This is a genomic window from Massilia sp. GER05 (assembly GCF_052056005.1).
GTDB classification, from domain to species: domain Bacteria; phylum Pseudomonadota; class Gammaproteobacteria; order Burkholderiales; family Burkholderiaceae_D; genus Telluria; species Telluria orientalis.
On record NZ_CP178858.1, the window covers coordinates 3,151,139 to 3,208,809 of the forward strand.

44 protein-coding genes and 2 pseudogenes (1 of these 46 cut by a window edge) are annotated in these 57,671 nt (G+C 67.9%); 21 read left to right on the plus strand and 25 right to left on the minus strand.

Features of this window, described 5'->3' with window-relative positions:
• The first annotated feature begins 159 nt into the window (after positions 1–159).
• On the plus strand, positions 160–1,767 hold the full coding sequence (locus tag ACL58G_RS14170) for a S53 family peptidase (RefSeq protein WP_440967425.1): 1,608 nt from the start codon (positions 160–162) through the stop codon (positions 1,765–1,767).
• Between the two features lies 1 nt (position 1,768).
• Here ACL58G_RS14170 and ACL58G_RS14175 read toward each other — a convergent pair whose 3' ends face one another.
• Together ACL58G_RS14175 and ACL58G_RS14180 are read right to left on the minus strand one after the other, a co-directional pair.
• Positions 1,769–2,491, minus strand: a complete 723-nt coding sequence (locus tag ACL58G_RS14175) for a LytR/AlgR family response regulator transcription factor (protein ID WP_440967427.1) — start codon at positions 2,489–2,491, stop codon at positions 1,769–1,771.
• Positions 2,492–2,498: 7 nt separating this feature from the next.
• Entirely contained in the window at positions 2,499–3,572 is a 1,074-nt protein-coding gene (locus ACL58G_RS14180; RefSeq protein WP_413384443.1) for a sensor histidine kinase, read from the minus strand.
• A gap of 126 nt (positions 3,573–3,698) precedes the next feature.
• Here ACL58G_RS14180 and ACL58G_RS14185 point away from each other — a divergent pair, with 126 nt between their 5' ends.
• A complete protein-coding gene (locus ACL58G_RS14185) occupies positions 3,699–4,010 on the plus strand; it encodes a hypothetical protein (RefSeq protein ID WP_440967429.1) in 312 nt (103 codons plus the stop codon).
• Between the two features lie 113 nt (positions 4,011–4,123).
• Here the strand turns inward: ACL58G_RS14185 and ACL58G_RS14190 are convergent, their stop codons facing one another.
• From ACL58G_RS14190 to ribA, 4 genes are all read right to left on the minus strand, one after another.
• Positions 4,124–4,771, minus strand: a complete 648-nt coding sequence (locus ACL58G_RS14190) for a dihydrofolate reductase family protein (RefSeq protein WP_440967431.1) — start codon at positions 4,769–4,771, stop codon at positions 4,124–4,126.
• An 86-nt stretch (positions 4,772–4,857) separates the two neighbouring features.
• Positions 4,858–5,826 carry an FHA domain-containing protein gene (locus ACL58G_RS14195; RefSeq protein WP_440967433.1) on the minus strand — a complete coding sequence of 323 codons (969 nt, stop codon included), beginning with the start codon at positions 5,824–5,826 and terminating at the stop codon, positions 4,858–4,860.
• On the minus strand, positions 5,823–7,232 hold the full coding sequence (locus tag ACL58G_RS14200) for a S1 family peptidase (RefSeq protein ID WP_440967435.1): 1,410 nt from the start codon (positions 7,230–7,232) through the stop codon (positions 5,823–5,825). The genes ACL58G_RS14195 and ACL58G_RS14200 overlap by 4 nt, the downstream gene beginning before the upstream one ends.
• Before the next feature lie 34 nt (positions 7,233–7,266).
• Complete coding sequence (ribA, locus tag ACL58G_RS14205; protein ID WP_413345711.1) at positions 7,267–7,914, minus strand: GTP cyclohydrolase II; 648 nt, start codon at positions 7,912–7,914, stop codon at positions 7,267–7,269.
• Positions 7,915–8,129: 215 nt separating this feature from the next.
• On the opposite strand from ribA, the gene ACL58G_RS14210 reads away from it, so the two are divergent.
• Complete coding sequence (locus ACL58G_RS14210; RefSeq protein ID WP_440967437.1) at positions 8,130–10,415, plus strand: ATP-binding protein; 2,286 nt, start codon at positions 8,130–8,132, stop codon at positions 10,413–10,415.
• Here the strand turns inward: ACL58G_RS14210 and ACL58G_RS14215 are convergent.
• The 6 genes and pseudogenes from ACL58G_RS14215 to ACL58G_RS14240 all read right to left on the minus strand — a co-directional run bounded on the left by ACL58G_RS14215 (position 10,388) and on the right by ACL58G_RS14240 (position 18,443).
• Positions 10,388–12,553 (minus strand): putative bifunctional diguanylate cyclase/phosphodiesterase, encoded by a 2,166-nt coding sequence (locus tag ACL58G_RS14215; RefSeq protein WP_440967439.1) that lies wholly within the window; start codon positions 12,551–12,553, stop codon positions 10,388–10,390. The two genes, ACL58G_RS14210 and ACL58G_RS14215, sit on opposite strands and share 28 nt — an antisense overlap.
• Before the next feature lie 79 nt (positions 12,554–12,632).
• Positions 12,633–14,261 carry a family 43 glycosylhydrolase gene (locus tag ACL58G_RS14220; RefSeq protein ID WP_440967441.1) on the minus strand — a complete coding sequence of 543 codons (1,629 nt, stop codon included), beginning with the start codon at positions 14,259–14,261 and terminating at the stop codon, positions 12,633–12,635.
• 122 nt (positions 14,262–14,383) lie between these two features.
• Entirely contained in the window at positions 14,384–16,702 is a 2,319-nt protein-coding gene (locus ACL58G_RS14225; protein ID WP_440967442.1) for a dockerin, read from the minus strand.
• Positions 16,703–16,973: 271 nt separating this feature from the next.
• The gene (locus ACL58G_RS14230; RefSeq protein ID WP_413340377.1) at positions 16,974–17,357 is read right to left on the minus strand and encodes a response regulator transcription factor; all 384 of its coding nucleotides are present in this window, start codon (positions 17,355–17,357) and stop codon (positions 16,974–16,976) included.
• A 186-nt stretch (positions 17,358–17,543) separates the two neighbouring features.
• Positions 17,544–17,621 (minus strand): annotated as a pseudogene (locus ACL58G_RS14235) (Hcp1 family type VI secretion system effector); the annotation flags it as partial.
• Positions 17,622–17,741: 120 nt separating this feature from the next.
• Positions 17,742–18,443, minus strand: coding sequence for a pirin family protein (locus ACL58G_RS14240; RefSeq protein ID WP_440967444.1), 702 nt, complete (start codon positions 18,441–18,443; stop codon positions 17,742–17,744).
• 155 nt (positions 18,444–18,598) lie between these two features.
• On the opposite strand from ACL58G_RS14240, the gene ACL58G_RS14245 reads away from it, so the two are divergent.
• A complete protein-coding gene (locus ACL58G_RS14245) occupies positions 18,599–19,036 on the plus strand; it encodes a MarR family winged helix-turn-helix transcriptional regulator (RefSeq protein ID WP_440967445.1) in 438 nt (145 codons plus the stop codon).
• A gap of 12 nt (positions 19,037–19,048) precedes the next feature.
• Here the strand turns inward: ACL58G_RS14245 and ACL58G_RS14250 are convergent, their stop codons facing one another.
• The gene (locus ACL58G_RS14250) at positions 19,049–19,462 is read right to left on the minus strand and encodes an ester cyclase (protein ID WP_440967447.1); all 414 of its coding nucleotides are present in this window, start codon (positions 19,460–19,462) and stop codon (positions 19,049–19,051) included.
• A gap of 64 nt (positions 19,463–19,526) precedes the next feature.
• Positions 19,527–19,736, minus strand: a complete 210-nt coding sequence (locus tag ACL58G_RS14255; RefSeq protein WP_413384470.1) for a DUF3820 family protein — start codon at positions 19,734–19,736, stop codon at positions 19,527–19,529.
• Positions 19,737–19,788: 52 nt separating this feature from the next.
• Here ACL58G_RS14255 and ACL58G_RS14260 point away from each other — a divergent pair, with 52 nt between their 5' ends.
• The 3 genes from ACL58G_RS14260 to ACL58G_RS14270 all read left to right on the plus strand — a co-directional run bounded on the left by ACL58G_RS14260 (position 19,789) and on the right by ACL58G_RS14270 (position 22,344).
• The gene (locus ACL58G_RS14260) at positions 19,789–20,211 is read left to right on the plus strand and encodes a DUF1810 domain-containing protein (RefSeq protein WP_440967449.1); all 423 of its coding nucleotides are present in this window, start codon (positions 19,789–19,791) and stop codon (positions 20,209–20,211) included.
• Positions 20,212–20,304: 93 nt separating this feature from the next.
• Entirely contained in the window at positions 20,305–21,798 is a 1,494-nt protein-coding gene (locus ACL58G_RS14265; protein ID WP_440967451.1) for an NYN domain-containing protein, read from the plus strand.
• Positions 21,799–21,915: 117 nt separating this feature from the next.
• Entirely contained in the window at positions 21,916–22,344 is a 429-nt protein-coding gene (locus ACL58G_RS14270; RefSeq protein WP_413384477.1) for a hypothetical protein, read from the plus strand.
• A gap of 21 nt (positions 22,345–22,365) precedes the next feature.
• Here the strand turns inward: ACL58G_RS14270 and ACL58G_RS14275 are convergent, their stop codons facing one another.
• Genes ACL58G_RS14275 through ACL58G_RS14285 form a run of 3 tightly spaced genes read right to left on the minus strand, consistent with a single transcriptional unit; the run spans position 22,366 to position 25,826 of the window.
• Positions 22,366–24,042: a GH39 family glycosyl hydrolase gene (locus ACL58G_RS14275; RefSeq protein WP_440967453.1), complete on the minus strand. Its 1,677-nt coding sequence runs from the start codon at positions 24,040–24,042 to the stop codon at positions 22,366–22,368.
• A gap of 8 nt (positions 24,043–24,050) precedes the next feature.
• Positions 24,051–25,037 (minus strand): aldo/keto reductase, encoded by a 987-nt coding sequence (locus ACL58G_RS14280; RefSeq protein WP_440967455.1) that lies wholly within the window; start codon positions 25,035–25,037, stop codon positions 24,051–24,053.
• Between the two features lie 12 nt (positions 25,038–25,049).
• The gene (locus ACL58G_RS14285) at positions 25,050–25,826 is read right to left on the minus strand and encodes an SDR family NAD(P)-dependent oxidoreductase (RefSeq protein WP_413385978.1); all 777 of its coding nucleotides are present in this window, start codon (positions 25,824–25,826) and stop codon (positions 25,050–25,052) included.
• A gap of 113 nt (positions 25,827–25,939) precedes the next feature.
• Between ACL58G_RS14285 and ACL58G_RS14290 the strand changes: the two genes are divergently transcribed.
• The 9 genes from ACL58G_RS14290 (at position 25,940) to ACL58G_RS14330 (ending at position 41,658) form a co-directional block, all read left to right on the plus strand.
• Complete coding sequence (locus ACL58G_RS14290; RefSeq protein ID WP_413384488.1) at positions 25,940–26,854, plus strand: LysR family transcriptional regulator; 915 nt, start codon at positions 25,940–25,942, stop codon at positions 26,852–26,854.
• Between the two features lie 62 nt (positions 26,855–26,916).
• Complete coding sequence (locus ACL58G_RS14295; RefSeq protein WP_413384489.1) at positions 26,917–28,392, plus strand: sodium:solute symporter; 1,476 nt, start codon at positions 26,917–26,919, stop codon at positions 28,390–28,392.
• An 11-nt stretch (positions 28,393–28,403) separates the two neighbouring features.
• Positions 28,404–30,275, plus strand: coding sequence for a signal peptide peptidase SppA (sppA, locus tag ACL58G_RS14300; RefSeq protein WP_440967456.1), 1,872 nt, complete (start codon positions 28,404–28,406; stop codon positions 30,273–30,275).
• A gap of 269 nt (positions 30,276–30,544) precedes the next feature.
• Complete coding sequence (locus ACL58G_RS14305; RefSeq protein WP_440967458.1) at positions 30,545–31,882, plus strand: efflux RND transporter periplasmic adaptor subunit; 1,338 nt, start codon at positions 30,545–30,547, stop codon at positions 31,880–31,882.
• A gap of 157 nt (positions 31,883–32,039) precedes the next feature.
• The gene (locus ACL58G_RS14310) at positions 32,040–35,156 is read left to right on the plus strand and encodes an efflux RND transporter permease subunit (RefSeq protein WP_440967460.1); all 3,117 of its coding nucleotides are present in this window, start codon (positions 32,040–32,042) and stop codon (positions 35,154–35,156) included.
• Positions 35,153–38,392 (plus strand): efflux RND transporter permease subunit, encoded by a 3,240-nt coding sequence (locus ACL58G_RS14315; RefSeq protein ID WP_413384499.1) that lies wholly within the window; start codon positions 35,153–35,155, stop codon positions 38,390–38,392. Before ACL58G_RS14310 ends, ACL58G_RS14315 begins: the two co-directional genes overlap by 4 nt.
• A gap of 8 nt (positions 38,393–38,400) precedes the next feature.
• A complete protein-coding gene (locus tag ACL58G_RS14320) occupies positions 38,401–39,843 on the plus strand; it encodes an efflux transporter outer membrane subunit (protein WP_440967462.1) in 1,443 nt (480 codons plus the stop codon).
• A gap of 2 nt (positions 39,844–39,845) precedes the next feature.
• Complete coding sequence (locus tag ACL58G_RS14325) at positions 39,846–40,235, plus strand: hypothetical protein (RefSeq protein ID WP_413384503.1); 390 nt, start codon at positions 39,846–39,848, stop codon at positions 40,233–40,235.
• Between the two features lie 97 nt (positions 40,236–40,332).
• On the plus strand, positions 40,333–41,658 hold the full coding sequence (locus tag ACL58G_RS14330; RefSeq protein ID WP_440963700.1) for an IS4 family transposase: 1,326 nt from the start codon (positions 40,333–40,335) through the stop codon (positions 41,656–41,658).
• An 80-nt stretch (positions 41,659–41,738) separates the two neighbouring features.
• Here ACL58G_RS14330 and ACL58G_RS14335 read toward each other — a convergent pair.
• Positions 41,739–42,730: pseudogene (locus ACL58G_RS14335) on the minus strand (bile acid:sodium symporter family protein).
• A gap of 216 nt (positions 42,731–42,946) precedes the next feature.
• Here ACL58G_RS14335 and ACL58G_RS14340 point away from each other — a divergent pair.
• The 3 genes from ACL58G_RS14340 to ACL58G_RS14350 all read left to right on the plus strand — a co-directional run bounded on the left by ACL58G_RS14340 (position 42,947) and on the right by ACL58G_RS14350 (position 47,614).
• The gene (locus ACL58G_RS14340; protein WP_413384505.1) at positions 42,947–44,662 is read left to right on the plus strand and encodes a rhamnogalacturonan lyase B N-terminal domain-containing protein; all 1,716 of its coding nucleotides are present in this window, start codon (positions 42,947–42,949) and stop codon (positions 44,660–44,662) included.
• 11 nt (positions 44,663–44,673) lie between these two features.
• Positions 44,674–45,330 (plus strand): hypothetical protein, encoded by a 657-nt coding sequence (locus ACL58G_RS14345; RefSeq protein WP_413384506.1) that lies wholly within the window; start codon positions 44,674–44,676, stop codon positions 45,328–45,330.
• Between the two features lie 145 nt (positions 45,331–45,475).
• Complete coding sequence (locus tag ACL58G_RS14350) at positions 45,476–47,614, plus strand: S46 family peptidase (RefSeq protein ID WP_413384508.1); 2,139 nt, start codon at positions 45,476–45,478, stop codon at positions 47,612–47,614.
• Between the two features lie 187 nt (positions 47,615–47,801).
• Here ACL58G_RS14350 and ACL58G_RS14355 read toward each other — a convergent pair whose 3' ends face one another.
• The 6 genes from ACL58G_RS14355 to ACL58G_RS14380 are packed head-to-tail and all read right to left on the minus strand — an operon-like array spanning position 47,802 to position 54,988.
• Positions 47,802–49,178 (minus strand): sensor histidine kinase, encoded by a 1,377-nt coding sequence (locus ACL58G_RS14355; protein WP_413384510.1) that lies wholly within the window; start codon positions 49,176–49,178, stop codon positions 47,802–47,804.
• The gene (locus ACL58G_RS14360; protein ID WP_440967465.1) at positions 49,175–50,566 is read right to left on the minus strand and encodes a sigma-54-dependent transcriptional regulator; all 1,392 of its coding nucleotides are present in this window, start codon (positions 50,564–50,566) and stop codon (positions 49,175–49,177) included. Before ACL58G_RS14360 ends, ACL58G_RS14355 begins: the two co-directional genes overlap by 4 nt.
• 17 nt (positions 50,567–50,583) lie before the next feature.
• Positions 50,584–51,729 (minus strand): ABC transporter permease, encoded by a 1,146-nt coding sequence (locus ACL58G_RS14365; RefSeq protein WP_413384514.1) that lies wholly within the window; start codon positions 51,727–51,729, stop codon positions 50,584–50,586.
• Between the two features lie 50 nt (positions 51,730–51,779).
• Positions 51,780–53,033, minus strand: coding sequence for an ABC transporter permease (locus ACL58G_RS14370; protein WP_413384516.1), 1,254 nt, complete (start codon positions 53,031–53,033; stop codon positions 51,780–51,782).
• Positions 53,023–53,706, minus strand: coding sequence for an ABC transporter ATP-binding protein (locus ACL58G_RS14375; RefSeq protein ID WP_056330580.1), 684 nt, complete (start codon positions 53,704–53,706; stop codon positions 53,023–53,025). The genes ACL58G_RS14370 and ACL58G_RS14375 overlap by 11 nt, the downstream gene beginning before the upstream one ends.
• A 19-nt stretch (positions 53,707–53,725) precedes the next feature.
• Positions 53,726–54,988, minus strand: coding sequence for an efflux RND transporter periplasmic adaptor subunit (locus tag ACL58G_RS14380; RefSeq protein ID WP_413384518.1), 1,263 nt, complete (start codon positions 54,986–54,988; stop codon positions 53,726–53,728).
• Positions 54,989–55,159: 171 nt separating this feature from the next.
• Between ACL58G_RS14380 and pnuC the strand changes: the two genes are divergently transcribed.
• Together pnuC and ACL58G_RS14390 are read left to right on the plus strand one after the other, a co-directional pair.
• Positions 55,160–55,777, plus strand: a complete 618-nt coding sequence (gene pnuC, locus ACL58G_RS14385) for a nicotinamide riboside transporter PnuC (RefSeq protein WP_440967468.1) — start codon at positions 55,160–55,162, stop codon at positions 55,775–55,777.
• Positions 55,774–56,382 (plus strand): AAA family ATPase, encoded by a 609-nt coding sequence (locus ACL58G_RS14390; RefSeq protein WP_440967469.1) that lies wholly within the window; start codon positions 55,774–55,776, stop codon positions 56,380–56,382. The genes pnuC and ACL58G_RS14390 overlap by 4 nt, the downstream gene beginning before the upstream one ends.
• A 54-nt stretch (positions 56,383–56,436) precedes the next feature.
• Here the strand turns inward: ACL58G_RS14390 and ACL58G_RS14395 are convergent, their stop codons facing one another.
• Positions 56,437–57,671 carry the 3' portion of a TonB-dependent siderophore receptor gene (locus ACL58G_RS14395; RefSeq protein WP_440967470.1) on the minus strand. The gene runs 901 nt beyond the window's last position, so 1,235 of the gene's 2,136 nt are visible here — the last part of the coding sequence; its start codon lies off the right edge, out of view — the gene reads right to left on this strand; its stop codon occupies positions 56,437–56,439.

The window sequence follows — 57,671 nt, forward strand, 5'->3', positions numbered from 1 at the left end:
CCTTTGTTATCGATGTTAGCGCTCACAGTCGCGTTCTTATTTTAATACGAATGCACGGGCTCGCCCACAATTGGCGTTCATCAATAATCAACTCGCCCCGACGCGCACACTGGCAGATGGTGCCCGGACCGGCCGGGCCATCTTCCAGCGAGGTGAATCATGGTCAAACTCCAGGGCAGCGTGCCCGCAACCAGTGCCGACATGCGGTCCCTCGGGCCGGCGCCGGACGACGAACGCATCGACGTCACCGTCTTCGTGCGCCGCCGCGCGCCGCTCGCACCCCATTCGCTCGACGCGAAACCGGGGCAGCGGCGCTATCTCACGCGCGCCGAATTCGCCGCGCAGCACGGCGCCAGCGATGCCGATCTCGACGCCGTCGCCGCGTTCGCGCAGCGCGCCGGGCTCGTCGTCGTCGAACGCCGGCCGGCCGCGCGCAGCATCGTCCTGTCCGGCACGGCGGGCCAGGTGACCGCCGCGTTCGGCACGGCAATCGAGCGGGTCGAGCACGCGGCCGGGATCTCGCGCCGCCGCACCGCGCCCGTGCACGTGCCGCCCGAGCTGGACGGCATCGTCGAAGGCGTGTTCGGCATCGACGACGTCCCCATCGCACGGCCCCATTTCAAGTTCTCCAAAGAATCCGAGCAAGCCGCGATGCTGGCCTCGATATCGCCGGGCGCCGCGCCGTTCGACGCGCAGGCTGCATCCGGCTTCACGGGCATCGACATGGCGAAGCTGTACGACTTTCCGACCGGTCTGGACGGCAGCGGCCAGTGCATCGCCATCATCGAACTGGGCGGCGGCTACCGCAGCGCCGACCTGAAAGCCTATTTCAAGAGCCTCGGCCTGGCGGCGCCGCATGTGACGGCCGTGTCCGTCGACGGCGGCAAGAACAGCCCGTCGCTGCCGTGGAGCGCCGATGCCGAGGTCATGCTGGACATCGAGGTCGCGGGCGCCGTCGCGCCGAAGGCCAACATCGCCGTGTATTTCGCGCCGAACAGCGAGCAGGGCTTCGTCGATGCGATCGCGGCCGCCGTCCACGACGACGTGCGCAAGCCGTCCGTGATCTCGATCAGCTGGGGCGCGCCGGAATCGGAATGGACGGACCAGGGCCTGGCCGCGATGGACCAGGCGTTCGAGGCCGCGGCCGCGCTGGGCGTGACGGTGTGCTGCGCGGCGGGCGACGCCGGCGCGCACGACCAGAACCCGCAGAACGGCACGCCGGACGGCCTCGCGCATGCGGACTTCCCCGCGTCGAGCCCGTACGTGCTGGGCTGCGGCGGCACGCGCCTGACGGTCAGCGGCCACACCATCACCAGCGAGACCGTGTGGAATGACGACCCTTCCACCAGCGCGACGGGCGGCGGCGTCAGCGACAAGTTCGCGCTGCCGTCCTGGCAGGCGGATGCGCGCGTGCCGGCGTCGATCAACCCGGGCGGACGCGTCGGGCGCGGCGTGCCGGACGTGGCCGGCAATGCGTCCCCGGCGACGGGCTACCGGGTGCGGGTCGACTTCCTGACGACCACGATCGGGGGCACGAGCGCCGTGTCGCCGCTGTATGCGGGGCTTGTCGCGCTGCTGAACCAGAAGCTGCCGCAGCACGTGGGATGGCTCAATCCGCTGCTGTACGGCCCGCTGGCGGGCAGCGGCGCGCTGCGCGACATCACGAGCGGCGACAACGGCGGTTATGCGGCCGGGGCGGGCTGGGATGCGTGCACGGGCTGGGGCGTGCCCGTCGGCTCGACACTGCTGGCCGCGCTGGAGGCCTGATTCAAGCCGGATTCAACCGCGCCATCACGTCGGCGCGGTACTGGCGGCTGCACGGCACCCGTGCGCCGCCGCGCAGCAGCAATTCGCCGTCGCCCTTGTCCAGGGCGACCACCTGTTCGATCCAGCCCACTTGCACGGCGGCGCGCCGGTGACAGCGAATAAAGCCGGCACCGAGCCGGTCGACGAGGCCGGCCAGCGTCTGGCGCAACAGCGGGCTGCCCGCGGCCGTGTGCAGCACGACGTAGTTGTCGGCCGTCTCGATCCACTGGATGTCCGCGACGCGCACGACACGCGTGACGCCGCGTTCACTCACAAGCAATTGCTCGAGCGGCGCGGGCGGCAGCGCGGCCGGCTGGCCGTCGGCGCCGGCCGCCAGCTTCCGGCGCAAGCGCGCCAGCGCGCGTGCGAGGCGGTCGCCATCGTAGGGCTTCAGCAGGTAATCGATGGCGTCGCAGTCGAACGCCTGGCACGCGTAGCGTTCGTACGCCGTCACGAACACGACGAGCGGCGCCGGTTCCGGCAGGGATGCCGCCAGTTCGATGCCGGACAGCTCGGGCATTTCGATGTCGAGCAGCAGCGCGTCCGGGCGAAAACTTGCAATCCGCTCCAGCGCATCGATGCCGTCGGCCGCTTCCTCGACGGCCGTGATGCCGTCCTGCTGCGCGAGCAGGTGGCGCAATTTTAGGCGCGCGGGGCGCTCGTCGTCGACGATCAGCAGACGCATACGAACCTCAGCAAGGCAACCTCATCTCGGCACGCACGCCCCCCTGCGGCCGTGCCGTGATGTCGAGCCGGCCCGCATCGCCATATAAAGCCTGGATGCGCGCGCGCAGGTTGGACAGGCCGATGCCGCCGGGGCGTTCCGTCGCGGCCAGCTTGCCGGCATCGTCCTCGACGCCCAGCACGAGCTCGTCGCCCTCGCGGCAGACGGAGACGGCGATGTGCGTCTGCCCGCGCCGCCGTTCCACGGTGTGCTTGAACACGTTTTCCAGCAGCGGCTGCAGGCTCATCACGGGCACTTCGCGGTCGAGCAGCGCGTCGTCGACCTGCCACGCGATGGCGACGCGGTCGGCGAAGCGCTCGGCCATCACGTCCGCGTACCCGCGCGCGAGGCGCAGCTCGGTCGCGAGCGGCGCCGCGTGGCGGTCGCCCAGGGCCAGCGTTTCGCGCAGCACGTCGGCCAGTTGGGTGAGCGTCGCGTCGGCGCGGGCCGGGTCCGTCCAGATCAGTGCGGACACGGTGTTCAATGCGTTGAACAGGAAATGCGGCTGCATCTGCTGGCCCAGCCGCTGCAATTGCGCCTGGCGCAGCAGGGTGTTCGAGCGTTCCGCGCGCAGCCGCGCGTCGAGCAGCGCGCGGTAGGATTGCACGCCGAAGCGGATCGCCATGAACAGGCCGAAGAAGATCGTGATCTTCATCGATTCGTACAGGAACAGCTGCGGCACCGGATCGTGCCGGTAGGTTTCGCCGACGAGCGCATACACGCCATGGCGCAGGCCGAAGGCGAGGGGGACGAAGGCGATCCAGTACATCGACAGCCAGCGCGCCTGCCGCGCGAACCAGCGCCAGGGCGTGCCGAGCAGGTGATCGTCCGCGTGCGACCAGCGCAGCTGCACGAGGGCGAGCAGGGTCACGACGAGCGCGGACGACCCTTCCCACAGCAACGGTTTCCAGATCGCGTGGCTGTGTTCGTTGCGCATGAAGTCCTGCACGGCGACGAGCATCATCAGGATCCAGAACAGGATCCACGCGGATACGAAGACGGCGTTGCGGCGCAGGAAGGTCATGCGGGGATGATCGGCCATCCTCGGGTGATTGTCAAAAGGCACGGCGGTAGGCACGGCGGTAGGCACGGCGGTAGGCACGGGTGCGTCGCGGCCGCCGCGCTTCTGCTAACGTCGAGCCGATCAAACCAACTCCAGGAGAAGGCCATGGAACGTTTCCTGTTCGTGTACCACGGCAAACCGGGCGCCGATGCGGATACGCGCCACGATTTGTCGCGCTGGGCCGCGTGGTTCGACGGCATGGGCTCGCGCGTCCTCGACCGCGGCAGCCTCACGCACAGCGCCGTCGACGTGCCGCGCCGCCTGCTCGGGCCGAAGGAATCCGCCAGTTCGCTGTGCGGCTATTCGGTCGTCGAGGCGGCGGATTTCAACGACGCCGTCGAGATCGGCGAGCGCTGTCCGATCTTCGACGAGGGCGGCTCGGTCGAGATCGCGCGGCTGACGATCCCGCTGTCGTAACGTTTGCCCCGTCGTTCCCGCGCAGGCGGGAACCCAAGCTCTGCGTGCATCATGACCACGCGTGCTAGTGGGCCCCCGCCTCCGCGGGGGCGACGTTCGAGTGTTGCCGGAATTCAGTCTTTGCGCAATACCACATGCGTGGCCGCCTCGGTCGCCACGTGCCCGGTGACCTTGAACCCGAGCACGGGCAGGTCGATGCCGGCCAGCAGCGCTTCGCCGGACCCCAGCAGCACGGGCGAGATGGCCAGGTGCATCTCGTCCACGAGACCCGCCTGCAGGTATTGCCGGATGGTCGATACGCCGCCGCCCAGGCGCACGTCCTTGCCGCCCGCAGCCTCTTTCGCGCGGGCAAGGGCGGCCTCGATGCCGTCCGTGACGAAGTAAAAGGTCGTGCCGCCCTTCATCTCGAGCGGGGGCCGGGCGTGGTGCGTGAGCACGAACACGGGCACATGGTAGGGCGGCTCGTCGCCCCACCAGCCCTTCCACTCGTCGTCCGGCCACGGACCGCGCACGGGGCCGAACATGTTGCGGCCCAGGATCCACGCGCCGACATTCTCGAAGCCGCGCGCGGCGAACGTCTCGTCCGGACCATCGGTTCCCTTCGATTCATCGCCCAGCATGCGCTGGAACGTGCGGGTGACGCGGAACCATTGGTGCAGCGTCTCGCCGCCTTCGCCCAGCGGATTCTGCAGGCTCTGGTTCGGGCCGGCCCCGTAGCCGTCGAGGGATATGGCAAAGCATCGGACAGTCAGTCTGGACATCGTCGTTCTCCTGTTGGACGGGACGCGGGCTGCGCCCCTCGTTCATGCGACGAACGAGGCCGCCCAATTTCGACAACGCGGCGCCGTCAATCGTTGATCTCGTCATCGCCCGGCTTGCGCCCGCGGCTGCGGTCGAGCGGGGCCTTCATCGCTTCCACGTCGCGCATGAACTCGTCCACGCCATGGTCGGGGCTCACGCGGATGGCCGGCGGCATCAGCACGGACATGTACAACTCGTCCGATACACGGCCCGTGCGCTGCACATTGCCAGCCAGAATCAGCCCGGAGCATAGCACGGCCAAGCCGGCGCAGACCCAGCGGTAACGGGTGCGATTGCGGGGACGGATCGTGCACAAGTGAAAATAAATCATCCCGGCCAGCAGCACCGTCGCGACGTGCGAGGCGTAATGCGTGAACCCTTCGGCGGAAAAGGCGTAGCCGAGCGTGCTGCCCAGCAGCGCATAGCCGGCGAGGGCCGCAGCGCCGCAGCCGAACACGAACACGTGCCGGCCCAAGCGCGCGTGGCGCGCGAACAGCCGGTTGGCGCACGCCCAGATGCCGCCCCACAGCAGCGCGGCCGCGAGCCCGCCCGCGAGCGCCTCCGCGTAGCGCGCCAGCTGGAAATATTCCGTGTCGCTGAGCCAGCGCGCCAGCAGGGCCACGCCGCCCGCGAGCGCCAGGCCCGCGGCGGCGGGCAGTACGCCTTCCCAGCCGTGGAACGTGCGGTCGAGGCGTTCCGGCACGACGGGGAAGTCGGCCGCGCGCACGCGCAGCGCCGTGTGGCCGATGCGGACGACCGTGTCGCCCGTCAGCTCGGCGTCCTGCCGGCGCTTGCCCTGGATGACGATGCCGTTGCGGGTACCCAGGTCGTGCAGCAGCAGCCGGCCGGATGCATCCTGCTCGACGATGGCGTGCGCGGCGGCCGCGTAGTCGTCGTCGAGGATCACGTCGTTGTCGTAGCCGCGCCCGATGCGGATCGGCAGGCCGTCGACGCGCTGGCGGTGCAGCACGTCGCCGTTCCTGGCCAGCAGCTCGACGAACCACGGGCCAGTCATCTGCGGCTCCGTCCAAGGGCCGACAGGAAGGCGCGGGTCGCGCGCATGCCGTTCTCGTACGAGACGCCCGCCAGGTCGAGCCGGCTCTGCAGGCTGGCGTGCGGATCGTCCGTGCTGGCGGCCAGCAACGTGAAGTTGTACAGCCCGGCGAACTTGCGGTAGGCGCGCACGCACGTCACCGCGCGCACGGGCAGGGTCGCCGTGTGCACGAACATCTCGGCGCAGGCGGGCCGCGTGAGGCGCGTGTCGCGGCCGGTGCCGATGCTGTCGACGCGAAAGCGGCTGCTTGCCAGCACGGCGAACTGCAGCGGGTGCAGGGAACTCGAACGGAGCACCTGGTGCGTCATCGACACGTGGCCCGTCTGCTGCGTGTCCGACACGTAGATCGCCGCTTCCATCGCGCAGCTGACGGAGTCGGCCGTGTACTCGGCTTCGGCGCGGAAGTTCGAGCGGCCCCAGCAGCGCAACTGCTGCGATTCGCGCACGGGCACCTGGTACGGCCCCATCGTGCGCATCGACAGCGGCTCGGCCAGCAGGCGGTCGATCAGCGCGCGCTGGTGCGCCAGCAGCTGCTGCCCGATCAGCGGATTGAAATTCTTCGGAGGGTGGGATTGCGTCGCGGCCTGCCGCAGCAGCGCCTGCGCGTATTTGACGGGCACGAGGAAGCTGACCAGTTCGCCGTCGAGCCGCTTCGAGACGTTGACGCCCGCCACGACGCCGGCCGCCGTCACGCTGGGCCCGCCGCTCATCCCGGAGTTGATGGGCCCCGTGAAAATCAGCTGCTCGTAGAAGCTGCGTGTGACGATGCCGTTGTACGAGCCTTCCGAGATGGCGAAGCCGAGGTCGAGCGGATTGCCGAGCGAATACAGGTACTGGCCCTGCACGAGTTTCACGGGTTTTTCTCCGACCTGGAAAAAGCCCGTGCCATTGCGGTTCACGCGCACGACGGCCAGGTCGTGCAGCACGTCCACCGCGAGCAGTTCGATGGGACCGCTCTTGCCGTCCGTGTCGACGTATTCGCCGACGTAGACGTCCGGGTCGAGCGCCATCTGCGACACGACGTGGTAATTGGTCAGTACGAGGTTGCCCGTGCCGACGAGGAAGCCGGAACCGACGCTGGACTGGCTGCGGCCGTTCCTGAGCAGCATGCGGATCTGCAGCAGGTCGGCGCTGGCGGCGGAATAGAGGGTTTGCGCGGCGCTGGAGGGCGTGGGCAGCGCGGCCGTTTCGTCGGTCTCGCCGGGGCCGGGCGCGGGCGGCGTCGTCGCGGGCGGCGTCGCGGGCGGGATCACGAGCGGCGGCTGGGGCGCCGGTTTCACGCGCTGGCCGGCCTTGCCCGCGGCGCCGGCAAGCGAAGCGGCGGCGCCGAAGACGAGGACGGCAAGGGCGGCGGAAGGGAGGCGCATGCCTCCATCTTGCCAGAACCGCCCGCGGCGGGGGTTACGACTCGCTGTCGAGCACCGCTTCGGAGACCGAGGTCATCATGTGCCCAAGCTTGGCCTGCTTGGTGTTCAGGTAATTCTCGTTGTAGACGTTGCGGTTGACGAGCAGCGGCACGCGCTCGGCGACCTTGATGCCCAGCTTGCCGAGCGCGTCGATCTTGCGCGGGTTGTTCGTCATCAGGCGCACGGCCTCGATGCCGAACTGCTCCAGCATCGGCAGCACGAGTTCATAGTTGCGCGCGTCGGCGTGGAAGCCCAGCTGCAGGTTCGCCTCGACCGTGTCGGCCCCCGCTTCCTGCAGGCGGTAGGCGCGGATCTTGTTCACGAGGCCGATGCCGCGGCCTTCCTGGCGCAGGTACAGCAAAATGCCGCGGCCTTCGTCGGCGATGCGGCGCAGCGCGGACTCCAGCTGGGCGCCGCAGTCGCAACGCTGCGAGAACATCACGTCGCCCGTCAGGCATTCGGAGTGGATGCGCGCCAGCGGGGCGTCGCCCGTGGACAGGTCGCCCAGCGTCATCGCCAGATGCTCCTTGCCCGTCGAATGCTCGACGAACGCATGCAGGGTGAACTGCGCCCACGGCGTCGGCAGGGAGCACGACGTGACGTAGTCGACGAGGTTGGACGGCGCGGTGGCATTGTCTTGCATGGCTTTTCCTGGGCGATGGCGTAAATAATGGTTACGTAACAGGCGAGTTTACCGGAAATCGGACATGGCCGTGTAGTTCGCCCCTTCGCGGCTCCTCCGCCTCTCCATCCGATCTGGGTGCTGCTGGTCGGAAATACAACAATGCGTCGCGGGTGTTCACGTGGTGCAACACAATTCCCGCACGGAATCTTGGCTGTGCTAGGCTCCAGTTCGCCATGCCAAATCCCCTGAAATCCGTCCGCCGCCTGCTCCCGCGCGCCCTCGGCGCCTGGCTCGCCCTCGCTTTCGTGCTGCTGTCCGTCGTCCTCACGCTGGTGCTGACGTCCGTCATCGAACGCAAGTCGGCGGAACAGGTGCAATCGAGCATCGGCCACGGCCTGGCCGAGCTGGCGCTGCAGACCTCCGACAAGTTGGAACGCGGCATGTTCGAACGCTACCGCGAGGTGGGCCTGCTGGCCCGGCGCCGCGTGCTGGCCGAAGGGCAGCCGCAGGAGCGCCGCCGCGCCACGCTGGACGGCATCCGGCACAGCCTCGGTTACTACAGCTGGATCGGCCTGGCCGGCCTGGATGGCAAGGTGCAGGTGTCGGCCCAGGGCCTGCTGGAAGGCGCGGACGTGTCCAAGCGCCCGTGGTTCCGCAATGCCCTGCGCGGCATCCACGCGGGCGACGTGCACGAGGCGGTACTCCTGGCGCGCTACCTGCCCAGGCAGGACGAGCCCTGGCGCTTCGTCGACGTCGCCTTTCCCTACGTCGACGACGAGGGCGTGACGCGCGGCGTGCTGGGCGCGCACCTGTCGTGGCAATGGGCGCGCGACGTCGAGCGTTCCGTGATGGCCGGGATCGCGGCGCGGCGCCAGGTCGAAGCCCTGATCGTGGATGCCGACGGCAACGTGTTGCTCGGTCCCGCCGGCGTGACGGGCCGGCGCCTGACCCTGCCGAGCCTGAAGGCGGCCCGTGCGCAGCGGCGCGGCGGCTACGTCGTCGAGACGTGGCCGGACGGCCGCTCGTACCTCGTCGGCTACCAGCTGGGGCACGGCTACGGCGAGTATCCCGGCCTGGGCTGGACCGTGCTCGTGCGCCAGAACGTCGACGACGCGTTCGCCCCCGTGCGCCGCCTGCGCGAATATGGCCTGGCCGCCGGCGTGGTGCTGGCCGGCGCGTTTTCGCTGGCCGGCATGTGGCTGGCGCGCCGCATCACGCGGCCGCTGGGCGACCTGGCCGATGCCGCGCAGCGCATCCGCGCCGGCGAGACGACCCCCATCGACATCCAGCGGGGCGGCTATGCGGAGGTGCGCGCGCTGGCCACCACGCTGAACGCCCTGGTGGCGAACCTCGTGCGGCGCCGGCGCGCGCTGGAAGACTTGAACGCGACGCTGGAAGCGCGCGTCGACGAGCGCACGCGCGAGCTGGAACAGGCGCTGGCCAGCGTGCGCGCCAACGAGCAGCGCATCGCCACCATCATCGAGACGGCGCAGGATGCCTTCGTCGGCATCGACATGCGCGGCCGCATCTGCGACTGGAATTCGGCGGCCGAGAAGATGCTCGGCTGGTCGCGCGACGAGGCGCTGGGCCGCGTCGTCACGGAACTCGTGATGCCGGAACGGTTCCGCGCCCATTCGCGCGAGCTGCTGCGCCACTTCCTCGAGACGGGCCAGCTGGATACGCTGGGCCAGCGCGTCGAACGCATCCTGCTGGCGCGCGATGGCCGCGAGATCCCGGTCGAGATGACCGTCGGCCTGGCCGGCACGGGCGACGGCATCTTCTTTTCCGCGTTCATGCACGACATCTCGGCGCGCAAGGAAGTCGAACGGATGAAGGACGAATTCGTGTCGACCGTGTCGCACGAACTGCGCACGCCGCTGACGGCGATGTCGGCGTCGCTGGCGCTGCTGGCCGACGGCATGGCGGGCGAGCTCCCGCCCGATGCGAAAGGCCTCGTCGACGTCGCCAACGCGAGCTCGGGACGCCTCGTGCGCCTGGTCGGCGACGTGCTGGACATCCAGAAGATGGACGCCGGCAGCATGGCGTTCGAGAAGGAAGTGCAGCCGGTGCTGCCGCTGGCGGAGCATGCCGTTGCCGCGATGCAGAGCTTCGCCACGCAGTCCGGCATCGAGCTCTCGTGCGTGGCGGCGCCCGGCGCGGAAAGCGCCCGCGTGGACGTCGACCGCGACCGCCTGGCCCAGGTGCTCACGAACCTGCTGTCGAACGCGATCAAATTTTCCGAGCCCGGATCGACCGTGCGCACGCAGGTCGAAGCGGGCGCGGAGCACGTGCGCCTCGCCGTGGCCGACGAAGGCGCCGGCATTCCGGAGGCGTTCCGCGAGCGCGTGTTCCAGCGCTTCGCCCAGGCCGACGGCGCCGATTCGCGCCGGCAGGGCGGCACGGGCCTCGGCCTGTCGATCTGCAAGACGATCGTCGAGGCAATGGGCGGGACCATCCGGTTCGACAGCGTGGAAGGTATCGGCACCACGTTCTACGTCGAGCTGCCGCTCGCGGCCTGAGCCTGCGCGCGGCCGTAGCGCCGCTCGAATTCGTCCATGGCCACGGGGCGGCCCAGCAGGTAGCCCTGCATCACGTCGCAGCCGTGCGCGGCCAGGAACGCGTGCTGCGCATCCAGTTCGACGCCTTCGGCGATCGTCGCCAGGTGCAGTTTTCTCGCCAGCGCGATGATCGCTTCGACGATCGACGACGCGTTCGGGTCGTGGTCGACGTCCTGCACGAACGAGCGGTCGATCTTCAGCGCCGCCAGCGGAAAGCGGGCCAGGTAGGCCAGCGACGAATAGCCGGTGCCGAAATCGTCCAGGGCGAAGTGCACGCCGAGCCCGCGCAGCTGCTGCATGCGGTCGACCAGGTCGTCCGGGTTGCGCGCGAAGACGCTCTCCGTCAGTTCCAGCGTGAGGCGGTCGGCCCGCGCGCCCGTCGCGGCCAGCAGCGTGGCGACGGCGTGCGGGAAATCCGGGTCGCGCAACTGGTGCACGCTGACGTTCACCGCGAGCTTCAACGTGGCGAGATGCGGCGCCCGGGCCCAGCGCGCGAGCGCGTGGCAGCCCTGTTCCAGCACGTCCATCCCGAGCGCGGAGATCAGGCCGCCCGATTCGGCCGCGCCGATGAATTCGCCGGGGCCCACCAGTTCATCCGTGCCCCGCTTCCAGCGCACGAGCGCCTCCGCGCCGACGAGGCTGCCGTCGTGGCCGAATTGCGGCTGGCAGTACAGCACGAACTGGCGCCGCGCGAGGCCCGTGCGCAGCGCGGCCGACAGCGCGGCCTGGCGGTCGACGGCCGCCTGCATGCCGGGGTCGAAGAAACGCAGCGTGTTGCGGCCTTCGTCCTTGGCGCGGTACATCGCGAGGTCGGCCTGGCGCAGCAGCGCGTCGATGTCGGTGGGGTGGCCGTCGAACAGGGTGGCGCCGATGCTCGGGCTGCTGGCGCACAGGCGCCCGTCCAGCTCGAACGGCTCGCCCAGCACCTCCAGCAACTTGCGGCCCACGGCCTGGACTTCCGCCGTCGCCTCGGCCGGCGTGGCGCCCAGGTTTTCCAGCACGATCACGAATTCGTCGCCGCCCAGGCGTGCCAGGTGGTCGCCTTCGCGCAGCGCACGGCGCAGGCGGCGCGCCACTTCGCGCAGCAACAGGTCGCCCACGTCGTGGCCCATCGTGTCGTTCAGGAGCTTGAAGTTGTCGAGGTCGAGGAACAGCAGGGCGCCGTGGCGGCCCGCGCGGCTGTTGCGCGCGAGGATCTGGCTCAGTTCCTCGAGCAGGAAGCGCCGGTTCGGCAGGCCCGTCAACTGGTCGAAATACGCCAGTTCATGAATGCGGCGCTCGGCCTGCTTGCGCTCCGTGAGGTCCGTGTTGGTGCCGGACAGCCGCAGCGCCTTGCCGGCGCCGTCGCGCAGGATGTAGCCGCGGCTCAGCACGGGGACGTAGTGGCCGTCGCGGTGGCGCAGGCGGAATTCCATGCTGTAGGCCTGGCGCGGGCCGGGCAGCAGTTCGTCGAGGAAGGCGACCACGCGGATGCGGTCCTCGGGATGCGTGAGGCGCACCCACGCCTCCGGATCGGCGGCCTGCTCGCCGGGCACGTAGCCGAGCATCTCCCACCAGCGCGGCGAGTAATACAGTTCGCCGCTGACGAGGTCCCAGTCCCACGGCGCATCGGTCGACCCTTGCAGCGCGAGGCGCATGCGCTCCTCGGACTTGTGCAGCGATTGTTCCGCGTCCTTGAGGGCCGTGCAGTCCGTGAAGCAGACGACGACGCGGTGGATGGCGCCATGCGCGTCGCGCTCCGGATACGCGTTGCAGATCGCCCAGCGCACGTCGCCGTGGTCTGGCCGGGACACGCCGACGACGAGGTCCGACACCTTGGCGCCCGTGCGCAGCACCATGTTTACGGGATATTCGGAGGGCGGCATCTGCGAGCCGTCCGCGCGCACGAAATGCCAGGCGTCGCCGCCTGGCGCTTCCCGCGCTTCGTACTCGGTGCGCCCGAGCAGCGCCAGCGCCTGGCGGTTGGCCGCCACCACGCGGCCCGCGCCATCGTGCATCACGACGCCGGCCGGCAGGTGGGCGAGCAGGTCGTCGAAGCGGCGCTGGGCGTCGTCCGGGACGCCGTCGGCGCGACGGGTGCTAAACGGGTTCGCTGGCATGTGGACTTTTGGTTACGATTTCCGCGCATGCTAGCAGTTCCGGAACACCCGTGGCGCGCGCCCGGGCCGTTTTGTCGCGTCAACCCGACGGCAGCGCGTGGTAGCGGAAATCACGCAGACGAACGGTCCCTTTGCCCGCCGCGTACACACCCACTTTCAGGCTCAGGAAGCCGCCGAACACGTTGTGGTGGATGCCCGACACCTCCATGCGCGTGCCGTGCAGGATCCACGTCCCGCCGCCGTCGAACGAGTAACGGAAGGTCACCACGTTCGCATCGTTCGTCAGGCGCACGCGCACGCTGGACACGGCTTGCGGCCGCCGCGCCCACGGCTGCTCCTCGGCGTACTGGTACGTCTTGATGGTGTCAGGGGTGAAGCCGATGCCGACGAACGCCTTCGGGTTGTAGTACAGGAGCAGGCCGCCTTCGGCCGGGCCGACCAGGTCGAGCGTGATCTCGGCCTCGTACGACCGGTCGCCGACGCCGCACGTGAGCGGCGTGCTGTCGGCCGGCATCGACCCCTTGCCCCGGATTTCCAGGCCGCCGTTCGCGAAGCGCACGCGCGTCATCTCGTCCGGCGCCGGGTCGTGGAACGACCACTGGACGCCGAAGCGGTCCTTCGAAAAATCGTCGGACAGCGCGAAGCCGTTCGGCCCCGCCTTGCCGCCGCGCGGCTTGTTGATCGGCTTCGAGAGGTCGCCGCCTTTCGCGCGGAACCAGCCGTCGGCCGTCCATTCCATCGGTTCGAGCAGCGTCTGGCGGCCCAGGGTGCGGTAGCCGTTCTCGTAGCCGTGGTAGATCATCCACCAGTCGCCGCCCGGTCCCTCGACGAGCGACGCGTGCCCGCGCGACCACCACGGTTCATTGGTGCCGGTCGTGCGCACGAGGGGATTGTGCGGGCAGTGCTCCCACGGCCCGTCGATCGACTTCGAACGGGCCGCGATCACCATGTGGCCCGTCACCGGACCGGCCGTGCCGCCCACCGCCGTGATCAGGTAGAAGTAGTCGCCATGGCGCAGCAGCTTCGGGCCTTCCGGCGCGAAGTTCTCGGTGATCCAGTCCGCCGGATAGTGCCACGGTTGATACGCCGGTTCGACGGTGCCGTCGGTCGCGAGGCCGTCGTCCGTGAGGCGGACGCGGCGGATGCCGTTGACGAACAGGTAGCGCTTGCCGTCCTCGCCCACGACGTGGCCCGGGTCGATGCAGCCCGAGATTTTCAGGTCGACCGGGTCGCTCCACGGCCCCTCGATGCGGTCGGCCCAGATGGCGTAGATCGACCACGCATTGCCGTCCGGCGCGGCCGGGATGTAGATGAAGTAGCGGCCGTCGTGTTTGCACAGGTCGAGCGCCCAGATCGTGCCCAGCGGCTTTTTCAGAGCCGGGCCGACGGGCGCCCAGTTCACGAGATCCGTCGAATGCCAGATCACGATGCCCGGGTACGAGAAGAAGGACGAGAAGGTCATGTAATAGTCCTTGCCGTCCTTGAGGATCGTCGGATCCGGGTGGTCGCCCGCGATGATCGGGTTGACGTACGTGCCGTCGCCGCGGTCGGCCTTGCGCTGGCCTTCGATGCCGCGGCCCCAGCCGGGGAAGGGCGACGCGCAGGCGGGTTTCGAAGCCGCCTGGGCAGGCAGGGCGATGGGGAGCGATGCGGCGCCGGCGCCGGCCAGCAGGGTCTTGAAGGCGTTGCGGCGGGATGGGTTGGTCAACTTTATCTCCGTTGAATGTTTATGTTGATTGTCATCAAGATTATATGAAAACGATTTCATAAACAAGCAACGGCGGTGTCTGGGAAGGGGCGGCCGCGGCCGCCCCTGCGGACCGTCAGGTCTTAGTTGGCGTACTGGATGCCGCGGGCACCGCCGGCGATGTACAGCCTGCCGTAGGTGTTCCAGTCGCCCGCGATCGCGCCGATGCCGCCGAACTGGTGGTTATCGTCGTTAAAGCGGGTCCAGGTGCTGCCGGCATTGTCGGACTGCCACACCCCGCACTGGCCATTGATCACACCGACCACGTACACCGCCGCCGAGTACGGCGCGCCGGCGGCGGCCTTGCCGAGCGTTACAAAGCTGGCGCCCTGCACATCCGGGTACGACCAGGTATCGTGGGTGCCCCAGATCGATGCGAAGTTGTTGATCTTGGTCCAGGTAGCGCCGGAATCGGTCGAGTGGTACACGGTATTGCCGTCCGCCAGCCAGATGTCGCCCTCGGCGTTCGGGTTCACCGTCATCGTGGTCACGCCGAAGGGATTGGCGCGCAGGTTCGCGCTCACCGAGCCCTGGCTCAGCGTGAAGGTGTGGCCGCCATCGGTCGAGACGTAGACCTTGCCTGGCGTTCCCCACCATGCGCCGCCCGAATCGTAGGCGTAGACCTTGTTCGGGTTCTTGCGGTCCGCCGCCAGCTTGTAGCTGCGCGGGAAACCGCTGACCGGCGCCAGTGCGGGCAGGTTGGTCGCGGTCCAGTGCGCGCCGTTATCGGTGGTGTAGGAAGGCACCGAATCGGCCGGCGCGAAGACGGCCTTGTTGCGTGCGGTGACGACGATGTTCGACGCATTGGACGTATTCGTTGCCGCGCCGGCCGGCAAGCTGGCGAACTTTGTCCACGTGCTGCCGCCGTCACCGGACGAGAAGCCGAAGCCGCCGCTGTGGTCGGCGCCGGCGACGGCAATGTACTGGGAATCGGACCAGGCCATGTCAGCCGAGTTGCCGTTGCTCCAACCCGTCGCCGGGCCCCTGGTCGCCTTCTTCGCGAGGTCGGTCTGGACCCAGGTGCCGACATCGCCCGCGCTGTTGATCAGCTTGTACGACGCGCCGGCCGGCGGCGTGACGATCGCCATGGTGACGGTTTCCTCGAGGTTGTTCACCTTCATGGTCCAGGATGGCGTCGCCGCGGAGGCGTTGGTGGTTTCCCAGATGCCGCCGCCGAACACGTACATGATGTGGTCGCGGTTGTTCGGATCGATCTCGACGTCGTCGAGCCAGCCCCAGTACTCGTTGCCCGCTGGCGTATGCGGCTTCTGCGACACGATTTCGCGCCAGGTGGTGCCATTGTCGTCGGACAGCTTCATCATGTGCTGGCCGGCCCAATCGCCCCAGGTGCCGCTCACGCTCAGCGCGATGCGGGTGGTCGCGCCGGTGCCGTGGACCGAGACGCCGCCGTAACCGCCCCAGGTGTTGGCGGTGGTGTTGAGCAGGGTCCACGTGCCGCCATGACTGTTGCCGCCGAACTTGTACAGGTAGCTCGTACCGCCGGCACCCGGGCCGGCGTCCTTGTTGAACACGACGTAGTAATAGCCGTCGGCGGAGCGCACCATGTGCGGGATGTGGTACCCGGCCACGGCAGACGGCACCGCGACCGGCGTCCAGCTACCGCCGCCGTCGCCGGTGACGTACAAGGTCGACGTCAGGCCCGCCGCGTTGGCGTAGTCCGGTGCGATGGCGGCGTACGCGATCCAGGTCCCCGTGGTGCCGCCCGTCGTCGGCGCTTCGAACACGAGATGCTCGACGCCGATCGCGCTGGAGGTCAGATGGGTGCTCGACAGCCCCGTCCTCTGGGTCCAGTTCTGCCCGCCGTCCCAGCTTTCGTACAGGCCGTCCTGGCGCGAGGCGTAGAACATCCACTGCGAATTGTTCGGGTCGACCTTCAGGCGCTCGCCGATGGCGCGGCCGGCATCGTTCCCTTTCACCACGAAAGGCACGGGGACCGAGGTCCAGTTGGTGCCGCGGTCGTTCGAGATGTACAGCCGGCCTTTGCCGCTGCAGCCAGCCACCATGTAGAGCTTCTGGTCATTGTTGGTGTCGACGGCCATGCTTTCGATACAGTGGTCGCCCTGGCCGGCGCCGAAGCCCACGCCGTCGGTGATCGGCGTCCACGACGACGCGGCCTGGTTCCAGCGATAGGCGCCGCCGACGTCGGTGCGGGCGTACAGCACGTTCGGGGAAGTCGGATGATAGATCAGGCCGGTGACATAGCCGCCGCCGCCGAACTTCACGCTGTTCCAGGTGGATGCCTGGGCCGCCCGGACGTTGCTGTCCTGGCGCGCGGCCGTTAGTGTAGCCGTGCCCGGTTCGCTGCCCGATCCGCCGCAGGCCGCGACGAGCGCCGCGATGGCGATCGGCAGGATGGCGCTTCTGGTGCTGAATGCTTGCATACGTGTTCCTCCAGAAATAGATGTGTTTGATATGTAATCTCCATCATCTGCCTGGCGGGTGTCGTCGGCCGTATCGCACCGATCCGCCGCGTCGCCTTCTTCGTGCGTCCGGCCATTCTGCGAGCGGCATCCGGTGTCGTTCAATTGCGAAGATCGTCAACGCGGCGAGGAAATCGCGGAGTATCGGCGGCGAAGCGGTCGGTGAGCGATGCCAGCAGGGCATCGGGGCGGCAAACGCTCCGGCGGCAGGTCCGCCGGCACGCGTGCGGGATCATGCGGGGGTCTTCAGGAAGCGGCGCAGGCGTGCCAGCAATTCCTGCGGCTGGAACGGCTTGATGATGAAGTCGTTGGCGCCGGCGTCGAGGGCGCGCACGGTGTCGCGCTCCGTGTTCTTGGCGGTCAGCATGAGGACGGGGACGGCTTCCCAGCCGGCCTGCGCGCGGATCACGCCCACGATCTCGAACCCGTCCACGTACGGCAACATCACGTCCAGCAGCACGAGGTCGGGCGCGCGCTGCGACACGACATGCCGGACGGCGGCGCGGCCGTCGGCCACGTGGATGACGCGATAACCCTGGCGCTCGAGCATGAAGCCGAGGACGTGGGCGATATGGACATCATCCTCGACGACGAGGACGCTGGGTTGTGCGCTCATGTTGTTGGCGTCGAAAGTTGCCGTAGGGCTTCAGTATACCGGGGTGTTTAACATTCGACGCGCGATTGTGGCATGCAGGCGATCTATTCGCACCTTGATTCAGACCCCCGGGTGCGCCAGGTGACACTGGTGGTGCCCTCGATGAGAGCGGGCACGACTCGTTCAAGCGGCCTCGTGTCGCACGACTTCGATCCACTCGTTGTGCTTGTCATCGATGGACTCGCCCTTGATCCCGTCGATTTGCGAATACACGTCGTTCGCCATTTCGTGCTCCCTGATGGTTACAGGAGCAGCAAATGTCGAGCTTACGCGCACCGCAAACGTTATCGACGGTCAAAACCGGCAAGATCCACCGCCAGTACCCGAGGAGGTCCCGCCATCGTATCAAGCCGGCAGGTCGAACAGCAGGAGTTCCGCCGCCTCGGCCTTGTCGAACACGACCCGTTCCTCGCCACCGATCTTGAGCGCATCGCCATCCTTCAGCGGCACGCCGTTGACGGTGACGTCGCCGCGGATCACGTGGACGTAGGCCAGGCGCTCGCTGTCGAGCGCATGTTCGACCTTGTCGCCTTCGTCCAGGATCGCGGCATAGATCGACGCGTCCTGGTGGATCAGCACGGTGTCCTGGCGGCCGTCGCGCGAGGCGACCAGGCGCAGCTTGCCCTTCTTGCTGTCGGTCGAAAAATGCTTTTCCTCGTAGCTGGGCGGGATGCCTTTCGTGTCCGGCTCGATCCAGATCTGCAGGAAGTGCACGGGATCCGTCTTCGATCCGTTGAACTCGCTGTGACGCACGCCGCTGCCGGCGCTCATGCGCTGCACGTCGCCGTAGTGCAGCACGGAGCCGGTGCCCATGCTGTCCTTGTGTTCCAGCGCGCCGTCCAGCACGTACGAGATGATCTCCATGTCGCGGTGGCCGTGCGTGCCGAAGCCGGCGCCCGGGGCGACGCGGTCTTCGTTGATCACCAGCAGCGGGCCGTAGCCGCTGTGGCGCGGGTCGTAATAATCGGCGAACGAAAAGCTGTGTTTGGACATCAGCCAGCCGTGGTGGGCGGCGCCCCGTTCTTCGCTCCTGCGGACTTCCATCATGATCTGCTCCTTGTGTGTTCGTGTGTCGATGGAAGCCAGTATAGGGACAGCCTGCGCCGTTGAAAAACGAGTTATTTTCCGTTCTTGCATCGAAAAATTCGATGATGGTGCCGGCCGATGCGGTACACTCCGGCCGCCCCGTGTAAAGGAATGCCATGACCCGCCCGAGCCCCGACGTCGCCGACCTTGCCGAAGACCTGCGCAGCGCCGTGAGCGCGTTCGTGCGGTCCGTCCGCTACGACACGGACACGCCCCGTTCGGCCGGTTCGGACACGCTGGAACTGCTCGACCGCGGCGGCCCGGCGAACATCGCCGCGCTGGCCCAGGTCCGCAACGTCAAGCACCAGAGCATGCGCCTCGTGACGGCGCAGCTGGAAGAAGACGGTCTCATCGAGCGCATGCCGGACCCGCACGACGGCCGCAGCGTGCTGTTCGCCGTCACGGCGCAGGGACGCGAGCGGCTGCGCGCCCTGCGCGCCGCGCGTGCCGCCCACATCGCGGACATCATCGCAGAGCGGCTGACACCCGGCGAATGCGCCGAGCTGCGCGCGGCCGTCCGCCTGATCGGGCGCCTGGCCGATCCGGCACGCTGAGCTTTTCCTCGATCAGCCCTGGCGCAGGCCGGCCAGCACGGCCGCCAGCGTGTTCACGCCCCAGTGCTCGGCATAGCGGCCATCCTCGATCCGGACGATGTCGATGACGTCGATCGCCACGTCGCGGCCCGTCGCGGCGACGCCCAGCAGCGTGCCCGTGTGGCGGCCGCGGATGGTCTTGCGCGACGTGACTTTCGCGCCTTCCGCGACCTGGTCGTGGATCTCGACCCGCAGGTCCGACAGCGCCGGGCGCAGCACGCGGTCGAACGTTTGCCACATGCTCTCCGGCCCATCCGCCGCGCCGGGCGGCGCCGTGCGGTTGACGAACGACGGCAGCATCAACGCCTCGAAGGCCGCGCGGTCGCCGCGCTCGATGACATCCAGGTTGAAACGGCGTACGACATCCTTCGGGTCTGCATGCGGCATGGGGATTCCTCGGTCACTGTCCGGCGGTGGACGCGCCCGATAATATACAGGCTAGACTGTATAGTCAACGCTTCAACGGATCGAGCAGGCTGCGCAGGTTGTTATGGTCGATTTCGTACATGAGGGCGAGCAGCTCGCCCAGCTCGCCCTTGGGAAAGCCTTCGCGGGCGAACCAGCCCAGGTAGTGGCCGGGCAGGTCGGCGATCCTGCGGCCCTTGTACTTGCCGTAGGGCATTTCGCGGGTGAGGAGGAGAGTGAGGTGTTCGGGCTTCATGGTGGCGCCACTTTAACAAACATGGCGTAGCATGCGGTCAGGAGGACTATCGATGGCAACCGACTTCAACCTCGAACGCTTCGTGGAAGCCCAGAACGGCGTCTACGACGCGGCGCTGGCCGAGCTGCGCGCCGGCCACAAGCGCACTCACTGGATGTGGTTCATCTTTCCGCAGATCGCGGGGCTGGGCCACAGCGCGATGGCGCAGCGCTATGCGCTCCGTTCCGCCGACGAAGCCGCGGCCTACCTCGCGCATCCCGTGCTGGGCCCGCGCCTGCGCGCCTGCGCGACGGCCGTCGCCGGCCACGACGACCGCGGCGTCGACGAGATCTTCGGTCACCCGGACAACCTGAAATTCCATTCCTCGATGACCCTGTTTGCCGACGTCGCGCCCCACGAAGCGATCTTCCAGACCTGCCTGGACCAGTTCTTCGACGGCCGTCCCGACCCGGCCACGCTGGAGCGGCTGGGCTGACCGCGCGGACACCGGACACGTCCGCGGCGGCGCCGTCGGCGTTGTTGCGTATAATCCGTGGTCAGCTTGTCTACCAACCACACAACAACACACATGGCTTCATCTCCAGACAATATCAGCATGGCGGTGTTCTGCGACTTCGAAAACGTCGCACTCGGCGTGCGCGATGCGAATTACGAGAAGTTCGACATCAAGCCCGTCCTCGAACGCCTGCTGCTCAAGGGCAGCATCGTGGTCAAGAAATCCTATTGCGACTGGGATCGCTACAAGGGCTTCAAGGCGACGATGCATGAAGCGAACTTCGAACTGATCGAAATCCCCCACGTGCGCCAGTCGGGCAAGAATTCCGCCGACATCCGCATGGTCGTGGACGCGCTCGACCTGTGCTACACGAAATCGCACGTGAACACGTTCGTGATCGTGTCGGGCGACTCGGACTTCTCGCCGCTCGTCTCCAAGCTGCGCGAAAACGCGAAACGGGTGATCGGCGTCGGCGTCAAGCAGTCGACGTCGGACCTGCTGGTCGCCAACTGCGACGAATTCATCTTCTACGACGACCTCGTGCGCGAACAGCGCCGCGCCGCCGCCAAGCGCGACGAGCGCAAGGCCCAGCCGCAGCAGGGCCGCCGTCCGTCGGACGAGAACAACCGCAAGCGCGAAGACATGGAAGCGCGCAAGCTGCAGGCGCTCGAGATGGTCGTCGAGACCTTCGACGCGCTCGTCTCCGAACGCGGCGACACCGGCAAGATCTGGGCCTCGCTGCTGAAGGACACGCTGAAGCGCCGCCGTCCGGACTTCTCCGAGACCTATTACGGCTTCCGCACGTTCGGCAACCTGCTGGAAGAGGCGCAGACGCGCGGCCTGTTCGAATTCGGCCGCGACGAAAAATCCGGCACCTATGTCTTCCGCGGCGCCAACGCCCAGGTCGACCTGCAGCCGGTCGACGCCGCGCCGGCGGAGCCGGCCGTCGAGCAGCCGCAGGTGATGGCCGAGCCGGCGGTCCAGGAAACCGGCGACGAACTGGCCGCCGAAACCCAGGGCGAGCAGCCGACGGAAATCCCGGCCGCCGCCCGCGAACCGCGCCGCCGCGGCGGCCGCGGACGCAAGGGCCGCGAAGGGCAGGCCCCCGCGCCCGCGCTCGAAGCGGCGCAGGACGCCGTGCCGGTGTCCGAGGAAGCCGCGATCGCCACCTGGCCCGCGCCGACGCCGGACCTGGCCGAGGCGCCGGAGCCTGTCGTTGCGGCCGAGGAGCCCGTCGCGGTCGCCGAAGAAGCGCCCGCGCCGGTGAAGGAACGCCGCCGCACGACGCGCACGCCGCGCAAGCGCAAGGAAGAGGCCGCCGGCACGGCCGTGACCGCGGAGGCGGTGGCTCGGGAAGACAGCGCCGCGGCGCCGGATGCGCAGGCTGCGGACGTCCAAGCCGCGCCCGCCGAGCCGGTTGCGGCGGAAGGCGAGGACGACGATGCGGCGGCGAAACAGGCCCGCAAGAAGTCGACCCGCCCGGCGCACAAGGCACCGTCGCGCAAGCCGGCGACACGTGCGCCGCGCCGGCCGGCCAAGCCGAAGACGCCGCCCGAGAACAGCTGACACCTCGTCGTTCCCGCGCAGGCGGGGACGACGGTGCTTTATGCGCGCGCGTCCCATCCGGGCCTGTGCAATAATGACAATAACGCCCCCGCGTCCACTGTCATGCAAAGGCCCACCATGCGCACGCTCACCGGTCTCTTCGCCTGCCTCCTCGCCACCGCCGCGCTGCCGTCCCAGGCAGCCGCACCCTCCGCGGCGCATCCCTTGCTGGGCATCTGGATCCTCGCGATCCCGCAGCTCGGCTGTTCCGAGACGTACCACTTCCGCGGCGACGGCACCACGCTCGTGAAAAGCGCGGACGAAGTGTCGGAAAGCGAGTTCACGGTCGCCGAAAAACCCAGCGCCAAGGGGTTTTATAAACTCGACGACAAGATCGTGAAGGACAATGGCAAGCAGGACTGCTCCGGCGAGATCATGAAGCCGGGCACGCGCGCCACCAACTACATCCGCTTCCACCCATCCGGCGCGCGCTTCGTGATGTGCCGCGACGAGACGATGGAGGCATGCATCGGGCCGTTCGAGCGGATGCCGGGGCAGGGGATCTGACCAATAATTCCGGTCTTCGATTCAGTAGGTGAGTGTCACCAGCGACACCGCCTGCCGCGGCAACTGCATCCTGACCGTGGCGGCGCCATCCTGCGTCGCCACCGTCGCGGCCTCCATTTGCGCCAGTTCGCTCGCCTTCCGCAGCTCGGCCACCTGCGCCGCCGTCGGATGCGCGGGCGACCCCATGCGCTTCCACGCGGCGTACGAATTGCTGTGCTCCTGGTCGATGCGGTAGTGGCGCATCTGCACCTGTCTGGCGGGAATGCCGGCGATGTGAAGCTCGACCGGTGAGCCGGCGTCGATGATGTCGTCGTCGTGGTAGTTCCAGACCAGGACGGACACGCTGTGCGCGTCCTTCGCCGCCAGTGCATCGATGTCGGTGCGCGCGCCGCGCACGCCGGCGGCCTGGATGCGGGCCGCGTCGTAGGCGCGGTCGCCCGTCACCGCCACGCGCTCGCCGCGCATCTTGCCGAGCATGCGGAACACGTTCAGCACCGGCTTGTTGACGCCATTGGTCGCCAGGTCGCGGAAGCCCGCGAACCACGGCTGGTCTTCGAATTCGAACGACCAGTTCACCGCGCCGATCAGGTTCACGCCGCGCCGCGCGGCCAGGTCGTACTCGCGCGCGATCGACGCGGCCGTGTAGCTGGCGTACAGCGTGCCGTTGCGGTAGGCGTTTTCCGGGTTGGTCTGCATGCCGCAGGCGGCGCAGCCTTCCGGATCGGATTCGCCGATGATGACGGGGATGTTTTTCAGTTCTGGGTATTTTTCGACGAGCGCGAAGCCTTCGTCGAGGTGACGGAAGTGCGCGTCCATGCCCATCCGCACGATGCCGTCGACGACCTTCGGCGCGCCCTTGGCGTGGAACGCGACGAAGTCCAGCGGCGTGCCGGTCTTGCCGGTCGCGTAGTTGGTCTCGTGCAGGCAGTGCTCCAGGAAGTCGTCCATGAAGCGGCCCGCGCCGGCCGTGTGCGGGCCGCCGATGCGCGCCGTCGGCAGCGCGCGCTTCACCGCGTCGGCCGCGTAGTCGTACATCTTGAAGTACTCGCGCTTCGAGTCCGCCGCGACCAGGTAAGAGAGATCCGGCTCGTTCCACACTTCCCAGTACCAGCTCTCGACTTCCTTCTGCCCGTAGCGCGCCACGCTGTGCTTGACCCATTGGTAGACCAGCTCGGACCACTTGGCGTAGTCATTCGGCGGCGTGGCCCAGCCGGTGAAGAGCGCCGGGTAGGGCGGGCCCGGCTTCCAGTGGTGGCGGTACGGTTGCGGGCGCTGCGACAGCGCTTCCGGCATGAAGCCGATCTGCGCCAGCGGCTTCATGCCGCGTTCGATGTACGTGTCGAAGATGCCGTCGATGATGGTCCAGTCGTAGACCGGCTTGCCGTCCTTGTCTTCGCTGTACATATTCGTCGAGCCCCACTTGAGCGCATAGCTGCCGTCGCCCGACGTCATGAGGTTGTGCGTGCGGACGTGGACCGGGACCGGGCTCAGGGCGGCGATGTCGCTCAGCAGTTTTTTGCCGTTGGGCGCCGTCGTGTAATTCGGTTCGTCGTAGCCGAACCAGGCCCAGATGGGCGTCAAGGGGCCCTTGACCTGCGTGGCGTCGATGGCCAGCCTGACCGTCTTTGGCGTGGAGGGTTCGGCGGCGTGCAGCGGCGCGCAGGCCGCGAGGAGGAGGGCAACGAGATGTCTCTTCATGTCGACGATCACCAGAGATGGTGCACGTGAGGTGCGATCCGCTCGCGGTACAGCGCGCGCAGCTGTTCCATCGCTTCCGGCGAAATGGCGTCCAGCGCGCTGGCCTGGCTGTTCGCGCTGGCCTGCGCGGCATTCCTGGCGCCCGGGATCACCGTGCTGACGCTTTGCTCCATCAGGATCCAGCGCAGCGCGAATTGCGCCATCGTCGCGCCGCCCGGCACCAGTCCGCGGATCCGTTCGACGGCCTCGAGCGCGAGGTCGTACGGGACGCCGGCAAACGTCTCGCCCTTGTCGAACGATTCCCCCTCGCGGTTGAACGCGCGGTGATCGTCCGCGGCGAACGTCGTGCTGGCGCTCATCTTCCCGGTCAGCAGCCCCGACGCGAGCGGGACGCGCACGATCACGCCGACGCCGCGCCGCGCCGCTTCCGCGAAGAACAGCGTGGCCGGACGCTGGCGGAAGATGTTGTAGATGATCTGCACGGTGGCGACATTCGGGTAGTCGATGGCCTTCAGGCCCTCTTCGACCTTCTCGACGGAGACGCCGTAGTGCCGGATCTTGCCGGCCGCGGCCAGGTCGTCCATGGCGCCGAAGACGTCCGGCCGATAAAAGACCGGCGTCGGCGGGCAATGCAGCTGCACGAGGTCCAGGCAGTCGACGCGCAGGTTGCGCAGCGACCGCTCGACGAACGCCGTCAGGTTGGCCTTCGTATAGCCTTCCGCCACGTGGGGCGACAGGCGGCGCCCGGCCTTGGTGGCCACGAACGGCCGCTCGCCGCCGCGTTCCGCGAGCACGTCCGCGATGAGCCGTTCGGAACGGCCGTCGCCATACACGTCGGCGGTATCGATGAACGTGACGCCATTGTCGAGGGCCGCATGCAGCGCGCCCTTGGCGTCCTCCACGCTGACATCGCCCCAGGAGCCGCCGATCGCCCAGGCGCCGAAGCCGATTTCCGAGACTGCCGCACCGGTGCGGCCCAGTTTTCTTTGTTGCATCTTCTTCCCTTCTTAAACCATCAGTTGTCCACCATTGACTTCGATGACCTGGCCAGTGAGATAGCCGGACAGTTCTTTCGAAGCGAGAAACAGGTATGCGCCCACGCACTCTTCCGGGGTGCCGGCGCGCCCCATCGGGATCGTGCCGACCTGGGCCGACAGCAGGTCGGCGGGCGTGTAGCGGTCATGGAAGGCCGTCTGGATCACCCCGGGCGCGACGGCGTTGACGCGGATACCGTCGGCCACGAACTCCTTCGCATGCCCGCGCGTGAGATTGCTGACAAAACTCTTCGCTGCGGCATACAGGACCGCCCCCTGGCCGCCGCCGTTGCGCGCGGCAATCGACGTCGTGTTGATGATGAAGCCGCCGCCGGCCTGGCGCAGGTAGGGCACTGCCGTGATGCTGGCCTGCCACACCGAACGGGCGTTGAGATCGACGACCTGGTCGAAATGATCGGCCGTCGCCGCTTCCGTCGGGATGCGGCCGAGCATGTTGCCGGCATTGTTCACGATGCCGTCGAGGCCGCCGAGCAGGCGGGCGGCCTCGTGCACGACGCGCCCGGTGTCGGCCAGGTCGGCCAGGTCGCCGTGGACGACCACGGCACGGTCCGGTGCGCCGGCGGCGACGCGCTCGGCGCCGGCGCGGTTGGCGCCGTAGTGGATCGCCACACGGGCGCCTTGCCCGAGGAACCCGAGCGCAACCGCTGCGCCGATGCCGGCCGAGGCCCCCGTGACGAGGATGCGCTTGCCGGCAAGGTCCGGGATGTTGAGTTCGCTGCGAGATGACATGGGCATGGGGATGGTCGCGAGTTGTCGAGCCATCTTTATACCGCTCAGCCTTGCCGCAGTGCTATTATTCAAAGATGAGCCGCATTCATCGCGGCGATGATTCTCTCTCAACCATGTCCCTGATCGATCGCGTCGATTTCGCCGACCTGCGCCTGTTCCTCGCCATCGTGCGCACGCGCAGCTTCAAGGCGGCCGCGATCCAGCTGGGCCTGTCGCCCTCGGCGGCCAGCCACGCCATGCGCCGGCTGGAAGCGCGCCTCGCCGTGAAGCTGCTGAACCGTTCCGCGCGTTCCGTCACCCCGACCGACATCGGCCTCGAACTTGCAAAACGCCTGGAGGACGGCTTCGACGCGATCGGTGCGGCGCTCGGGCTCATCGACTCGGCCACGCCCGCGCATGGCGAACTGCGCATCAACGTGTTCGCGGACGCGGCCCATCTGCTGATCGAGCCGGCGATCGTGGCGTTCGCCCGTGTCTATCCCGACGTACGGCTGACCGTCGTCGTGGAAGACCGGCCCATCGATATCGTCGAGGAAGGCTACGATGCCGGCGTCCGGTATGGGGATTACGTTCCGGAAGACATGGTCGCCGTGCCCCTGAGCGGCCCCCAGCGCTGGGTCGTGGCGGCGGCCCCGGCGTATCTGGCCAACTACGGCGAGCCGGCGCATCCCGACGACCTGGCGCGGCACCGGTGCCTGCAACTGCTGCTCGGTGATAACTCGGCCTACAAGTGGGAATTCGACGTCGACGGCGAACGGCGCCGGATCCGTGTGCCGGGACCGGTCACGATCAACGATACGGCCACGACGATCGCCGTGGCGAAATCCGGCGCGGGCCTGGCCTATCTTCTCGAATCCAGGATCGCGGGCGAACTGGCCGAGGGCAGCCTGCGCATCGTGCTGGATGCGTTCGCCGCGCGCGGCGAGCCTTTCCACATGTACTACAGCAGCCGGCGCCACAGCCATCCGGCGCTGCGCGCCCTGATCAACATCATCCGTGCCCGGCAATCCCTGCCGCCCGTCGGCTGAAAGCCCGCTGCCGCGCCTTGGGTGTATATTGCCGGGCGATCAGACAACTTTTTGGATCCCCGATGTCCCCGGCTTTACTTTTCTGCATCCTCATCGCGTATTTCGCCCTGCTGCTCGGCGTCGCCTGGGCCACGGGGCGGGGTGCCAACAACGACAGTTTTTTCATCGGTAACAAGAGCAGCAACTGGATGCTCGTCGCGTTCGGCATGGTCGGCACCACGCTGTCCGGCGCCACCTTCATCAGCGTGCCGGGCGCCGTCGGGGCCGACGGCTTCGGCTATGCGCAAATCCTCATCGGCTACGTGGTCGGCTACATCGCCGTCGTTGTCCTGCTGCTGCCGCTGTACTACCGCCTCCGCTTGACCTCGATCTACCACTACCTCGACGTGCGCCTCGGCCGGCGCGCCTACCAGAGCGGCGCCGGGTTCTTCATCCTGTCGCGCCTGTTCGGCGCCACGGCGCGGCTGTACCTCGTCGTCGCCGTCCTGCAGACGATCATCCTCGACAGCCTCGGCATCCCGTTCTGGCTGACGACCTTCGTCATCCTCGGCATGATCCTGCTGTACACCTATCAGGGCGGCGTGAAGACCATCGTCTGGACCGATACGCTGCAGACCACGTGCATGCTGGCCGGCCTGTTCGCCTGCGTCGCGTTCATGCTGGGCCAGCTCGACCTGACGATCCCCGAGGCGCTGCGGCAGATGCAGGACAGGGGCCTCGCGCGCGTGTTCACGCACGACCCGGACAGCCCCGGCTACTGGCTCAAGCAGATCGTGGCCGGCGTCTTCATCGTGTTGACGATGACGGGCATGGACCAGGAAATGATGCAGAAGACGATCTCCGTGAAGACCTTGCGGGATTCGCAGAAGAACCTCTTGAGCCTGACCGCCGTGCTGGTCGTCGTGCTGTGCGCCTTCCTGTTCCTCGGCGGGCTGCTGTACCTGTACGCGCCCATCGCCGGCGTCACCGCGACGGGCGACAGGATCTTCCCGGCCGTCGTCATGGGCCACCTGCCCGCCGCGGTGCAGATCATCTTCCTGATCGCGCTGATCTCGGCGCTGTTCCCCAGCGCCGACGGCGCCATCACGGCGCTGACGTCCACGTTCTGCATCGACATCCTCGGTATCAAGCGCCGCGCCGGCCTGACGGAACACCAGCGCATGCGCCTGCGCCGCCACGTGCACCTCGCGTTCGCCGCGCTGTTCCTGGCCATGGTGCTCGTGTTCAAATGGGTGGACAATCCCAGCATGATCGTCGTCATCCTGAAACTGGCCAGCTATACATACGGACCCTTGCTCGGTCTGTTCGCCTTCGGCATGATGACGACGCGGACGCTGCACGACCGCCTCGTGCCCGTGGTGACCATCGGCGCGCCGATCGTGTGCGCGCTGCTGGAGTATTACCAGCATGCGCTGCTGGGCAGTTACCGCCTCGGCCTCGAACTGCTGATCGTGAACGGCGCCCTCGTATTCGCCGGCCTGTTCGCGATCTCGCGCCGCGCCGAGCCGTCCGCACTGACCGAACCGAATCTCAACTAGCCGGAGCACTAATGTCATTCAAGCCTTTCTCCTCCCTGGGTCGCGGCGTCAAGGCGCTGTGGCGCGGCCTCGACGCCACCCGCCGCTTCGTGCTGAACCTCATCTTCCTGGTCATCCTGATCGCCTTCGTCTGGGCCCTGTTCGGCGGCGGCCTCAAGCCACTGGCGCCCAAGACGGCGCTCGTGCTCGACCTGAAGGGCGAACTGGTCGAGGCGCGCGCCGGCAGCGTGCGCGATTCCGTCGTCGCCGGCCTGTCGGGCAACGGCCGCCGCCTCGTGCGCCTGCCGGACGTGCTGAAGGCGCTGGACGGCGCCGCGAAGGACAGCAACGTGAGCGAAGTCCTCGTGCTGCTGGACGAGCTGGATGGCGGCGGCCTCGCGTCCGTGCGCGAGATCGGCGCCGGCATCGAGCGCGTGAAGGCGGCCGGCAAGCGCGTGGTCGTCTGGGGCGGCAACTTCGACCAGAAGCGCTACCTGATCGCCGCGCATGCCAGCGAGATCTACCTGCATCCGATGGGCATGGTGCTGATCGAAGGTTTCGGCCGCCACCGCAATTACTACCGCGACGCGCTGGACAAGGTCGGCGTCACCGTCAACCTGATGAAGGTCGGTACGTATAAAAGCTTCGCGGAGCCGTTCATCGGCAACGGCCCGTCGCCGGCCGCGCAGGAGGCGGACGCGTTCCTGTACAACGGCCTGTGGACCGCGTACACGGACGAAGTCGAGAAGGCGCGCAAGCTGCCGGCGGGGTCGATCGCGAAAGGCATCGACGAGCTGCCGCAGCGCCTGCAGGCGGCCAACGGCAACGCGGCCAGGGTGGCGCTGGACTGGAAGCTGATCGACGGCGTCAAGACCCGCGACGAAGTGCGCGACATGTTCATCAAGCGCGGTGCGTACGACGACCGCATCAAGAGTTTCCGCCAGGTGAGCTTCGGCGACTACGTGGCACGCCATCCGGAGAAGCCGTTCGGCGACGCGGTCGCCGTCGTCGTCGCGGCCGGCGACATCACGGAAGGCACGGGCGGTCCCGGCATGGTCGGCGGCATCTCGACGGCGAACCTGATCCGCAGCGTGCGCGAGGATTCGTCGGTGAAGGCCGTCGTCCTGCGCGTCAATTCGCCGGGCGGCAGCGCCTACGGTTCGGAACTGATCCGGCGCGAGCTGGAACTGACGCGCGCGGCCGGCAAGCCGGTCGTCGTGTCGATGGGCGACGTGGCCGCGTCGGGCGGCTACTGGATCTCGATGGCGGCCGACGAAGTCATCGCCGACCCGTCCACCGTCACCGGCTCGATCGGCGTGTTCGCCATCCTGCCGACCGCGGACAAGGTCGTCGACAAACTGGGCATCCACACGGCCGGCGTGACGACCACGTGGCTCGCGGACGCCTATAACCCGCTGCGCCCCCTCGATCCGCGCTTCGGCCAGCTGATCCAGTCCGCCATCAACCACGTGTACGACGAGTTCACGACCAAGGCCGCCCTCGCGCGCAAGACGACGCCGGCCAAGATCGACGAAGTGGGCCAGGGCCGCGTGTGGACGGGCACGCAGGCCAAGGAACGCGGCCTCGTCGACCGCCTGGGCAGCTACGGCGACGCGCTGCGCTCGGCCGCCAAGCGCGCGAAGCTGGGCGACGATTTCCGCGTCACCTATGCCGAGCAGCCGACCACGCTGGCCGAGCGGGTGCTGGAACGCATGGGCCTGTCGGACGCGCAGATCCTGAACGTGCAAGTGAAGCTGGGCCTGCTGCCGGTCGACCTCGGCGCGGCCGCGCTGGGCGGCAACGCGACGGCGGGCATCGCCAGGGACCTCGGCTGGCTGTCGGCCGTCGCCGACCGCAAACAGCCGTTCGCGGCCGTCACGCACTGCCTGTGCGGGGTGCCCTGAACCTTTCCGGAGCGTTAATCTTTGTAACAGCGTGTAGTCAAGCAACCATACGTTGCAACACGGGCGTGGGAATCTTCCCGCGCCCGTTTTGTTTGGATCTCCCCGCATGTAGGCGGCTTCTGTGTAAAGCCGTGTAAAGATGCAACTTCCTGTGCCTGGAGAGAGGATACGCTCACCGTACGTTACGAAACATAAGGCAATGCCAGGCCGTGCTACATTTCAAAGGAACATTTATTGTGCTTTTGAACACTCGGCCACCAGGGATCAGAATGGATTCGACCGTCACACCCGACAAGAATAAAACCCCGACCCAACCCAAGCGCTCGCGCCGCACCCGCATCATCGGGACCCTCATCGCCATCGTCGCGATGGGCGGCCTGGGCTGGCTGGCCTGGCACCTCGTGCACCAGCAGCCGCAGGGCGCGCCCGGCGGCGCCGGCAGGCAGGGCGCGGGCGGACCCGGAGCGGGCCGCGGTGGTCCGGGCGGCGGGCGCGGCATGCCGGCCACGACGGTCGGCGTCGGCAAGGCCGAGCGCGCCGACATCCCGATCGTGCTGGACGCCCTCGGCACCGTGACCCCGGCCGCCGTCGCGACCGTGCGGCCGCAGGTCGGCGGCGTGCTGCAGAAGATCCTGTTTACGGAAGGCCAGCTCGTCAAGCAGGGCCAGGTGCTGGCGACCATCGACCCGCGCCCGTCCCAGATGGCGCTGCTGCAGGCGACGGGCCAGCGCCAGCGCGACGAGGCCCAGCTCGAATCGGCCAAGGTCCTGCTGTCCCGCTACCAGACCCTGCTCCAGCAGGACTCGATCGCGCGCCAGGACGTCGACACGCAGGCGGCCCTCGTGAAACAGCTGCAGGGCGCCGTGACGACCGACAAGGCGGCCGAAGGCATCGCCCGGATCAACCTCGGCTACACGCAGGTGCGCGCCCCGATCGCCGGCCGCGTGGGCCTGCGCACGGTGGACATCGGCAACCTGGTGGCCAGCAGCGACGCGAACGGCATCGCCGTCATCACCCAGCAATCGCCGATCGACGTCGAATTCGCCGTGCCGCAGGACCACCTGCCCGCGATCCAGGAGCGCATCAACGCGAACGCCACGCTGCCCGCGACGGCGCTGGACCGCACCCGCACGCGCGAGCTGGCGCAGGGCCGCTTCATGGCGCTGGACAACCAGGTCGACACCGCGACCGGCACCGTCAAGGCCAAGGCCCGCTTCGGCAACGAAGCGTCGAAACTGTTCCCCAACCAGTTCGTGAACGTGCGCCTGCAGGTGAACGTCATCAAGAACGCGATCACGGTGCCGGTGACGGCATTGCGCCACGGCGCCAACGGCGACTACGTCTACGTGCTGAATCCGCAGACCCGCACCGTCGCGCTGACGAACGTGAAGCGGGGCGAGGAAGACGCCGAGCGCGTCGAGATCACGAGCGGTCTGAAAGGCGGCGAGACCGTCATCACGGAAGGCGCCGACCGCCTGAAGGATGGCGCGAAGGTGACGCTGCCGGGCGAGCATCCGGCGCGCGGGCAGGGTGCCGGTGCCGCGGGCGGCAAGTCGGGCCAGGGCGGACAGCACCGCCGCCGCCAACAGGAAGGGGCGGCGCAATGATGGCGTTTGCCAGGGCCCGTACCAATAGCACGTCGTTCCCGCGCAGGCGGGAACCCAAGTTCTGCTCGCGCCGCGTCGGCTCGACGAAATTGGGCCCCGGCCTTCGCCGGGGCGACGGTCTCGCGTGCGACGGTCCCGCGTGCAACGGAGCTGTTCGATGAGCCCATCCGCCCCATTCATCCGTCGCCCCGTCGCCACGTCGCTGCTGATGCTGGCGATCGTGCTGGCTGGCCTCGTCGGCTATAAATTCCTGCCGCTGTCCGCGCTGCCGCAGGTCGACTTCCCGACCATCCAGGTGCAGACGCTGTACCCGGGCGCGAGTCCGGAAGTGATGGCGCGCACCGTGACGGCGCCGCTGGAACGCCAGTTCGGCCAGATGTCGGGCCTGGCGCGCATGAGTTCCAACAGCGCGGCCGGCGTCTCCGTGATCACCTTGCAGTTCACCCTGGGCCAGACGCTCGACGTGGCCGAGCAGGAAGTCCAGGCCGCGATCAATGCCGGCGGCTCGCTGCTGCCGACCGACCTGCCGGCGCCGCCGGTCTACGCCAAGGTCAACCCGGCCGACGCGCCCGTGCTGACGCTCGCCATCACGTCCGATTCGATGCCGCTGACGGAGGTGCAGAACCTCGTCAACACGCGCCTCGCGCTGAAGATCAGCCAGGTGACGGGCGTGGGCCTCGTCACCCTGCAGGGCGGCCAGCGTCCGGCCGTGCGCATCCAGGCCAACACCGAGGCGCTCGCCGCCAACGGCCTCGGCCTCGACACGCTGCGCACCGCGATCACGAACGCGAACGCCAACAGCGCCAAGGGCAGCTTCGACGGCCCGCTGCGCGCCTACACCATCAACGCCAACGACCAGCTGGTGACGGTGCCCGACTACACGAACCTGATCGTCGCGTACAAGAACGGCGCGCCGGTGCGCCTGGGCGACGTGGCGAAGGTCGTCGACAGCGCGGAGAACGTCAAGCTCGGCGCATGGGCGAACATGAAGCCCGCGATCATCCTGAACGTGCAGCGCCAGCCGGGCGCCAACGTGATCGCCACCGTGGACGCCATCAAGCAGCGCCTGCCCGAGCTGCAGGCCAGCCTGCCGCAGAGCATCCACATGGACGTGCTGTCGGACCGCACGAACGGCATCCGCGCCTCCGTCGAACACGTGCAGATCGAGCTCGTGCTGGCCGTCGTCCTCGTCGTGCTCGTGATCTTCGCGTTCCTGCACAGCGTCCGCGCCACCGTGATCGCCAGCCTCGCCGTGCCCATCTCGCTGGTCGGCACGTTCGGCATCATGTACCTGCTCGGGTACAGCCTGAACAACCTGTCATTGATGGCGCTGACGATCGCGACCGGCTTCGTCGTCGACGACGCCATCGTCATGATCGAGAACATCTCGCGCTACATCGAGGAAGGCGAAAGGCCGATGGACGCCGCGCTGAAGGGCGCCACGCAGATCGGCTTCACCATCATCTCGCTGACCGTGTCGCTGATCGCCGTGCTGATCCCGCTGCTGTTCATGGGCGACGTCGTGGGCCGGCTGTTCCGCGAATTCGCCGTGTCGCTCGCGATCACGATCCTGATCTCGGCCGTCGTGTCGCTGACGCTCGTGCCGATGATGTCGGCCCGCTGGCTCAAGCAGCACGACAAGTCGCACGAAACCCCATTCGCCCGCAAGTTCCAGTCGTTCTTCGACTGGACCGTCGGCCACTACGACCGCGGCCTGAACTGGGTCCTCGCACGCCAGGGCCTGACCCTGCTCGTCGCGCTGGGAACGCTCGTGCTGACGGCGATCCTGTGGACGTTCATCCCGAAAAGCCTGTTCCCCACGCAGGACACGGGCCAGCTGCAGGCGCGCGTGGAAGCGCGCCAGGCGATCTCGTACAGTTCGATGGCCGCGATGCAGCAGGCCGCCGCGCGCGAGATCCTGGCCGACCCGGACGTCGAATCGCTCGCGTCGACCGTGGGCGTGGATGCCGCCAACAACACGATGCTCCACACGGGCACCATGCTGATCAACCTGAAGGCGAAGCACGGCGACCAGCAGGACATCATGGAGCGCCTGCGCCGCCGCGTGGCGCAGAACGTCGCCGGCGTCACGCTGTACCTGCAGCCGACCCAGGACCTCACCATCGACGCCGAGACGGGCCCGACCCAGTACCGCCTGTCGATCGAAGGCGCGGACACGAAGACGGTGACGGAGTGGGCGCACAGGATGGTGGCGGCGATGGCGCGCCGCAAGGAGCTGGCGAACGTCGTCACGGATGCGGGCGCCACCGGCGCAGCCGCCTACGTCAACATCGATCGCGACAGCGCGTCGCGCCTGTCCGTGACGGCATCGAACGTCGACGACGCGTTGTACAGCGCGTTCGGCCAGCGCATCGTGTCGACCATCTTCACGGAGACGAACCAGTACCGCGTGATCCTGGAGGCGCAGCAGGACGACAAGATGTCGCTCGACGCGCTGTCGGACCTGCAGCTGCGCACGGGCTCCGGCGCGCCGACGCCGCTGTCCGCGATCGCCTCCATCACGGAGCAGGCCGCGCCGCTGCAGATCACGCACGTGGCGCAGTACCCGGCGACGACCATCGGCTTCGACACCGCGTCCGGCATCAAGCTGGGCACCGCCGTCGCCGCGATCAAGGAAGTCGCGCAGGAGATCGGCCTGCCGGGCTCCGTGACCATGACGTTCCTCGGCGCGTCCGGCGCGTACCAGGCGTCGCTGTCGAACCAGCTGTGGCTGATCCTCGCGGCCGTCGTCTGCGTGTACATCGTGCTTGGGGTGCTGTACGAGAGCTACATCCACCCGCTGACGATCCTCTCCACCTTGCCGTCGGCCGGCGTCGGCGCGCTGCTGGCGCTGGGGATCACGGGGCAGGGTCTCGGCGTCATCGGCATCATCGGCATCATCCTGCTCATCGGCATCGTGAAGAAGAACGCGATCATGATGATCGACTTCGCCATCGAGGCCGAGCGCGACGAGGGCAAGGACCCGCGGACGGCGATCCACCAGGCCGCGATGCTGCGCTTCCGTCCGATCATCATGACGACGCTGGCCGCGCTGTTCGCCGCCATCCCGCTGATGTTCGGCTGGGGCGAGGGCGCCGAGCTGCGCCGGCCGCTGGGCCTCGCGATCTTCGGCGGCCTGATCGTCAGCCAGCTGCTCACGCTGTTCACGACGCCCGTCATCTATCTCGCGTTCGACCGCCTCGCGCGGCGCTGGAGCGGCGCGGAACCCGCTAAACCAGGCGGCGCGGCGAAACCCGGCGGAGCGGGCGCATGAGTCTCTCGCAGCCGTTCATCAAGCGGCCCATCGCGACGGTGCTGCTGACCATCGGCATCGCGCTGGCGGGCATCGGCGCGTTCTTCGTGCTGCCCGTGTCGCCGCTGCCGCAGGTCGACTTCCCGGCGATCTCCGTGTCGGCCAACCTGCCGGGCGGCAGTCCGGACACGATGGCGACGTCGGTCGCCACGCCGCTGGAACGGCGGCTGGGCGTGATCGCGGGCGTCAACGAGATGACGTCCAGCAGCGGCAACGGCTCCACCCGCATCAACCTGCAGTTCGACCTCACGCGCCAGATCGACTCCGCCGCGCGCGAAGTGCAGGCCGCGATCAATGCGGCGCGCGCCGACCTGCCGGCCACCCTGCGCAGCAATCCGACGTACCGCAAGGCCAACCCGTCCGACGCGCCCGTGATCATCCTGGCGCTGACGTCGAAGACGCGTTCGCCCGGCCAGATCTACGACGACGTGTCGAACGTCGTGCAGCAAAAGCTCGCGCAGGTGAAGGGCGTGGGCGACGTGGAGATCGGCGGCGGCTCGCTGCCGGCCGTGCGCGTCGACCTGAACCCGTACCAGCTGAACCAGTACGGCCTGTCGACCGAGGACGTGCGCGCGGCCATCCAGGCGACGAACGCCAACCGGCCGAAGGGCGCGCTGGAAGGGCAGGGCATGCGCCTGCAGATCTATTCGCAGGCGAACACGCCGACCAATGGCCGCACGGCGGCCGACTACAAGGGCCTCGTCGTCGCATGGCGCAACGGTTCCGCCATCCGGCTGCAGGACGTCGCCACCGTGTGGGACGGCGTCGAGAACATCAACACGCTGGGCCTGTTCAACGGCGAACCCGCCGTGATCGTGCTGGTGACGAGCCAGCCGGGCGCCAACGTCATCGAGACCGTGGACGGCGTGCGCGCGCTGCTGCCGCAGCTGCAGGCCCAGTTGCCGCAGGACGTGCGCATGCAGGTCGCGTCGGACCGCACCCATTCCATCCGCGCGTCGCTGCACGAGATCGAGATGACCCTCATGATCTCGATCCTGCTCGTCGTGCTCGTGGTCTCCGTGTTCCTGCGCAGCGTCCGCGCGACCGTCGTGCCGGCCGTGGCGACCGTCGTCTCGCTGCTGGGCACCTTCGGCGTGATGTACCTGCTGGGCTTCTCCCTGAACAACCTATCGCTGATGGCGCTCACGGTGGCGACGGGATTCGTCGTCGACGACGCCATCGTCGTGCTGGAAAACACGAGCCGCCACGTGGAGCAGGGCATGGACCGCATGAAGGCGGCGCTGCTGGGCGCGCAGGAAGTGGGTTTTACCGTGCTGTCCATCAGCCTGTCGCTCGTGGCCGTGTTCATCCCGCTGCTGTTCATGGGCGGCCAGGTGGGCCGGCTGTTCCGCGAATTCGCCGTCACGCTGTCGGCCGCCGTGATGATCTCGCTCGTCATCTCGCTGACGACGACGCCGATGCTGTGCGCGATGCTGCTGAAACCGGGCCAGAAGCTGCACGACCACGCGGGCCGCAAGCAGGGCCGCCTCGCGCGCTGGGCCGAGCGGGCCTTCGACGGCGTGCTGAAGTCGTACGAGCACGCGCTCGACTGGGCGCTCGACATGAAGGCGCTCGTGATGCTGATCCTCGTGTTCGTCGTCGGCCTGAACGTGTACCTGTTCTCGGCCGCACCGAAAGGCTTCTTCCCGCAGCAGGACACGGGCCAGGTCAACGGCGGCCTGCGCGCGGACCAGAGCATCTCGTTCCAGGCCATGCAGGGCAAGCTGCGCCAGCTCGTGAACATCATCAAGAGCGATCCCGCCGTGGACACCGTCGTCGGCTTCACGGGCGGCTCGCGCGCGGGCGGCGGCTTCATGTTCCTGAACCTGAAACCGGCCGACGAGCGCGCCAAGGGCGAGAGCGGCCAGGCGGTGATCGCGCGCCTGCGTCCGAAGCTCGCGCAGGTGACGGGCGTACAGCTGTTCCTGAACCCCGTGCAGGACCTGCGCATGGGCGGGCGCCAGTCCAACTCCACGTACCAGTACACCCTGAAGAGCGACAACCGCGCCGACCTGAAAACGTGGGCGACGAAGCTGGCGGACGCGATGAAGGGGCAGAAGGCGCTGACCGACGTCGACACCGACCAGGCGGACAACGGCGTCGAGACCTATGTCGACATCGACAAGCAGACGGCCGCGCGCCTCGGCATCAGCGCGAAGGACATCGACAACGCGCTGTACGACGCGTTCGGCCAGCGCCAGGTCGCCAACATCTACGACGAGTTGAACCAGTACCACGTGATCATGGGCGTTGCGCAGCAGTACGCGCGCTCGCCGGCCGCGCTGGACGACGTGTACGTGCCGGCCAAGAACGCGCCCACGACCGCCGCCGGCACCCCCGCCGCGCCCGCGAACCTGACGGCCGCGCGCGATCCGTCCGGCGGCTCGGCCCTGTCGTCGAGTGCCACGACGATGGTGCCGCTGTCCGCCATCGCGCATTTTGCCGAGCGCTCGACGCCGAGCTCCGTCAACCACCAGGACGGCGAGCTGGCGACGACGATCTCGTTCAACCTCGCGGAGGGCTTCTCGCTGTCGGAAGCGCAGCAGGCGGTGAAGCAGGCGGAGGCCGACATCGGCATGCCGACCAACGTGCGCGGCAGCTTCCAGGGCCAGGCCAAGCAGGCGCAGGAATCGAACCAGCAGCAGCCGCTGCTGATCCTCGCCGCCATCGTCGTCATCTACATCGTCCTCGGCATCCTGTACGAAAGCCTCGTGCATCCGGTCACGGTGCTGTCGACGTTGCCGTCGGCCGGCGTGGGCGCCGTGCTGGCGCTGCTGCTGTTCCACATGGAGTTTTCCATCATCGCGCTGATCGGCGTGTTCCTCCTGATCGGCATCGTGAAGAAGAACGCGATTTTGATCATCGACTTCGCGCTGGAAGCGGAGCGCGCGCGCGGCCTGTCGGCCACTGACGCCGTGCGCGAGGCGTGCCTGCTGCGCTTCCGTCCGATCCTGATGACGACCCTGGCCGCGGCGCTGGGCGCGCTGCCGCTGGCGATCGGCTTCGGCGAGGGCTCCGAGCTGCGCCAGCCGCTGGGCATCGCCATCATCGGCGGCCTGGTCGCGAGCCAGCTCCTGACGCTGCTGACCACGCCAGTCGTCTACGTCTACCTCGACAAGCTCCGCCGCCGCAACGCGGACGAACACCACCTGGTCCGCCATCCGCTGGAGGACCAGCCCACGATTTCCCAGCCATGAACCGAACCATGCGATTTACCACGACCATTCGTCCGCTGATCTCCGCGTTGCTCGCCGCCGCCGTGCTGTCCGGCTGCGCGCTCGCGCCCACGTACGAGCGCCCGGCGGCGCCGCAGCCGGCAGCGTTCAAGGAGCTGCAAGGTTGGGCGCCCGCCGCACCGGCAGATGCGCTCGACCGCGGTCCATGGTGGACCCTGTTCAACGACCCCGTGCTCGATGGCCTCGTGCGCCAGGTCGAGGTCAGCAACCAGAACGTGGCGGCGGCCGTCGCCGCGTACAGCCAGGCGCGCGCGCTCGTCGCGCAGCAGCGCGCGTCGCTGTTCCCGACCGTGACCTTGACCGGCGGCGCGAACCGCAACGGCAGCGGCGGGGGCAGCGGGTCGAACGACAACAACAGCAACGGCCGCACCTCGAACAGCTTCCGCCTGAACATCGGCTCGAGCTGGGAGCCGGACGTGTGGGGGCGCCTGCGCGCGGGCGTCTCGGCGGCGCAGGCCAATGCCCAGGCCAGCGCGGCCGACCTGGCGTCGGCACGCCTGTCCGCGCAGGGCGAACTGGCGGCCGACTATTTTTCGCTGCGCTCCGTCGACGCCCAGCGCGCGCTGCTGGCCACCACCATCGAAGGCTACCAGCGCGTGCTGAAGATCACGCAGAACCGCTTCGACGTGGGCATCGTGCCGCACTCGGACGTCTACCAGGCCCAGACCCAGCTCGCCAGCGCGCAGAGCGACGACCTGACGCTGGCCCGCCAGCGCGCGCAGCTGGAGCACGCGATCGCGGTCCTCGTCGGCAAGGCGCCGGCCGACTTCGCGCTGGCGCCGGCGCCGTGGAGCGTAACCGTGCCGGACGTGCCGGTCGGCGTGCCGTCCACCTTGCTGGAGCGCCGCCCCGACATCGCCGCGTCCGAACGCGCCGTGGCCGCGGCCAACGCGCAGATCGGCATCGTGCGCGCCGCCTACTTCCCGCAGATCGGCCTGACGGCATCGTACGGCCCGTCCGCCAGCGCCATCGGCGACCTGTTCAAGGCATCGAGCATGGCGTGGGCACTGGGCCTGTCGGCCACCGAGACGATCTTCAACGGCGGCGCCAACCGCGCGGCGGTGCAGGGCGCCGACGCGGCGCGCGAGCAGGCCGTCGCGCGCTACCGCCAGACGGTGCTGGACGCCTTCGCCGACGTCGAGGACCAGTTGAACGCCACGCGCGTGCTGGCGCAGCAGCAGGAGCTGCAGCGCCAGGCATCGGAGGCGGCGGACAAGGTCGAGGAGCAGGTGCTGAACCGCTACAAGGCCGGCCAGGTGAGTTATTCGGAAGTGGTGCAGGCCCAGGTGACGGCGCTGAACGCGCGCCGCGCGCTCGTGCAGACGCAGGGCAACCGGCAGACGACGGCCGTGGCGCTGATCCAGTCGCTGGGCGGCGGCTGGCACGCGGACCAGCTCACCGCGCAGGAGTAACCATGCCTGCATGGAGCGCGCTGTATCTGGCGGGCGACGTGGCGCTGTCGGCCTGGATGCTGCGCCACGACTTCCGCCGCCGCGGCCGCGCGGCCGTCGTCGCGACGGCCGAACTGCTGGGCAGCGTGAGCCTCGCGCTGCCGGCGCTCGCTTATCTGGATGAGGACTTCGCCGCACTGTTGAACGAGTCGGCGCTGTGGACGCTGTTCGCGCTCGGGATGGTGGCGCTGGCAAGCTTCAGCTGGCGCGATATCCGCGCGAGCCTGCACGATCCGCGCACGGCCTGGCTGCCGCCGCGCCGGCGCTGGCTCATCACGGCGCTGGGCCCCGGCATGATGCTCGCCGCCGCGCTCCCCGAAGTGTGGTGGGGCGGCCTGGCGCTGGCCAAATAAAACCGGGGTCAGAGCCCTAATGCCGTTCAGTTAAGACTGAACGGCATTTTTATTTAATCGTTGTAAACGCCGGGCATCGCTGTTAACCTTCGTCGCCATGTTCGACGACACTCTGCATTTTCTGGCAAATCATCTTGAGGCTCCCGACTGGGCAAGGTTGGGGGAGCATTTGCCATACGAATGGATCGAGCAGGCCGTCATAAGCACGGAAGCGACGAGTATCCGACATCGTCGCCTGCCTGCCGAGCAGGTTGTATGGCTGATGGTGGCACTGGCTTTGTATCGGCACAAATCGATCAGCGAAGTGCTGGATGATCTTGGTTTGGCGCTACCGGACGCGCAGACGCCGTTCGTCAGCAAAAGCGCTGCGGCCCAAGCGCGCCAGCGCGTCGGACCTGAGCCCTTGAAGTGGCTATTCGAGCGCTCGGCAAGGCATTGGGTGACGCAGGACAGGAAGGCTTACCTGTTCAAAGGACTGCAGCTGTTCGCCATGGACGGGACGACCTTGCGCACGCACGACACTGCGGAAAATCGCAACCACTTTGGCGCCCAGAGTTACGCCAGCGATACGGTCGCCAGCTATCCGCAAGTGCGCGGTGTCACCCTCACGTCGCTGCCCACGCACCTGGTGCATAGTGCCGCGTTCGGCCCATACTCGACCAATGAAATGCTGTACGCAAAGCAGCTTATCGAGGCTATTCCGGATGAATCGCTGACGGTCTTCGATCGAGGCTTTCTCTCGGCCGAAATCTTGTGCGGCCTGACAGGCAGCGGCGCCGAACGGCACTACATCATTCCAGCCAAATCGAACACCAAGTGGGAAGCGCTCGAAGCCGAAAGCGACGATATGTTGGTGCGCATGCGTGTGTCGCCCCAGGCCAGGGCCAAGTGCGCAGAATTGCCTGAGTTCTGGGAAGCGCGCGCGATCACCGTCGTCGACGCACAGGCGCGCAAACGCATCCTGCTGACCTCGCTGCGCGACCGTCGTCGCTACAAGCCAAGCGATATCGCCGCCTGTTACGACAAGCGCTGGGGGATTGAAACGAGCTACCGGGAGCTCAAGCAAACGATGCTCGGCACGGCACTGACGCTGCGCTCGAAAACAACGGATGGCGTATATCAGGAAATCTGGGGAACGCTTATCGCCTACAACCTGATCCGGCTCGAGATCGCCAAGGCTGCGCTGGCGGTGAAGTGCGAGCCGACCGAGGTCAGCTTCATCCGGGCATTCCACCTGATCCAATTCGAACTGCACTGGGCCGGCGTCACGAGATCGTATGGAAAATTGCCTGCGTCGATGAGACACTTGCGGGAAAGGCTGGTTAGCCTCCTGAAAGACGAACGGCCCGGCCGCAAATGCGACCGGGCCGTCAAGGCAACGCCAAAGCGTTATGCCGTCCGGAAGGTCAAGAAGCTAGCTTAACTGAACGGCATTAGGGTCAGAGCCCGGATTTTGGCAACAACCTAAAAGACATTTCCAATAATCGGGCTCTGACCCTGGTGTTAACGTTGTTCGCGGCCCCACTTCTGGGCGAGGACCGCGCAGACCATCAGCTGGATCTGGTGGAACAGCATCACGGGCAGGATGACCATGCCCAGCGCGCTCGGCGCGAACAGCACCTTGGCCATCGGCACGCCGCTGGCGAGACTTTTTTCGAGCCGCAGAACACGATGGTGATCTCGTCCTCGCGGCTGAAGCCCAGGCGCCGGCTCGTCCACGTGGCCAAGCCCAGCGCGATCGCCAGCATCACGCAGCTGATGACGACGAGCGCAACGAGCGATTCCCCCGACAGCTTGTGCCACAGGCCTTCGTTGACGGATTCGGAAAACGCCGTGTAGACCACCAGCAGGATCGAGCCCTGGTCGACGATCTTCAGCATCGGCTTGTGGCTGTCCACCCATTTGCCGATCCACGGACGCAGGAATTGCCCGGCCAGGAAAGGCAGCAGCAGCTGTTCGACGATGGTGATCACCGCGTCCAGCGACGAGCCGCCGGCCGCGCCCTGCACGATCAGCGTCGACACGAGCAGCGGCGTGACGAAGATGCCGACGAAGTTCGACGCCGACGCGCTGCACACGGCCGCCGCCACGTTCCCGCGCGCCATCGACGTGAACGCGATCGACGACTGCACGGTGGAGGGCAGGGTGCACAGGAACAGGATGCCCACGTACAGCTCGGGCGTGACGACGCTGCCCGCCAGCGGCTTCATGGCGAGACCCAGCAGCGGGAACATGACGAAGGTCGACGCAAGCACCAGCAGGTGTAGGCGCCAGTGCGTCATGCCGGCGACGATCGCTTCGCGCGACAGCTTTGCGCCGTGCAGGAAGAACAACAAGCCGATGGCGACGGTGGTGACCTTGCCGAGGACGACGGCGGTCTCGCCCGCGCACGGCAGCACGCTCGCGAGCGCGACGGTGCACAGCAGCAGGATGGTGAAGGTGTCGATCGACAGGCGGCGGAGGAGGGCGGAAACGGGGGCGAGAAGGCTGGACATGATGATGGTCGGCGAGTAGCTCCGGACAGCGCCGGACCCGCCATTCTATCTGCATCTGCTGGCCTCCGCTCAAGCGCGTGATTCTTTGCGTGGCAAGCATTCCACCCCGTTGACCCGCCGCGCGCAGCCCGTCAATACTGATGTGCAAACCCGGGTGCGTACATATTTGACAATCGAGACTGACGTCCCGACAAACCGACAAACAGGAGACAGACGATGCACATGTTCATGCGCAGGACCGCCTTCGCCTCAACGTTATGCCTGCTGGCCGCAGGCTGCAGCGACAACAACACGGCAAGCGCCGGCGCCACCAGGACGCTGGCGACCGTCGCCACGGCATCCGCGTTCGGCCTCACGCAGGATGCCAATTTCTACACGATCGACACGGGCGCGGGCCTCGTCTTCAAGGTGCGGCGCCTGGACAACGGCGTCAGCACGCAGTCGGCCGGCGACATCGCCTCGCTGGTCTACAACGGCGTCGAGTACCAGGACCAGGGCCGCGGCACGCAGGTCAATTCTGGCTTCGACTACCTGTACAAGGGCATCTCCGCGGTGGACGTGAACGCGCAGACGATCGGCAGCGACGTCGTCAAGGTGACCGTGCAGGCTGGCGGCCTCACGCACTACTACATCGCGCGCCGCGGCGAGGCGAAGATCTACATGGGGACGTACTTCACGAGCGAGCCCGATACGCTGAACCTCGCGCGCTTCATCGTGCGCGTGCCGATCGCGCGGCTGCCCAACGGCCCGGCGCCGTCCGACCTGCGCGGCACCAGCGGGGCGATCGAAGCGAGCGACGTCTTCGGCATGCCGAACGGCGAGACGCGCTCCAAGCACTACTCGAACATGCGCCTGAAGGACTGGCAATTCATCGGCGCGACGGGGACCAACGTCGGCCTGTGGATCGTCCGCGACAACAACGAGGGCAATTCGGGCGGCCCGTTCTACCGCAGCCTGCTGAACCAGGCCACGGCCACGAACCAGGAGATCACCTACATCATCAACTACGGCGAGGGCCAGACGGAGCCGCTGCGCACGAAAGTCCTCAACACGTACACGATGGTGTTCAACGACGGCGCCGCGCCGGCACCGGTGGACACGTCCTGGCTCGGCACCCTCGGCCTCACGGGCTGGGTGGGGCCGGAAGCACGCGGTGCCGTGAGCGGGGCGGCCATCACGGGCCGCGATCCGCGCTTCGCCTACACGGTCGGCTTCGCGAATGCGACGGCCCAGTACTGGACGGCGGCCGATGCCACGGACGGCCATTTCGCCAGCACCGGCATGATCCCCGGGACCTATACGATGAAGGTCTACAAGAACGAGCTGGCGGTCGAGACGCGCACGGTGACGGTCGGCGCGGGCGCCACGACGGACGCGGGCACCGTCGCCGTGACGGGCGATCCGGGCAGCGCGGCCGCGCTCTGGCGCATCGGCGAGTGGGACGGCACGCCGGCGGAATTCATCAACGGCGGCAAGGTCACGACCATGCACCCGTCCGACGTGCGCATGGCGCCGTGGACGCCGGGCGATTACGTGGTCGGCACGTCGACACCGGCCACGGGCTTCCCCGCGTACCAGTGGAAGGACGTGAACGGCACGCTGACCGTGCGCTTCAACCTGCGCGCGAGCCAGATCGTGCCGCTGCGCCTGCGCGTCGGCATCACGGACGCCTTCGCGGGCGGACGGCCCAAGGCACAGGTCAACGGCTGGGTCTCGGCGAATCCGCCGGCGTCCACGCAGCCGTCGTCGCGCACGCTGACGGTCGGCACCTACCGCGGCAACAACACGATGTATACGTTCGACATCCCGGCCACCGAACTGGTCGTGGGCCAGAACGTGCTGACGCTGACGGCGATCAGCGGCTCCAGCGGCATCCGCTTCCTGAGCCCCGGCTACAGCTACGACGCGCTCGACCTGATTCCCACGCCATGATGGAGACGACCATGCATGTCAAGAACCGCCTGCTGTGTGCAGCCGCTCTAACCCTGGTCGCGCAATGCGCCGGCGCCGCCGTGCTGCAGACCCTCGGTGCCGGCACGGCCGTCGGCTCCGTCACCAACGCGGCGCACTTCGACCTGAACACGGCGCTCGCCAACGATTGGGTCGAGGACGGCCTGCTGTTCCACGCAAGCGGCTACGGCGCCAACAACGGCTGCGGCTATGCCGGTGTGGACTGTTATGACGCCGTCTCGGAACTGAGCCCCGCGTTCTCCGGCAACTACTTCGCCACGTCCGGCACGAACGCGTACATCAGCGTGCGCCGCGCGGACGGCGCGGATTTCTACCGGATCGAGTTCGCGGCCGGCAGCGGCTACCAGTCCCTGAACGGCTACTGGGCCACGTATGCGGATGGCCAGCGCACCGGCAGCGGCAACTTCAGTTCTCCGCGCGGCGCGGTCCTGGGACTCGTCGACGGGAACGGCTTCGACGAGGTGCGCTACTTCGCCTTCTCGACCGCGAACCGGCAGGCGGGCTACAGCGCGCCCGCGCTGGACGAGGTGCGCGTCGGCCTGCCGGAACCCGCGTCGCCGGCGTTGTGCGCGGCCGCGCTGGCGGGGATGGCGGCGGTGCGGCGACGCCGCAAACGTAAATACGCCTGATAGACGAAATTGCGGGATGTGGCGTCCGCACGACGCCGTTATGGGGTCTGTACATACTCTTCCTGGACGAATCCTGACAATTTTGTTTCCGAAACAAGACGGCCTGGCGATATACTCGTGGTTGCTTTTTTTCGCGAGGTTTGTCTTGTTCAAATCCGTCGTCCTTCCCGTCGCCCTGCTGGGGGCGAGCGCCGGTGCGCTCGCCGACGAGGGCCAGTGGCAGCCGCACCAGCTGCCGCAGCTGAAATCCGAGCTGAAACGCATCGGCATCACGATCCCGGCCGAGCGTCTCGCCGACCTGTCGAAACACCCGATGAGCGCCATCGTGGCGACGCCGGGCTGTTCGGCGTCGTTCGTGTCGCCGGACGGTCTCGTCGTCACGAACCACCACTGCGGCTACGGCGCGATCCAGCGCAATTCGACCCCGGAACACAATTACATCGCCAACGGCTTCCTCGCGAAGACGCGCGCGGAGGAACTGCCGGGCGGGCCGAACACGGTCGTCTACGTGACGGAGAAGGTCGAGAACGTGACGGACCGCGTCCTGAAGGGCCTCGGTGCCGGCGTGTCGGGCAAGGAGCGCCACGAGCAGGTCGCGGCGCGCATCAAGGCGCTGATCGCGGAGTGCGAGAGCGACAAGGCCTACCGCTGCGCGGTCCCCGCGTTCAACCGCGGCGGCGAGTACTACCGCATCAAGCAGCTGCTGATCCGCGACGTGCGCCTCGTCTACGCGCCCGCGAACAGCGTGGGCGACTTCGGCGGCGACATCGACAACTACGAATTCCCGCGCCACGTCGGCGACTTTTCCTTCCTGCGCGCGTACGTCGGCAAGGATGGCCGCCCGGCCGATCCGTCGCCGGACAACGTGCCCTATAAATCGAAGAGCTTCCTCGTCGTCTCGGCCGAAGGGCTGAAGGCGGGCGACCCGATCCTGCTGGCCGGCTACCCGGGCCGCACGAGCCGCTACAAGCTGCCGGCCGAGATCCGTTTCGCGCGCAACGTCGACTATCCGGCCAAGGTGGCATCGATCACGGCCGACCTGTCCGTGATCGCGGCCGCCACGATGGGCAACCCGGACTACACGGTGCGCTACGCAAGCGTGGCGAAGAGCCTGAACAACGTGCTGAAAAAGACGCGCGGCCTGCTGGACGGCTTCGCGCGCAAGGACATCGCTGCCATCAAGGATGCGCAGGACGCTCAATTCCGCACGTGGTACAAGCAGCACGGCACTGGACCGAAGAACCTGCTGGCCGAGCTCGACGCCGCCATCGCCGCCGACATGGCGACGACGCAGCAGGAGACCGCATGGGCGGAAGGCACGCACAGCGACCTGCTGAAGAGCGCGCGCACCTTGTACCGCCTGGCGCTGGAACACCAGAGGCCGGACGCGCAGCGCGAAGCGGGCTTCCAGGACCGCGACGTCTCGTTCATCAAGGCGCGCCTGGCCCGCCTCGAGCAATCGTTCGTGCCCAGCGTCGACCAGGCCCGCTGGCAGGCCGCGCTGGTCCGCTACGGCAAGATCGACACGAAGGTGCGGCCGCACGGGCTGGACGGGCTGCTGCCCGCGCAGAACGCGCTGGCGCCGCTGTACAAGGGCACGGAGCTGGGCGACACGGCAAAGCGCCTCGCGTGGATCGGCAAGGACGCGGACGCGTTCCGCAAATCGAGCGACCCGTTCATCCAGCTGGCCGTGCACCTGCACGACGCCGGCCTCGCGCTGGAAGAGCGCCGCAAGGAAGTCGACGGCAACCTGGAACGCGTCGTCCCGCTGTACATGGACGCCGTCGTGGCCTGGAAGAAGTCGCAGGGCAAGCCGGTCTACCCGGACGCGAACGGCACCTTGCGCGTGACCTACGGCACCGTGGCGCCGTACAGCCCGCGCGACGGCATCGTCAAGGGTCCGTTCACCACCGTCGAAGGCATCCTCGAGAAGCAGACGGGCAAGGCGCCGTTCGACGCGCCGAATTCGCTGCTGCAGGCAATCCGCGACAAGCGCTACGGCCAGTTCCGGGATCCGGCGCTGGGCACGGTGCCGGTGAACTTCCTGTCGAGCGCCGACACGACGGGCGGCAATTCCGGTTCCGCCGTGATGAACAAGCGCGGGGAACTGGTCGGCCTGAACTTCGATTCGACCTACGAGTCGATCACGAAGGACTGGTACTTCGATCCGGTGATCACGCGTGCGATCCACGTCGACATCCGCTACATGCTGTGGGTGATGAAGGAGGTCGACCATGCGGACAACCTGCTGAAGGAAATGACGATCAAGTATCCCAAGAGCTAACGGCGTGCATGGTGGGCACGGGGTGCCCACCCTACGATATCGATACGTTCGTAGGGCGGGCTCCCCCAGCCCACGCGAACGCGACGATATCGATATGTTCGTAGGGTGGGCTCCCCGAGCCCACGCGAACGCGACGATATCGATATGTTCGCAGGGTGGGCTCCCCGAGCCCACGCGAACGCATGCGTCAAGCGACCGGGAACCAGATGTCGAAGCGCGTCTCTCCCGGCGCCCCCGGCGCCAGCGAATACGTGCACCCGTGCCGCTGCAGCACCTCGCGCACGAACATCAACCCGATCCCCTGGCCGCCCTTTCTCGTCGTGAAGAACGGCGTGAACAGCGGCCGCGCCGGTCCGCTGGCCAGCAGGTCGCCGGAATCGACGACCGACAGCCGTACGCGCCGGCCTTCGTCCGCCATCTCCAGCCTGATCGCGCCGCTCGATTGACCGGCGGCCTCGATCGCTTCCATCGCATTCTTGACGATGTTCATGAGGGCCTGCTCGATCAGCTGCGCATCCAGCGCGAGCGGCGCGACGGCATCGCAGCGGTGCCAGCCCAGCGCGATGCCGCGGGTGCTGCATTGTTCGCGGTTCAGCCACAGGATGTCGTCGACGACGACTTTCAGATCCGTCGGGCGCGGTTCCGGCGGCGGCATCTTGACGACCTTCGTGAAGCGGTCGATGAATTCGCCGAGGCTCGCGTTGCGCCGCTTGACGGCGACGATGGCCGTCGCGAAGTCGCCCGCGTCCCGTTCGTGCAGCTGGCCGCGGTAGTACAGCAGCGAGTCGAGCACGGAGCCAGTGGCGGCCACCGTGTTGTTGACTTCATGCGCCAGCACGCGGATCAGGCGTGCGTAGGTCGCGCGCTCCGAGTCTTCCAGCTCCGCCGTCAGTTCCTCGACCATGATGAAGTGGCGCGCGAAGCCGCGGTCGTAGAACTGGCCGCGTTGCGCGCGGTAGCGGCGGCCGTCCGGGTCCGTCAGCAGGCGCGATTCGCCCAACGGCAGGGCATCCAGCTGCGCGGCGAGCTGGCGGCTCCGCGCCCGTCCGCGCGCGTCGAGGCGTTGCGCGAATCCGGCGGCGCCGTCGGCCCAGGCGGACAAGCGCTTGCCCTCGGGCCGGTCCAGGCCGAGCAGTTCGCCCGCGCTCGCGTTCACGAGGCTGATCGCGCCGTCGAAGTCGAACACGAGGACCGCGACCGGCGTCGCTTCCAGCAGGCGGTCGAGGAAGCCCCGCTGCTCGCCGATCGCAAGCCGTTCGCGGTGCAGCGCGGCGAGCATCGTGTTGAACGTGTCCACGAGGTCGTCCAGCTCGCGCGACACGGGGGCGGCCAGGCGGTTGGCGTAGTGCTGGTCCTGCAGCAGCTCATGGAAGCGGCGCGTGTAGCCGAGCGGTTCCAGTGCCTGGCGCACGAGCCGCCAGCCCAGTCCCAGGCTCGCGAGCAGCAGGCCTTCCGCGCCGACGAACAGCAACGGCCGCGCCGGCAGCAGCAGGGTGGCGCAGCCGAACAGCGGCACGTGCAGCGCCACGATGTAGACGCCGAGACGGGGCCGCAGCCGCATCATGCGGCGCCGTCCGCGCCGGCGAGGCCGTGGCGTTCCAGCCTGCGGTACAGCGCCGTGCGCGACAGGCCCAGGGCCTTCGCCACGCGCGAGATGTTGCCCGCGTGCTGGCGCAGCGCCTGTTCGATCATCAGGCGTTCGACCTGGTCCAGCGTCATGCCGTCGACGCCGAGCCGGCCGCCGGACACGCCTTCGTCGACGGCGCTCGTCGCCAGGAAGTCCGCCTGCGTGAGCACGTCCTTGGCGGCCAGGAGGAGGGTGCGTTCCAGCGTCTGCTTCAGCTGGCGGATGTTGCCGGGCCACGGCTGCGCCGCGAGCCAGTCCAGCGCCTGCGGGGCGAGGGCGACGGCTTGCAGGCCGTAGCTGTCGGCGACATGCTCCACGATATGGCGCGCCAGCAGCGGGATGTCGCCGCGCCGTTCGCGCAGCGGCGGCAGGCGGATCGTGATCAGGTTCAGGCGATAGAACAAATCTTCGCGGAAGTCTCCGGCGGCGACGAGCTCCGCCAGTTCGCGGTTGGTGGCCGAGATCACGCGCACGTCGGCCTGCTCCGCGCGGCTCGCGCCGACGGGCTGGTAGCGCTGGTCCTGCAGCACGCGCAGCAGCTTGACCTGGTCGCCGCGGTTCAGTTCTCCGATCTCGTCGAGGAACAGCGTGCTGCCGTCCGCGCTGGCGATATGGCCCTTGCGGTTGTCGCGCGCATCCGTGAACGCGCCGCGCACGTGGCCGAACATCTCGCTTTCGAACAGCGACGTCGTGATCGCGCCCATGTTGATCTTGACGATGGGCGCATCCCGGCGCGGGCTGTTGCGGTGGATGGCGTCGGCGATCAATTCCTTGCCGGTGCCGCTCTCGCCGAGGATCAGCACCGGCGCGCGCGTGGCCGCGACCTGCGCGATCGTCTCCAGCACTTTCAGCAGCTTCGGGTGCGCGCCGACGATGCCCGTGAAATCGTACCTCGCATCGAGCGCGGCGCGCGTGCGGCTGCTTGCTGCCGGCGGCGCGCCGAGATCCAGCGTCGCTTCGATCAGGTCGACCAGTTGCGCGTTGTCCCAGGGCTTGGTGAAAAAGTTCGCGGCGCCCGCCTTCACGCCGCGCACGGCCAGCGCGATCGAGCCCCACGCCGTCATCAGGAGCACGGGCAGGGACGGATGCGCGGCCTTGATGCGCGCGAGCAGGTCGAGACCTTCCTCGCCGCTCGTCTGCAGCGAGAAATTCATGTCCTGTAAAACGAGGTCGAATGGCGTTGCGTCGAGTTGGGCCAGCGCCTCGCGCGGCCCGTCCGCGCATGCCGCGTCGAAGCCGGCCTGCTTGAGGAGCAGGGCCAGCGAGACCTGGACGGCGTGGTCGTCGTCGACGACCAGTACGCGCCGCCTGCGTTGTGGTTCCATGGGTGTGATGGTCCTTCTTATTCGTAGTGCAGTGCCGCGGCCGGATCGAGGCGGCTCGCGCGCCAGCCGGGGTAGAGCGAGCACGCCAAGGATAGCAGATAGATAACGGCCATCGACAGCCCCACGGCGCCGGCGAACACGGGCCAGTTCAAGGTGTCGCCCAGCGCGCCCGTGAGCGGCAGCTGCACGAGCAGCACGAGGCCCACGCCCATCGCCAGGGACCCGAGCAGCAGCTGTTCGAGGACGATCTGGCGGTAGATGTCGGCGGCGCGCGCGCCGATCGCGCGGCGCAGGCCGATCTCGGGGATCCGGCGCGTCGTGTTCTGCCACAGCACGCCGAACAGGCCGAAGGCGACCATGACGAGCATGAACGACGCGATCACGCCCGCCACGGCCAGCGGAATGAGCTGCTCCTTCAGCAGCGAGGCGCGCAGCGATTGCAGCGGCGCGATCTGGTAGCCCCAGTCGTTGCGGACCGCCTTGAGCCGCTGGTTCAGCTTCGCCTCGAAGCCGCGTGGCGTGCCGGGTGCGACGCGCAGCAGGATCGTGCGCACGCGCGATTCCGTCGTGTGCGGCGTGAACCGCATCAGGACGAAGTTCGTCGGCACCATCAGCGGGCCCTGGTTGCGGAACGTGTCCACGATGCCGATGATGCGGAAGGTGCGCGTGACGCCGTAGTCGGTGCTCGTGTAGCGCTGGCCCAGCGCCGGCCGGCCCGGGAACATCTCGGCCGCCACGCGCCGGTTCACGACCGCGGGCCGCGCGTCCTGGCCGTCGTCGGCGGCGCTGAACCAGCGGCCGGCCACGAGCCGCATGCCGAGCACCTCCGGCAGGTCGTCGCCCGCTTCGATGGTATTGGTCTGCACGGCGGCACCGGTCTGCGGCGACGCGAACGTCGTGGTCCACGTCGAGCGGGTGTACGGCGCATAGCTGGCAAAGCTCACGGCGCGCACTTCCGGCAGTTCGAGCAGGCTGCGGCGCAGCGTGTCGTACACGTCCGGCGCGATGGACTTGGGCGGCGCTTCGCCCATTTGCATCTGCACGGACCACGTATCGGTGCCGTCGAAACCGACCGGCTGGCGGTACAGCTGCCAGTAGCGCAGCCCGAACGCGGCGATGCCGAACACGATGACGAAGGCGAGCAGGATCTCGAGGCTCAGCATGAGGTTCCTGGATTTGCGCTTCCAGGTCAGTCGCAATAAATGGCGCAGCATCACGCGGCTCCTTTCAGGGCATGGACGGGATCGAGGCGCGACATCTTCCACGCGGGGATCGCGCCGGACAGCAGGCCGAACACGAACGCGAGCAGCATGCCGCAGCCGAACACGGTCGGGTTGATGTGGACTTCCAGGTACGGGATCAGCTGCGACGCTTCGAGCCACCACAGCACGCCCTGGGCGCAGGCCAGGCCGAGCAGGCCGCCGGCGAGGCACAGCAGCACGTTCTCGACGACGAGCTGGCCGGCGAGCTGCAGGCTGGTGGCGCCGAACGCCTTGCGCACGCCGATCTCCGCGCTGCGCTCCATGATGCGGCCCATGTTCAGGTTGACGAGGTTCAGCGCGGGCAGCAGCATGAACACGAGCATGCCGCCCGCGATCATCGCCAGGAGCCGGCTGCCGCCGGAATCGACATGGCTCTCCCGGCCCTGCAATGCGCGGGCGACGACGTCGAGCTTCGTATCGGCCCAGAACGTCGTCTTGCCGAAGATCTGGTCGCCCACGGGCTGGATCGTCTTCGCGACGCGTTCGACGTCGGCGCGGATGCGCGGGAGGTCGGCGGGCGAGCGCGCCAGCAGCAGCGCGGCGAACATGCCCGTGTATTCGTCGCGGTAGTTCGACGACGGGAATGTCGCGAGGGGCGCCCAGATGTCGGCGTACGCGTTGATGTGGATGACGTCCGCGACGACACCGATGATCTCGAACGCCTGGCCGTTCGCGCTGATCCGTTGGCCGACCGCGGCGGCCCCGGGGAACAGCTGGCGCGCCGTCGTCGCGTTGACGACGGCCACCATGCGGCCCAGGCGGTCGTCGTCCTCGTCCGGCAGGCGGCCGGCCAGCAGCTTGAATTGCATGATCTTCCAGTAGTTCGCGTCGACACGGCGCATGTCGAGCCGGCTCACGCGGTCGCCCTGGTAGACCGAGACCTCGCTCGTCGTCGTGATGGCGGAAACGCGTTCCACGCTCTGCAACGGCATGAGGTAGCGCGAGATGGTCTTGTAGCCCAGCAGGCCGGTGCGCAGGCCGGTGGGCAGGCCCTTGTCGTTGACGCTCTCGCTGCGCATGCCGTACACCTGCAGCAGGCGGTCGCTCCGGCCTTCCACACCGGTCGGCCAGAACGCCGTGTCGAGCAGGGCGCTGATCACCACCAGCACGACGAGCGTGAGCACGATGCACGCGAGGTTGATGGCCGTGAACAGCTTGCGGCGCATGAAGACCTTGTAGGCGGTCAGCAGGTAGTTACGCAGCATGGAGATGCTCCGGCTGGACGAGCTGGCCGTCGAACACGCGCACGATGCGGCCGACCTGCGACGCCTCGCGCTCGTCGTGCGTGACCATCACGATGGTCGTGCCTTCCGCGTTCAGTTTCAGCAGGATGTCCATGATCTCGGCGCCCATCCGGCTGTCCAGGTTCCCCGTCGGCTCGTCCGCCAGCAGCACGTGCGGCTGGCCGACGATGGCGCGCGCGATCGCCACGCGCTGCTGCTGGCCGCCGGACAGCTGGTTCGGGTAGTGGTCCATGCGCGCGGACAGGCCCACGCGGGCCAGCGCCTCGCGCGCGAGCCGGCGCCGCTCACCGCCGGACACGCTGCGGTAGAGCAGGGGCAGCTCGACGTTGTCGATCACGCGCAGGTCCTGGATCAGGTGGAAGCTTTGAAAAATGAAGCCGAACGTCTGGTTGCGCAGCTTCGCGAGCTGGCGGTCGGCGTAGCGCTTGATCGGGATGCCGTCCACGTCGATCGCGCCCTGGCTGGGCCGGTCGAGCAGGCCGATGAGGTTCAGCAGGGTGCTCTTGCCGCAGCCGCTGGGGCCCATCAGCGCGACGAATTCGCCCCGCTCGACGACGAGGTCGATGTCTTTCAGGGCCAGCGTTTCCACCTTGTCGGTGCGGTAGGTCTTGCTGACCTGGTTCAGTCTGATCATGGTGTCCTCTCGTTTGGATTCAGTTCGTGATGCGGATGCTGTCGCGGTGCTTGAAGTCGGCCGTGTCGGAGACGACGACGCGGTCGCCCGCGTGCGCGCCGCCCACGACCTCGACGACCTTGCCGTCGCCGGCGCCCAGGTCGAGGGTCGTCCTGCGCGCCACGCCGTCGCGCACGACGAATGCCGGCTGCGGGCCGCGGCCGTTGAAGGCGGGGCCGCTGTCGACCACGAGCACGTTCGCGCGGCGTTCCGTGACGACCGCGACGTCCACGCGCATCTTGTTGCGCAGATGCGGATTACGGGGCTGGGCCAGGTCGACCAGCAGCTTGATGGTGCCGTTCTGGATTTCGGGCAGGATCGTGTGGACGGTGCCGGCCATGATCTCGCCGTTCTGCTCCACGCGCACGGCCTGTCCCGGCGCGAGCTGGCGCGCGTGGAAGTCGGACAGCGTGGCTTCGACGCGGTAGTTGTTCAATTCGGAGACGCGCGCGACGAGCTGGCCCGCCGCCACGCTCGCGCCTTCTTCTTCCAGCAGCCAGGTGAGCATGCCGCCGAACGGGGCGCGCACGCGGGTGCGGTCCAATAACTGTTCCTGTTGCGCGATCTGTTTTTGCAGGATCGCCTTCTGCAGGTCGGCCGCCGCGATATTGGTGGCCGTCGTGCGGTGCGTCGCGTCGAGCAGCGCGCGCTGCTGGCGCAACTGGATCTCCGTGCGCTTCACGTTCAGCTGCGCCGTCAGCAGGTTTTCGCCGGATACGAGGCCGCTCGAGCGCAGCTTCTCGTTGCGTTCCAGCGTGGCGCGCGCGGCCTGCAGGTCGATCTCCAGCAGCTCGAGGCTGCTCACGATCTGCGTGCGCTTCTGTTCCAGTTCCTGCTTGAGTGTCGCGATGCGGTTGTCCTGCTGCGCCAGCTGTTCCTTCAGCGCTTCCAGCGCGAGGCGGATATCGCGGTCGTCCAGTTCCAGCAGCAGGTCGCCCGCGCGGACCTGCTGCCCGGGCTTGGCGAGGACCTTCGCGACGCGGCTCGCGCCCGGACTCGCCACCACTTCCTCGTGCACGGGAATGACGACGCCGGCCGCGCCGACCGTGTTGTCCACGTTCCCGCGCCGCACCTCCGCGACGACGACGTCGGCCGCGGACACGCTCGGACGCAGCGCGCGGTTCAGGCCCCACGCGGCGGCGCACAGGGCCCCGAGCACGAGGAGCGTGGAGGCGAGCCGCATGCGGGTGCGGCGGCGGAGGATGTCGAGCGGGATGGCCTGGTCCATGATCAAAGCGGGCATTGTGATGCTGCCTGTATTGCAAGCCCCGTGCCAGCCGGGTTTCGCTCTGGGGGGCGGACTGCCGCATTGCCCGCTGGCGGGCAGCGGTGTCCGGAAACGGACACTCGCCGTCGGGTTGCATAAACCCGCGCCACCTTCCATAATCGCCGACTCTCCTGTCATTGTCCGCCCATGAACGATACCCTGGTCCTGCTGGGCTTTTCCACCACGCCGCTCGAACTGCTCGGCTTCGTGCTGTCCGTCGCGACGGTCGTCCTGACCATCCTGCGCAATCACTGGGGCTGGTTGTTCGCCATCGTGTCGTCCGCCACGTACGGCGTTGTATTCTTCGACGCCCGCCTGTACGGCGACGCCGGCCTGCAGGGCGTGTTCATCGCGGCTTCGATCTGGGGCTGGTGGCAGTGGCTGCGCGGCGCCGAGGGCAAGCCGCTGCCCGTGACGCGCCTGTCGCACACGGGCCGGCTCGCGTCGCTGCTCGGCTGGGCCGTCGGCTTCTTCGCGCTGTCGGCGTTCCTGAAGGCGTGCACGGACACGGACGTGCCCCACATGGACGGCTTCCTCACCGCGGGCAGCCTGCTGGGCCAACTGCTCACGGCGAAGAAGAAGATCGAGAACTGGCACACGTGGATCGTCGTCGACATCCTGTACGTGGGCCTGTACATCTACAAGGGCCTGCACCTGACGGCGATCCTGTACGCCGTGTTCGTCGTGCTGGCCGTGCTGGGCCTGCGCGCGTGGACCCATGCCGCGCAGGACGCGGACATGCCGGTGGCCGAGGGCGCGCGATGACCGTGGCGTCGGTGGCACGTGTGGCGCTGCTGGGCGCGGAATCGACGGGCAAGTCGACGCTGGCGCAGGCGCTGGCGGCGCGCTACGGCACGTTGTGGGTGCCGGAATACCTGCGCGAATTCGTCGAGGTGAACGCGCGCGTGCCACGCGAGGACGACCAGCCCGGCATCGCGCGCACGCAGCGCGCCCGCGAGGAGCTGCTCGCGCGCGACCCGCGCGTGCGCGACTTCCTGTTCGTCGACACGACGCCGCTGATGACGGCCGTGTACAGCCGCATCTACTGGGGCCGCGTGCCGCCGGACCTGCTTGCCTGGGAAGCGGAACACGACTACGCGGTCACGCTCGTCGCGGCGCCCGATCTGCCGTGGGTGCCGGACGGGTTGCAGCGCGAGTCGGAGGAGGTGAGGCGGCGCGTGCATGCGCAGCTCGTGGACGTGCTGGATGCGCGGGGGATTCCGTTTGCGCTGCTGACGGGGGAACTGGAAGCGCGGGTGCGGCAGGTGGAAGCATTGATAGGACCACCCGACGCCCGTCGTTCCCGCGACAGCGGCAACCCATGCCGAGCTACGGAATCCGGTCCGTCGGATACAACGCGATCTGTTTAACGGGCAGACTCCGGAGATTCAGCATGGGCCCCCGCGTTCGCGGGGGCGACGAGGTCAGAAGTCGAACTGCGCCGACGCCCGGAACGTCCTTGGCGCGCCCGCCAGCAGATAGCCGCCCAGCGCCGGCGTCACGTCACGCCAGTAGAACTTGTCGAACAGGTTCTCCGCGCGGGCACGCAAGGTGACGTTCGTCGTGCCCCATTTCAGGCCGTACGACGCGCCCACGCCGAACACGTGGTAGTCCGGCACGAACACGGTGTTCTCGACGTCGAACGCCTTCTTGCCCGAGTACTGCCACGTGCCGTCCAGCTTCAGGCCCGGGATCGCCGAAACGGCGTACTGCACCCATGCCGTCGACTTGAACGCGGGGACGTCGGTCACGCGCTTGCCGTCGATGCCCGCCTGGCCCGTGCCTTCCTGGCGCGTGTTCAGCGCCATCAGCGACACGCTCCAGTCCAGCGCCGGCGTCGCTCGGCCCTGCGCGGTCAGCTCGATGCCGCGGTGCGTTTCGCGGCCGTTGCGGACGAACGTGTTGTTCGCGTTCGTGTATTCCAGGCCCTGGCGGATCTGGAACAGGGCGGCCGACAGGTTCAGGCCATTGCCCAGCGCGGCCTTGGCGCCGATCTCGACCTGGTGCGAACGCTGCGGCGCCAGCACCGAATTTTCGTTCGTCGTCTGCATCGGCGCGATGCCGCCGTGCTGCAGCCCGTGGCTGACCGCGGCGTACACGTTCCAGTCGCGCGCGGGGCTGAAGACGAGGCCCACGTTCGGCAGCAGGAACGCGTCGTCGGCGTGCACGTAGCCGGTGGCGTCGTCGACGAATTCGCTGCGCTTGATCTGGACGTGGCGCAGGCCCGCGTGCAGGGTCAGCCGGTTCGTCAGGCTCACGATGTCCTGCGCGAACACGGCGCGTTCCTCGTCGCTGCGGCGCTCGAACACGGGGCCCGTCACGCGGTCGGCGGCGACGTGCGGCGTCACGAGCGGGTTCCAGATATTGCTGTACCCGACGTAGTCGTAGACGTAGTCGCCGAAGCTGTCGTGGCGCTCCGAATACGACGCGCCCAGGGTGAGCGCGTGGCGCAGCGCGCCGGTCGCGAACTTGCCCTGCACCTGCGCCTGCACGCCCCACGGCGACTTGCGCTCGCCCGTGCTCTGGTAATCGTAGACGTCGTAGTCGCCGTTGCCGCAGTAGCCCGGATAATAGCCCGCGCCCTCGTTGCTGCAGCCGTAGGGGAACGCGGTGAAGTCGTCGCGCTTGAACCAGTGCTTGTTGCCGGACACGGTGGCGG

Excerpts from the sequence above, each read along its gene's own strand:
- ACL58G_RS14170 (WP_440967425.1), top strand. The coding sequence starts at position 160 with ATGGTCAAACTCCAGGGCAGCGTGCCCGCAACCAGTGCCGACATGCGG.
- ACL58G_RS14175 (WP_440967427.1), bottom strand. The coding sequence starts at position 2,491 with ATGCGTCTGCTGATCGTCGACGACGAGCGCCCCGCGCGCCTAAAATTG.
- ACL58G_RS14180 (WP_413384443.1), bottom strand. The coding sequence starts at position 3,572 with ATGGCCGATCATCCCCGCATGACCTTCCTGCGCCGCAACGCCGTCTTC.
- ACL58G_RS14185 (WP_440967429.1), top strand. The coding sequence starts at position 3,699 with ATGGAACGTTTCCTGTTCGTGTACCACGGCAAACCGGGCGCCGATGCG.
- ACL58G_RS14190 (WP_440967431.1), bottom strand. The coding sequence starts at position 4,771 with ATGTCCAGACTGACTGTCCGATGCTTTGCCATATCCCTCGACGGCTAC.
- ACL58G_RS14195 (WP_440967433.1), bottom strand. The coding sequence starts at position 5,826 with ATGACTGGCCCGTGGTTCGTCGAGCTGCTGGCCAGGAACGGCGACGTG.
- ACL58G_RS14200 (WP_440967435.1), bottom strand. The coding sequence starts at position 7,232 with ATGCGCCTCCCTTCCGCCGCCCTTGCCGTCCTCGTCTTCGGCGCCGCC.
- ribA (WP_413345711.1), bottom strand. The coding sequence starts at position 7,914 with ATGCAAGACAATGCCACCGCGCCGTCCAACCTCGTCGACTACGTCACG.
- ACL58G_RS14210 (WP_440967437.1), top strand. The coding sequence starts at position 8,130 with ATGCCAAATCCCCTGAAATCCGTCCGCCGCCTGCTCCCGCGCGCCCTC.
- ACL58G_RS14215 (WP_440967439.1), bottom strand. The coding sequence starts at position 12,553 with ATGCCAGCGAACCCGTTTAGCACCCGTCGCGCCGACGGCGTCCCGGAC.
- ACL58G_RS14225 (WP_440967442.1), bottom strand. The coding sequence starts at position 16,702 with ATGCAAGCATTCAGCACCAGAAGCGCCATCCTGCCGATCGCCATCGCG.
- ACL58G_RS14230 (WP_413340377.1), bottom strand. The coding sequence starts at position 17,357 with ATGAGCGCACAACCCAGCGTCCTCGTCGTCGAGGATGATGTCCATATC.
- ACL58G_RS14240 (WP_440967444.1), bottom strand. The coding sequence starts at position 18,443 with ATGATGGAAGTCCGCAGGAGCGAAGAACGGGGCGCCGCCCACCACGGC.
- ACL58G_RS14245 (WP_440967445.1), top strand. The coding sequence starts at position 18,599 with ATGACCCGCCCGAGCCCCGACGTCGCCGACCTTGCCGAAGACCTGCGC.
- ACL58G_RS14250 (WP_440967447.1), bottom strand. The coding sequence starts at position 19,462 with ATGCCGCATGCAGACCCGAAGGATGTCGTACGCCGTTTCAACCTGGAT.
- ACL58G_RS14255 (WP_413384470.1), bottom strand. The coding sequence starts at position 19,736 with ATGAAGCCCGAACACCTCACTCTCCTCCTCACCCGCGAAATGCCCTAC.
- ACL58G_RS14260 (WP_440967449.1), top strand. The coding sequence starts at position 19,789 with ATGGCAACCGACTTCAACCTCGAACGCTTCGTGGAAGCCCAGAACGGC.
- ACL58G_RS14265 (WP_440967451.1), top strand. The coding sequence starts at position 20,305 with ATGGCTTCATCTCCAGACAATATCAGCATGGCGGTGTTCTGCGACTTC.
- ACL58G_RS14270 (WP_413384477.1), top strand. The coding sequence starts at position 21,916 with ATGCGCACGCTCACCGGTCTCTTCGCCTGCCTCCTCGCCACCGCCGCG.
- ACL58G_RS14275 (WP_440967453.1), bottom strand. The coding sequence starts at position 24,042 with ATGAAGAGACATCTCGTTGCCCTCCTCCTCGCGGCCTGCGCGCCGCTG.
- ACL58G_RS14280 (WP_440967455.1), bottom strand. The coding sequence starts at position 25,037 with ATGCAACAAAGAAAACTGGGCCGCACCGGTGCGGCAGTCTCGGAAATC.
- ACL58G_RS14285 (WP_413385978.1), bottom strand. The coding sequence starts at position 25,826 with ATGTCATCTCGCAGCGAACTCAACATCCCGGACCTTGCCGGCAAGCGC.
- ACL58G_RS14290 (WP_413384488.1), top strand. The coding sequence starts at position 25,940 with ATGTCCCTGATCGATCGCGTCGATTTCGCCGACCTGCGCCTGTTCCTC.
- ACL58G_RS14295 (WP_413384489.1), top strand. The coding sequence starts at position 26,917 with ATGTCCCCGGCTTTACTTTTCTGCATCCTCATCGCGTATTTCGCCCTG.
- sppA (WP_440967456.1), top strand. The coding sequence starts at position 28,404 with ATGTCATTCAAGCCTTTCTCCTCCCTGGGTCGCGGCGTCAAGGCGCTG.
- ACL58G_RS14305 (WP_440967458.1), top strand. The coding sequence starts at position 30,545 with ATGGATTCGACCGTCACACCCGACAAGAATAAAACCCCGACCCAACCC.
- ACL58G_RS14310 (WP_440967460.1), top strand. The coding sequence starts at position 32,040 with ATGAGCCCATCCGCCCCATTCATCCGTCGCCCCGTCGCCACGTCGCTG.
- ACL58G_RS14315 (WP_413384499.1), top strand. The coding sequence starts at position 35,153 with ATGAGTCTCTCGCAGCCGTTCATCAAGCGGCCCATCGCGACGGTGCTG.
- ACL58G_RS14320 (WP_440967462.1), top strand. The coding sequence starts at position 38,401 with ATGCGATTTACCACGACCATTCGTCCGCTGATCTCCGCGTTGCTCGCC.
- ACL58G_RS14325 (WP_413384503.1), top strand. The coding sequence starts at position 39,846 with ATGCCTGCATGGAGCGCGCTGTATCTGGCGGGCGACGTGGCGCTGTCG.
- ACL58G_RS14330 (WP_440963700.1), top strand. The coding sequence starts at position 40,333 with ATGTTCGACGACACTCTGCATTTTCTGGCAAATCATCTTGAGGCTCCC.
- ACL58G_RS14340 (WP_413384505.1), top strand. The coding sequence starts at position 42,947 with ATGCACATGTTCATGCGCAGGACCGCCTTCGCCTCAACGTTATGCCTG.
- ACL58G_RS14345 (WP_413384506.1), top strand. The coding sequence starts at position 44,674 with ATGCATGTCAAGAACCGCCTGCTGTGTGCAGCCGCTCTAACCCTGGTC.
- ACL58G_RS14355 (WP_413384510.1), bottom strand. The coding sequence starts at position 49,178 with ATGATGCGGCTGCGGCCCCGTCTCGGCGTCTACATCGTGGCGCTGCAC.
- ACL58G_RS14360 (WP_440967465.1), bottom strand. The coding sequence starts at position 50,566 with ATGGAACCACAACGCAGGCGGCGCGTACTGGTCGTCGACGACGACCAC.
- ACL58G_RS14365 (WP_413384514.1), bottom strand. The coding sequence starts at position 51,729 with ATGCTGAGCCTCGAGATCCTGCTCGCCTTCGTCATCGTGTTCGGCATC.
- ACL58G_RS14370 (WP_413384516.1), bottom strand. The coding sequence starts at position 53,033 with ATGCTGCGTAACTACCTGCTGACCGCCTACAAGGTCTTCATGCGCCGC.
- ACL58G_RS14375 (WP_056330580.1), bottom strand. The coding sequence starts at position 53,706 with ATGATCAGACTGAACCAGGTCAGCAAGACCTACCGCACCGACAAGGTG.
- ACL58G_RS14380 (WP_413384518.1), bottom strand. The coding sequence starts at position 54,988 with ATGCCCGCTTTGATCATGGACCAGGCCATCCCGCTCGACATCCTCCGC.
- pnuC (WP_440967468.1), top strand. The coding sequence starts at position 55,160 with ATGAACGATACCCTGGTCCTGCTGGGCTTTTCCACCACGCCGCTCGAA.
- ACL58G_RS14390 (WP_440967469.1), top strand. The coding sequence starts at position 55,774 with ATGACCGTGGCGTCGGTGGCACGTGTGGCGCTGCTGGGCGCGGAATCG.